43 protein-coding genes (2 of these 43 running past the window's edge) are annotated in these 57,671 nt (G+C 65.0%); 18 read left to right on the top strand and 25 right to left on the bottom strand.

Features of this window, described 5'->3' with window-relative positions; genetic code table 11:
- On the top strand, positions 1–2,259 hold the 3' portion of the coding sequence (locus F8197_RS05605) for a bifunctional diguanylate cyclase/phosphodiesterase (protein WP_152880604.1). It extends 501 nt beyond the left edge of the window; only the last 2,259 of its 2,760 coding nucleotides appear in the window; its start codon lies off the left edge, out of view; it ends in the stop codon at positions 2,257–2,259.
- Between the two features lie 6 nt (positions 2,260–2,265).
- Here the strand turns inward: F8197_RS05605 and F8197_RS05610 are convergent, their stop codons facing one another.
- From F8197_RS05610 to kbl, 3 genes are read right to left on the bottom strand one after another with little or no spacing between them, the layout of a single operon-like run.
- Positions 2,266–3,651, bottom strand: a complete 1,386-nt coding sequence (locus F8197_RS05610; protein ID WP_152880606.1) for an L-serine ammonia-lyase — start codon at positions 3,649–3,651, stop codon at positions 2,266–2,268.
- Between the two features lie 37 nt (positions 3,652–3,688).
- Positions 3,689–4,687, bottom strand: coding sequence for an NAD-dependent epimerase/dehydratase family protein (locus F8197_RS05615; RefSeq protein WP_152880608.1), 999 nt, complete (start codon positions 4,685–4,687; stop codon positions 3,689–3,691).
- A gap of 22 nt (positions 4,688–4,709) precedes the next feature.
- Positions 4,710–5,927: a glycine C-acetyltransferase gene (kbl, locus tag F8197_RS05620; RefSeq protein ID WP_152880610.1), complete on the bottom strand. Its 1,218-nt coding sequence runs from the start codon at positions 5,925–5,927 to the stop codon at positions 4,710–4,712.
- Positions 5,928–6,141: 214 nt separating this feature from the next.
- On the opposite strand from kbl, the gene F8197_RS05625 reads away from it, so the two are divergent.
- Positions 6,142–6,717, top strand: a complete 576-nt coding sequence (locus tag F8197_RS05625) for a helix-turn-helix domain-containing protein (RefSeq protein ID WP_056144995.1) — start codon at positions 6,142–6,144, stop codon at positions 6,715–6,717.
- An 18-nt stretch (positions 6,718–6,735) separates the two neighbouring features.
- On the opposite strand, the gene F8197_RS05630 is transcribed toward F8197_RS05625, so the two are convergent.
- From F8197_RS05630 to F8197_RS05665, 8 genes are all read right to left on the bottom strand, one after another.
- Positions 6,736–8,442 carry a response regulator gene (locus tag F8197_RS05630; protein WP_152880612.1) on the bottom strand — a complete coding sequence of 569 codons (1,707 nt, stop codon included), beginning with the start codon at positions 8,440–8,442 and terminating at the stop codon, positions 6,736–6,738.
- A complete protein-coding gene (locus F8197_RS05635) occupies positions 8,423–9,955 on the bottom strand; it encodes an ATPase domain-containing protein (RefSeq protein WP_152880614.1) in 1,533 nt (510 codons plus the stop codon). Before F8197_RS05635 ends, F8197_RS05630 begins: the two co-directional genes overlap by 20 nt.
- Positions 9,956–10,027: 72 nt before the next feature.
- Entirely contained in the window at positions 10,028–12,175 is a 2,148-nt protein-coding gene (locus F8197_RS05640) for a prolyl oligopeptidase family protein (RefSeq protein ID WP_227012082.1), read from the bottom strand.
- 101 nt (positions 12,176–12,276) lie between these two features.
- On the bottom strand, positions 12,277–14,709 hold the full coding sequence (locus F8197_RS05645) for a bifunctional diguanylate cyclase/phosphodiesterase (protein WP_152880616.1): 2,433 nt from the start codon (positions 14,707–14,709) through the stop codon (positions 12,277–12,279).
- A 10-nt stretch (positions 14,710–14,719) separates the two neighbouring features.
- The gene (locus tag F8197_RS05650; RefSeq protein ID WP_152880618.1) at positions 14,720–15,361 is read right to left on the bottom strand and encodes a methylamine utilization protein; all 642 of its coding nucleotides are present in this window, start codon (positions 15,359–15,361) and stop codon (positions 14,720–14,722) included.
- Positions 15,362–15,526: 165 nt separating this feature from the next.
- Positions 15,527–16,945 carry a tetratricopeptide repeat protein gene (locus F8197_RS05655; RefSeq protein ID WP_152880619.1) on the bottom strand — a complete coding sequence of 473 codons (1,419 nt, stop codon included), beginning with the start codon at positions 16,943–16,945 and terminating at the stop codon, positions 15,527–15,529.
- Between the two features lie 110 nt (positions 16,946–17,055).
- Positions 17,056–17,691, bottom strand: a complete 636-nt coding sequence (locus tag F8197_RS05660; protein WP_152880621.1) for a PolC-type DNA polymerase III — start codon at positions 17,689–17,691, stop codon at positions 17,056–17,058.
- Positions 17,684–18,946 carry an Hsp70 family protein gene (locus F8197_RS05665; RefSeq protein ID WP_152880623.1) on the bottom strand — a complete coding sequence of 421 codons (1,263 nt, stop codon included), beginning with the start codon at positions 18,944–18,946 and terminating at the stop codon, positions 17,684–17,686. The genes F8197_RS05660 and F8197_RS05665 overlap by 8 nt, the downstream gene beginning before the upstream one ends.
- 273 nt (positions 18,947–19,219) lie before the next feature.
- Here F8197_RS05665 and F8197_RS05670 point away from each other — a divergent pair, with 273 nt between their 5' ends.
- From F8197_RS05670 to F8197_RS05690, 5 genes are all read left to right on the top strand, one after another.
- Positions 19,220–20,353, top strand: a complete 1,134-nt coding sequence (locus F8197_RS05670; RefSeq protein ID WP_152880625.1) for a LacI family DNA-binding transcriptional regulator — start codon at positions 19,220–19,222, stop codon at positions 20,351–20,353.
- Between the two features lie 3 nt (positions 20,354–20,356).
- Positions 20,357–22,546, top strand: a complete 2,190-nt coding sequence (locus F8197_RS05675) for an ATP-dependent helicase (protein ID WP_152880626.1) — start codon at positions 20,357–20,359, stop codon at positions 22,544–22,546.
- Between the two features lie 115 nt (positions 22,547–22,661).
- Positions 22,662–23,189, top strand: a complete 528-nt coding sequence (pal, locus tag F8197_RS05680) for a peptidoglycan-associated lipoprotein Pal (RefSeq protein ID WP_152880628.1) — start codon at positions 22,662–22,664, stop codon at positions 23,187–23,189.
- Between the two features lie 150 nt (positions 23,190–23,339).
- A complete protein-coding gene (locus F8197_RS28510) occupies positions 23,340–24,092 on the top strand; it encodes a hypothetical protein (protein ID WP_227012083.1) in 753 nt (250 codons plus the stop codon).
- A complete protein-coding gene (locus tag F8197_RS05690) occupies positions 24,089–26,506 on the top strand; it encodes a hypothetical protein (RefSeq protein WP_152880630.1) in 2,418 nt (805 codons plus the stop codon). The genes F8197_RS28510 and F8197_RS05690 overlap by 4 nt, the downstream gene beginning before the upstream one ends.
- 19 nt (positions 26,507–26,525) lie before the next feature.
- Here the strand turns inward: F8197_RS05690 and F8197_RS05695 are convergent, their stop codons facing one another.
- From F8197_RS05695 to F8197_RS05705, 3 genes are all read right to left on the bottom strand, one after another.
- The gene (locus tag F8197_RS05695) at positions 26,526–26,999 is read right to left on the bottom strand and encodes an FKBP-type peptidyl-prolyl cis-trans isomerase (protein ID WP_152880632.1); all 474 of its coding nucleotides are present in this window, start codon (positions 26,997–26,999) and stop codon (positions 26,526–26,528) included.
- Positions 27,000–27,091: 92 nt separating this feature from the next.
- Positions 27,092–27,319 carry a hypothetical protein gene (locus F8197_RS05700; protein WP_056144959.1) on the bottom strand — a complete coding sequence of 76 codons (228 nt, stop codon included), beginning with the start codon at positions 27,317–27,319 and terminating at the stop codon, positions 27,092–27,094.
- A gap of 45 nt (positions 27,320–27,364) precedes the next feature.
- Positions 27,365–28,813 carry a SulP family inorganic anion transporter gene (locus F8197_RS05705; protein ID WP_152880634.1) on the bottom strand — a complete coding sequence of 483 codons (1,449 nt, stop codon included), beginning with the start codon at positions 28,811–28,813 and terminating at the stop codon, positions 27,365–27,367.
- Positions 28,814–28,839: 26 nt separating this feature from the next.
- On the opposite strand from F8197_RS05705, the gene F8197_RS28815 reads away from it, so the two are divergent.
- Positions 28,840–29,241 carry a hypothetical protein gene (locus F8197_RS28815; RefSeq protein ID WP_227012084.1) on the top strand — a complete coding sequence of 134 codons (402 nt, stop codon included), beginning with the start codon at positions 28,840–28,842 and terminating at the stop codon, positions 29,239–29,241.
- A gap of 15 nt (positions 29,242–29,256) precedes the next feature.
- On the opposite strand, the gene F8197_RS05715 is transcribed toward F8197_RS28815, so the two are convergent.
- Positions 29,257–30,039, bottom strand: a complete 783-nt coding sequence (locus tag F8197_RS05715) for a Crp/Fnr family transcriptional regulator (protein WP_019920969.1) — start codon at positions 30,037–30,039, stop codon at positions 29,257–29,259.
- A 187-nt stretch (positions 30,040–30,226) separates the two neighbouring features.
- Positions 30,227–32,275, bottom strand: coding sequence for a TonB-dependent siderophore receptor (locus F8197_RS05720; protein WP_227012085.1), 2,049 nt, complete (start codon positions 32,273–32,275; stop codon positions 30,227–30,229).
- A 149-nt stretch (positions 32,276–32,424) separates the two neighbouring features.
- Here F8197_RS05720 and F8197_RS05725 point away from each other — a divergent pair, with 149 nt between their 5' ends.
- From F8197_RS05725 to F8197_RS05735, 3 genes are all read left to right on the top strand, one after another.
- The gene (locus F8197_RS05725) at positions 32,425–32,856 is read left to right on the top strand and encodes a Fur family transcriptional regulator (protein ID WP_040377684.1); all 432 of its coding nucleotides are present in this window, start codon (positions 32,425–32,427) and stop codon (positions 32,854–32,856) included.
- Positions 32,857–32,989: 133 nt separating this feature from the next.
- A complete protein-coding gene (locus F8197_RS05730; protein WP_152880637.1) occupies positions 32,990–34,249 on the top strand; it encodes a GTP-binding protein in 1,260 nt (419 codons plus the stop codon).
- Between the two features lie 66 nt (positions 34,250–34,315).
- Positions 34,316–35,482, top strand: coding sequence for an esterase-like activity of phytase family protein (locus F8197_RS05735; protein WP_152880639.1), 1,167 nt, complete (start codon positions 34,316–34,318; stop codon positions 35,480–35,482).
- Here F8197_RS05735 and F8197_RS05740 read toward each other — a convergent pair.
- Complete coding sequence (locus F8197_RS05740) at positions 35,448–37,115, bottom strand: ATP-dependent DNA helicase RecQ (RefSeq protein WP_152880641.1); 1,668 nt, start codon at positions 37,113–37,115, stop codon at positions 35,448–35,450. The genes F8197_RS05735 and F8197_RS05740 overlap by 35 nt on opposite strands.
- 88 nt (positions 37,116–37,203) lie before the next feature.
- Positions 37,204–37,590 carry an OsmC family protein gene (locus F8197_RS05745; RefSeq protein WP_152880643.1) on the bottom strand — a complete coding sequence of 129 codons (387 nt, stop codon included), beginning with the start codon at positions 37,588–37,590 and terminating at the stop codon, positions 37,204–37,206.
- Positions 37,591–37,780: 190 nt separating this feature from the next.
- On the opposite strand from F8197_RS05745, the gene F8197_RS05750 reads away from it, so the two are divergent.
- Positions 37,781–40,075 carry an outer membrane beta-barrel family protein gene (locus tag F8197_RS05750; protein ID WP_152880645.1) on the top strand — a complete coding sequence of 765 codons (2,295 nt, stop codon included), beginning with the start codon at positions 37,781–37,783 and terminating at the stop codon, positions 40,073–40,075.
- A 60-nt stretch (positions 40,076–40,135) separates the two neighbouring features.
- Here F8197_RS05750 and F8197_RS05755 read toward each other — a convergent pair whose 3' ends face one another.
- Positions 40,136–41,305, bottom strand: coding sequence for a branched-chain amino acid ABC transporter substrate-binding protein (locus F8197_RS05755; protein WP_227012086.1), 1,170 nt, complete (start codon positions 41,303–41,305; stop codon positions 40,136–40,138).
- Between the two features lie 124 nt (positions 41,306–41,429).
- Between F8197_RS05755 and F8197_RS05760 the strand changes: the two genes are divergently transcribed.
- Positions 41,430–42,590, top strand: a complete 1,161-nt coding sequence (locus F8197_RS05760; RefSeq protein WP_152880647.1) for a pyridoxal phosphate-dependent aminotransferase — start codon at positions 41,430–41,432, stop codon at positions 42,588–42,590.
- Positions 42,591–42,593: 3 nt separating this feature from the next.
- Positions 42,594–44,795 (top strand): ATP-binding protein, encoded by a 2,202-nt coding sequence (locus F8197_RS05765; protein ID WP_152880649.1) that lies wholly within the window; start codon positions 42,594–42,596, stop codon positions 44,793–44,795.
- 1 nt (position 44,796) lies between these two features.
- Here F8197_RS05765 and F8197_RS05770 read toward each other — a convergent pair whose 3' ends face one another.
- The gene (locus F8197_RS05770; RefSeq protein ID WP_152880651.1) at positions 44,797–45,858 is read right to left on the bottom strand and encodes an NAD(P)/FAD-dependent oxidoreductase; all 1,062 of its coding nucleotides are present in this window, start codon (positions 45,856–45,858) and stop codon (positions 44,797–44,799) included.
- Positions 45,859–46,020: 162 nt separating this feature from the next.
- Here F8197_RS05770 and F8197_RS05775 point away from each other — a divergent pair, with 162 nt between their 5' ends.
- The 4 genes from F8197_RS05775 to F8197_RS05790 are packed head-to-tail and all read left to right on the top strand — an operon-like array spanning position 46,021 to position 49,705.
- Positions 46,021–46,974, top strand: coding sequence for a MerR family transcriptional regulator (locus F8197_RS05775; RefSeq protein ID WP_373996796.1), 954 nt, complete (start codon positions 46,021–46,023; stop codon positions 46,972–46,974).
- Between the two features lie 28 nt (positions 46,975–47,002).
- The gene (gene folE, locus F8197_RS05780; RefSeq protein ID WP_056144922.1) at positions 47,003–47,710 is read left to right on the top strand and encodes a GTP cyclohydrolase I; all 708 of its coding nucleotides are present in this window, start codon (positions 47,003–47,005) and stop codon (positions 47,708–47,710) included.
- 29 nt (positions 47,711–47,739) lie between these two features.
- Positions 47,740–48,165, top strand: a complete 426-nt coding sequence (locus F8197_RS05785) for a BLUF domain-containing protein (RefSeq protein ID WP_056144919.1) — start codon at positions 47,740–47,742, stop codon at positions 48,163–48,165.
- A 4-nt stretch (positions 48,166–48,169) separates the two neighbouring features.
- Complete coding sequence (locus tag F8197_RS05790) at positions 48,170–49,705, top strand: cryptochrome/photolyase family protein (RefSeq protein ID WP_373996797.1); 1,536 nt, start codon at positions 48,170–48,172, stop codon at positions 49,703–49,705.
- Position 49,706: 1 nt separating this feature from the next.
- Here F8197_RS05790 and F8197_RS05795 read toward each other — a convergent pair whose 3' ends face one another.
- The 5 genes from F8197_RS05795 to F8197_RS05815 all read right to left on the bottom strand — a co-directional run.
- The gene (locus F8197_RS05795) at positions 49,707–51,809 is read right to left on the bottom strand and encodes a LamG-like jellyroll fold domain-containing protein (protein ID WP_152880655.1); all 2,103 of its coding nucleotides are present in this window, start codon (positions 51,807–51,809) and stop codon (positions 49,707–49,709) included.
- 81 nt (positions 51,810–51,890) lie between these two features.
- Complete coding sequence (locus tag F8197_RS05800) at positions 51,891–53,132, bottom strand: TerD family protein (RefSeq protein WP_152880657.1); 1,242 nt, start codon at positions 53,130–53,132, stop codon at positions 51,891–51,893.
- Positions 53,133–53,212: 80 nt separating this feature from the next.
- Positions 53,213–55,543 (bottom strand): glycoside hydrolase family 2 TIM barrel-domain containing protein, encoded by a 2,331-nt coding sequence (locus F8197_RS05805; protein WP_152880659.1) that lies wholly within the window; start codon positions 55,541–55,543, stop codon positions 53,213–53,215.
- A gap of 242 nt (positions 55,544–55,785) precedes the next feature.
- Positions 55,786–56,463, bottom strand: a complete 678-nt coding sequence (locus tag F8197_RS05810; protein ID WP_152880661.1) for a hypothetical protein — start codon at positions 56,461–56,463, stop codon at positions 55,786–55,788.
- Between the two features lie 82 nt (positions 56,464–56,545).
- On the bottom strand, positions 56,546–57,671 hold the end of the coding sequence (locus F8197_RS05815; protein ID WP_373996798.1) for a xanthine dehydrogenase family protein molybdopterin-binding subunit. The gene runs 1,166 nt beyond the window's last position; only the last 1,126 of its 2,292 coding nucleotides appear in the window; its start codon lies off the right edge, out of view; its stop codon occupies positions 56,546–56,548.

The raw sequence follows: 57,671 nt of genomic DNA on the forward strand, positions 1-57,671 counted from the left end.
GGCGACGATCCCGACGCGCTCGCTGCCGCCCGCGCCATGCTGTTCGATGTCAGCTACCACCGCGCCAAGGCCGCCATCATGCTGCCGATTGCCCAGGTGACCGAAAGCGTGGAGCACCGTACCCTGCGCGCGGTGGAAAACACGGCGCTGCAAGCCAATGGCGCGCGCCTGGGCTTCATCCTGTTTGCGCTGGTGCTGGTAGCGCTGCTGTGGCGCGCCAAGCGCCGGCTCGACGCCACCCTGGGGTGTTCGGTGGACCAGTTGCAGCAGGAGATCCGCCGACTGGGGCGTGGCGACATCACCGAACCTCCGCCCGTGCCGGACCACGCCCGCGACAGCGTGCTGGCATGGCTGGCCGAAACCCGCCACAACCTGGTGCGGGTGGACCAGGAACGCACCGACGCCCTGGCACGGGCCCAGCGCCTGGGCAAGCTGTACGCGGCGCTCAGCCAGTGCAACCAGGCCATCGTGCGCAGCCGCGACGAGCAGGAGCTGTTCGACAGCGTGTGCGACGCCGTGGTGTCTCACGGCGGCATGTCGCTGGCCTGGATCGGTCTGATCGATCCGGCATCGCTGCGGGTGACGCCGGTGGCCGGCGCCGGCGACCATATCGAGTACCTCAATGCACAGCTGATATCGGTCGATCCGGCACTGCCGGAAGGGCGCGGCCCGGTCGCCGCCGCGTATCGCGACGACGCGCCGTTCTGGTGCCAGGATTTCGCGCAGACGCCGCAGTCGCCGCAGTGGCGCAAGCATTTCGAGCGCTGCGGCTGGCGCGCAGCCATGTCGATTCCGCTGCATCGCGACGGCGCCATTACGGGGTTCTTCTCGGCCTACTCCACCGCGACCGGCGCATTCGACCCCGAGGTGCAGTCGCTGTTCATCGAGATGGCCAGCGACATCGACTATGCGTTGAAAAACTTCGACCGCGAACGCCAGCGCGAACAGACCGACCAGCGCATCCAGTACCTGGCCCACTTCGACACCCTCACCGGCCTGCCCAACCGCGCCCAATTGCAGGAGCACACGCTGCAATCGCTGGAACGCGCACGCATTCATCGCACGCCGCTGGCATTGATGATGCTGGACCTCGACCATTTCAAGGACATCAACGACTCGCTGGGCCACAGCGTGGGCGACGGCCTGCTGTGCGAGCTGGCCAAGCGCCTGGGCCATGCGATCCGCGAGGGCGACATGGTGGCGCGCCTGGGCGGCGACGAATTCATCTTCGTGCTGCAAGGCGCGGGCGCCCAGGAAGCCACCGATGCGGCGCGCCGGGTGATGGAACTGATCGCCCAGCCGTTCCGGGTGGGCATCCATGATCTGAAAGTGACGGCGTCGATCGGCATCGCGCTGTGCCCCGACGACGGCGACGACATGGAAAACCTGCTGCAGCGCGCCGACGCTGCCATGTACCAGGTCAAACGCGCTGGCCGCCACGACTACCGCCTGTTTACCGCCGCCATGCACCTGCGCGCGGCGCGCCACCTGCAGCTGGTCAACCTGCTGCGCTACGCGATCGAGCGCGACCAGCTGCGCGTGGTCTATCAACCGCAGGTATCGCTACCCGACCAGCGCATCGTCGGCGCCGAAGCGCTGCTGCGCTGGAGTACGCCGGAACTGGGCGACATCTCGCCGGTGGAATTCATCCCCGCCGCCGAAGACAGCGGCCTGATACTGCCGATCGGCGCCTGGGTGCTGCGCCAGGCCGTACGCCAGGCGCGCGCGTGGCTCGACGCGGGCTTACCGCCGCTGGTGATGGCGGTGAACCTGTCCGCCACCCAGTTCCGCAACACCGACCTGCCGGAACTGGTGTCGCAAATCCTGTTCGAGGAAGGTCTGCCGCCCGAGTACCTGGAGCTGGAACTGACCGAAGGCGTGGCCCTGCACGACCCGCAGGGCGCAATCACCATGATGAATCACCTGCACGAGCGCGGGATACGGATGTCGATCGACGACTTCGGCACCGGCTACTCGTCGCTGAGCCACCTGAAAAAATTCAAGGTCTATAAACTGAAGATAGACAAGTCGTTCGTGCGGGACATCAGCACCGATGCGGAGGACAAGGCCATCGTCAGCGCCATCATCAACATGGCGCGCAGTCTGGGATTGAAGACGATTGCAGAAGGCGTGGAGACGGCGGAGCAGCTGGCGTTTCTACAGCAGCAGCATTGCGACGAAATGCAGGGATACTACTTCAGCAAGCCCGTGGCGCCGCTGGAGTTCCAGGGCTTGCTCGAAGGTGGCAGACTGCTCTGAGAAAATTCAGCAGGCTGCGTGGTTGACGGTGATGACGTGGATCGCCAGGCCGCCCAGCGAGGTTTCCTTGTACTTGGCCTGCATGTCGGCGCCGGTCTGGCGCATGGTCTCGATCACCTCGTCGAGACTGACGAAGTGGGTGCCGTCGCCCTTGAGCGCCAGCGATGCGGCGGTAATCGCCTTGACCGCGCCCATGCCATTGCGCTCGATACACGGAATCTGCACCAGGCCGCCGATCGGATCGCACGTCATGCCCAGGTGGTGCTCGATGCCGATTTCGGCCGCATTCTCGATTTGCAGGTTGGTGCCGCCCAGCGCCGCCACCAGGCCGGCAGCGGCCATTGCGCACGCCACGCCCACCTCGCCCTGGCACCCGACTTCGGCGCCCGAGATCGACGCGTTACGCTTGCACAGCATGCCGATGGCTGCTGCCGTGAGCATGAAGTCGCGGATGCCGGTGACCGGATCGCTTGGTTTGCAGTCTTCCGCGTAGTAGCGCAGCACCGCCGGAATGATGCCGGCCGCGCCGTTGGTGGGCGCCGTCACCACGCGCCCGCCGGCGGCGTTTTCCTCGTTGACTGCCATCGCGTACAGGCTGACCTGGTGCAGCGCGTCATGCGGCAGGTGGTTCGCTGGCGCCACGTTCGATTGCGCCTGCTGCCATAACCGCGCCGCGCGGCGCTTGACCTGCAGGCCGCCCGGCAGGATGCCGGCCGTTTCCAGCCCGTGGTTGATACAGTCGCGCATGACGTGCCAGATGCGGTCGATGCCGGCATCGAGTTCGGCGTTGCCCAGCCGCGCGCACTCGTTGGCGCGCAACATCTGCGGAATCGTCAGGCCGCTGGCCTGGCCGTGCGCCAGCAGCTGGTCCATGGTGTCGAACGGGTATGGCAGCAAGGGGCGCGAGGTATCGGGCGCCGCCTGCTGCGCCTCCCCTTCCTCGCGAATAAAGCCGCCGCCCACCGAGTAATACACCTTGCTGGTGGTCGAACCGTCGGCGCGGGTCAGCGTGAAGCGCATGCCGTTCGGGTGCTCGGCCAGCGACTCGGCCATGTGGAAGACCAGGTTGACGCCGCGTTTGAACGGCACCACGTGCCCGCCCAGCAGCGCCAGTTGGCCGGCCGCTTCGGCGGCGGCCAGTTGCGCATCGACCTGGGTAGGTACCACGTCCTGCGGGGTTTCGCCCATCAGGCCCAGGATGACCGCCTTGTCGGTGGCATGACCGACGCCGGTCAGCGCCAGCGAGCCATACAGCTCGGCGGTGACGCTGGTGGCGTCATCGAGCGGCGCGCACTCCAGCAAAAAGCGGCGCGCCGCCACCATCGGTCCCACCGTGTGGGAACTCGATGGTCCTATGCCGATCTTGAACAGATCGAATACGCTCATGTCCATCAGTGTCTCTCGTTGTCGTTTTATATGATGGTTAAATTTATGCGGCCTGACCAAGCTGGACATTAACGTTGGCCAGCATGTCGGCCACCATGGCGTCGATGCCGATGCGCGCCTGCCAGCCCCAGTCAGCGGTGGCCACGGCGTCGTCGAGGCTTTGCGGCCACGAGTCGGCAATCGCCTGGCGGCTGTCCGGCTGGTAGCCGATCTTGAAGTCCGGTACCGCGCGGGTGATGGCGGCGGCCAGTTGTTCGGGGTTGAACGATACGCCGGCCACGTTGTAGGACGAGCGCACTTTTACCTGTTCGCTTGGCGCTTCCATCAGTTCGATGGTGGCGCGGATAGCGTCGGGCATGTAGATCATCGGCAGCGTGGTGTGCGGGCCGAGGAAGCATTCGTAACGTTCACCGCGCAGCGCCGAGTGGAAGATCGCGATGGCGTAATCGGTGGTGCCGCCGCCCGGAGGTGATTTGAAGCTGATGATGCCCGGATAGCGGATGCTGCGCACATCGACACCGTACTTGATGAAGTAATACTCGCACAGGCGTTCGCCGGCCAGTTTGCTGATGCCATAGATGGTGGTCGGGTCCATCACCGTGGTTTGCGGCGTGTTCACCGCCGGGGTGTTGGGGCCGAAGGCGGCTATCGACGACGGCCAGAACACTTTCAATGGCTTGCCGATGGCGCCGCGCTCGCGCGCCACTTCCAGGATGTTGAGCAGGCCGTCCATGTTCAGGGTCCAGGCCTTGAGCGGGGCTGCCTCGCCGGTGGCCGACAGCATGGCTGCCAGCTGGTACACCTGGGTGATGCCTTCGCTGGTGACCAGCGCCGACAGCGCTTCCTTGTCGAGCACATTGAGCGTCAGGTAGCGCGCTGCGTTGTACAGGTTGGTGGGGCTGATGTCGGCGGCGAAGACGTTGTCGGCGCCGTGGCTGGCGGCCAGGGCCTCCACCAGTTCGCTGCCGATCTGGCCGTTGGCGCCGATGACGAGAATACGTTCGACGTGAATACGTTCGGCGCTTGGGGTAGTGGTGTTCATGGGGTTCCTGACGAGTTGCATATTATTGTTTGGCGGCGTGGTTCAACAGGCCAAGTTCATTGCCGGCCTGCTCGAAGGCCTTGAGCACCGTATCGAGCTGCTCGCGGGTATGGGCGGCGGACAGCTGCACGCGCACGCGCGCCTGCCCCATCGGCACCACCGGATAGAAGAAGCCCGACAAGAGCACGCCCAGCTCGTACATGCGGGCCGCGAACTTTTGCGCCACCGGTGCGTCGAACAGCATCACCGGCACCACCGGGTGCGTGCCCGGCTTGATGGTGAAGCCGATGCGCTCGATCTCCTTGCGGAAATAGGCAGTGTTCAGGTGCAGGCGGTCGCGCAGTTCGGTCGATTGCGTCAGGCGCTCGAGCACCGCCAGCGAAGCGCCGGCGATCGACGGCGCCAGCGTGTTGGAGAACAGGTACGGGCGCGATTTCTGACGCAGCATGTCGATTACCTCTTTGCGCGCCGACGTAAAGCCGCCCATGGCGCCGCCCAGGGCCTTGCCCAGCGTGCCGGTGATGATGTCGATGCGGCCCATCACGTTGTGGTGTTCGTGCGTGCCACGGCCGGTAGCGCCCATGAAGCCGGAAGCGTGGCATTCGTCGATCATCACCAGCGCGCCGTACTGGTCGGCCAGGTCGCAGATCTTGTCCAGCTGGGCGATGGTGCCGTCCATCGAGAACACGCCGTCGGTGACGATGACTTTATGGCGCTTGCCGGCGGCCGCTTGCAGCTGCTTTTCCAGGTCGGCTATGTCGTTATGGGCGTAACGGAAGCGCGCAGCCTTGCACAGGCGGATGCCGTCGATGATCGAGGCGTGATTGAGCGCGTCGGAAATGATGGCGTCGTTCTCGTCGAACAGCGGCTCGAACACGCCGCCGTTGGCGTCGAAGGCTGCTGCGTACAGGATGGTGTCTTCAGTACCGAGAAACTTGGAAATCGCCTGTTCCAGCTGCTTGTGCACGGTCTGGGTGCCGCAGATGAAGCGCACCGACGACAGACCGTAGCCGTATTTTTCGGTAGCGTCGATCGAGGCCTGGGCCACCCACTCTTCGCCGGACAAACCGAGGTAGTTATTGGCGCACATATTGATCAGGGTGCGGCCGTCCTGGCCCACCACTTCGGCGCCCTGGCGCGACGCCAGCACCCGCTCCGGCTTGAACAGGCCATCGCTGCGCAACTGGTCGAGGGTGTGCTGCAGGCCGGTGAAGAAGGTGTTTTTGGCGTCGATGCTCATGGTGGTCCCTTGTCTGGATGGTTCTGCGGTAGCGGGTATGGTACGATTGCGACACGTTTTCACTGCCTTGGCAGAAATTCGCTATGTCGAACTAAAATTCAATATAGTGGATATTACAGAGAACCAGTGCACTGCGCAAGCCGGAACCATGCGGAAATACCCGCCGGTTGCCGACAGACTCACCAGCAATTTAGTCCATCCGCCGAATAAAACAATGCAAACACCCGTTTCGACGAACGCCCCGCCCGAAGTCGGCGCCGCCCTGCAACGCCTGCGCCTGGCGCGCGGCCTCACGCTCGAGGATCTCTCGCGCATTGCCGGCGTTTCGAAATCGATGCTCTCGCAGATCGAGCGCGAAAAAGCCAATCCGACGATTGCGATCACCTGGCGCCTGGCCAACGCGCTGGGCGTGCCGATCGGCGACCTGCTGGCTTCAACCGAAAAGGAAACTGCCACCATCCGCGTGCTGGAAGCCCACGAAACCCCCACCCTGCCCGGCAACCACGCCGGCTACGTGCTGCGCATCCTCGGCCCGATGGAACTGGCCGGCAAATACGAATGGTACGAACTGACCCTGGCCCCGGGCGGCGAACTGGCCTCGCAAGGCCACGACCCCGGCGCCCAGGAACACCTGACCCTGCTGCATGGCTCGGTGGAAGTGGAAGTTGGCGCAGACAAGAAAAAAGTCAAACTCGGCGCCACGGCACGCTACCCGGCCGATATGCAGCACGTGATCCGCAACGTGGGCAAGACCGAGGCGAAGGCATTGATGGTGGTGATCCACCGCTGAACACCAGTAAAGTTTACGCTACCGCCGCAACGCCTGATCGACGGTTGCCGCCAGCTGCCCCAGGTGGAACGGTTTGCGCAGCACGGTGTTGTCACCGATGACCGCGTCGATCGCTTCCATGTCGGCGTAGCCGGTGGCGATGATCATCGGCAGGCCGGGGAATTCGATGTTGGCGGCAGCGACCAGCTGGGCGCCGGTCATGCCGGGCATCAGGTAGTCGGTGATCATCAGGTGCGGCTTGGCGCGGCGCAGTTCGCGCAGGCCCGCTTCGCCGTCGTCGGCCTGGCTCACCTGGTAGCCCAGCGTCTCGAGCAGTTCCACCATCGACTGCCGCACCGATTTGTCGTCTTCCACCACCAGGATGCGCACGCCGGCGCCGGCCGGCTTGGGGGCGATCGCCAGCGGCACGCCTGCCTCTGCCTCGGCCTGCTGCGCCAGTTGCAGCCAGATCTCGATGGTGGTGCCACCACCGTCGGCGCCCACGATGCGCGCCGTGCCGCCCGACTGCTGGGCCATGCCGTACACCTGGCTCAATCCGAGGCCGGTGCCCTTGCCCACGCTCTTGGTGGTGAAGAACGGCTCGAACACCTTGCCGATGATGGCCGGGTCGATGCCGGGACCATTGTCGGTGACAGCGATGCGGCAGTAACGGCCCGGCGGCAACAAGCCTTCCGGCGCACTGGTAACGCTGGCGCTTACCGCCAGCCTGCCGCCGCCTGGCATGGCGTCGCGCGCGTTGATGGCAAGGTTGAGCAGCGCCATTTCCATCTGGTTGGTGTCGGCCATGACCAGGCCCACATCGTCGGCCACCTCGAACACCAGCTTCACGCCGCTTCCCAGGGACGTGGCCATCAGTTCGCGCACGCCGTCGAACATGGCGCGCACCGGCGTGGCACGAAGATTCAGGCGCTGGTTGCGCGAAAATGCCAGCAACTGGCTGGTCAGCTTGCCGCCACGCTCGCAGGCGCGGCGCGCCACCTCGGCCTTGTTGCGCGCATGGGGATCTTGCGACAGCAGCAGGATCAGGTCCATGCTGCCCTGGATGACGTTGAGCAGGTTGTTGAAATCGTGGGCGATGCCGCCCGTGAGACGACCGACCGCTTCCATTTTCTGCAACTGCACCATGGCCAGTTGCACCCGTTCGCGTTCGATCACTTCGTTCATCAGGCGGTCGTTGGCCTGCGCCAGTGCCCGCGTGCGTTCTTCGATGCGCGATTCGAGCGTCTCGTTCAGTTGCAGCAGTTCGGCGCGGCTGTCGCGCAGGCTGTCGGAGGCCAGCGTGCGTTCGGCCAAAATGCGGCGCGACTCGTACTGGCGCCGCCGCGCGCGCAGCGCGGACGCGGCGGCGCTGCGCAAGGTCTCGGCGTTGAGCGGGCGTTCGAGCAGGATGATGTTGCCCAGCTGGTCGAACGTGCTGCGCGCGGCCTGGGTATGGCCGCCGCCCCTGGCCACCAGCACCACGAACGGAAAATCGGACCACGGCTCCTGGGTGCCCAGCCATGCCAGCAGCTGTTTGACGCTGGAGTCGCGCAGCGCCTCCTCGGCGATCACGCAGGCGCCGGCGCCCTGCTGCAGGCCGGTCACCAGCGCCTCCACGTTGGCCACCGCGCCGCCGGCAAACCCGTCGCGCAGCAACACCTGGTGGATCACCTCGGCGTCGCGCCCGTGGGGCGCGAGGATCAGGATCCGCTCCTCGATGGCGGGATCAGGCGCGGACATCGGCATCGGTCGCCATCATCGGTGTGGCGCCGCGATAGGTGGGCAGGCCGGTCAGCACGCCCTCGAAACCTTCGAGCGCCGGACCGATGGCCAGGCCACCGCTGCCCAGCACCAGCTCGTGAATGGTCAGCGCATGGTCTGCGGTGCGGCTCTTGATCACCGTGAGCGCGCGGCGCAGCCTGCCGTTCGATTCGAAGAAGCGCACCAGCACCGTGGTGTCGCTCATGTAACTGAGATCGACGTCGGTACGCACCTCGCCGATCACGCCGTGCTGGCCCAGCACGAGCACCGTAGTCACGCCCTGCTGGTTCAGGTACGACAGCAGTTCATGCATCTGCAAGGTGAGGAAATGCTCGCCGGGCATCGCCTGCAAATAGGCGTTCAGGCTGTCGATGACGATGAACTTGACGTTTGCGCCCTCGACGGCGTCGCGCAGCATCTGGGCGAATTCGCCCGGCGCCAGTTCGGCCGGATCGATATGATGCATCTTGAGCTGGCCGCTCTCGGCGTAGCTGCGCAGTTCCATTCCGAGCGCGGCTGCGCGGGCAAAAAAGGTGCCCAGTCCCTCGTCGAACAGGTAGAACGACGCCCTCTCGCCACGCTCGAGCGCCGACAGCAGGCAGCGCACCGACATGGTGGTCTTGCCGATGCCGGACGGCCCGACGATCAGGGTGTTGGTGCCGGAGGCCAGGCCGCCGCCCAGCAGCGCATCGAAACCGTCGGAACCGGTGGAGCTGACATGGGCGCTGTACGGGCGATGGTGCTCCGCCGCCACCAGGCGCGGGAAGATTTTCAGGCCACCCGTCTCCAGGATGTAGTCGTGGTAGCCGCCACGGAACTTGGTGCCGCGCATCTTGATCACGTTGACGCGGCGGCGCTCCTTGCCAAATTCCTGGGCGATCTGCTCGAGGCTGATCACGCCATGGGCGATGCTGTGCAGCTGCTGGTCGGGCGTATTCGATTTATCGTCGAGCAGCAGCACGGTGCAGTCGCGCTGCGAGAAAAACTGCTTGAGCGCGAGGATCTGGCGCCGGTAGCGCAAGGGATTTTGCGCCAGCAAGCGCATCTCGGACAGGCTGTCGAATACCACGCGCAAGGGCTTGAGCGCATTGACGCGCTCCATCACGCTGCGCGTGGTCTCGCCCAGTTCCACTTCGGAAGGATGAAACACCGATTGCTGGGCATCGATATCGAGCGAGGTATCGTTGGCCAGCTCGAACACGTCGATGCCGGCCATGTCCCAGCCGTGGCTTTCCGCCACGGCGTCAAGTTCATCGGCGGTCTCCGACAGCGTGATGTACAAGCCGGTCTCGCCGCGCTCCACGCCCTCGAGCAGAAACTGCAGGCCCAGCGTGGTCTTGCCGGTACCCGGCGAGCCTTCCACCAGGTACACGCGCTGCGCCGTCAAGCCGCCGCACAGGATGTCGTCCAGACCATGGATGCCGGTCGAAATACGCGTGGTGGGCTGACGCTTGCTGCGCGTGGCGATGGCAATGTTACTGGTTGGAGGCGTGGTCATAAAATCGGCAGTGGTGGAAGCTATGACCAATAGTAATTCCACCACGCCATTTTTTATGTTCGCTATCGAACCTTACTTGCCATCCATATGCAGGGCGCGGGTGAGGAAGCCCCAGCGGTCGGCCACTTCTTCGATCTGCTTGGTCGTTGGCTTGCCGGCGCCATGGCCTGCCTTGCTGTCGATACGGATCAGGATCGGGGCAGCGCCCGGCTGCCCCGCCTGCGCAGCCTGCGCGGCGGCAGCGAACTTGAAGCTGTGCGCCGGTACCACGCGGTCGTCATGGTCGGCCGTGGTGATCATGGTGGCCGGGTAGCATGCGCCTTTTTTCAGGTTGTGCAGCGGCGAGTACTTCACCAGCGCCTTGAACTCGTCGGCGTTGTCGGACGAGCCGTAGTCGGACGTCCAGGCCCAGCCGATCGTGAATTTATGGAAGCGCAGCATGTCCAGCACGCCCACTTGCGGAATCGCCGCCGCAAACAGATCCGGGCGCTGGGTCATCGCTGCGCCCACCAACAGGCCGCCGTTGCTGCCGCCGCCGATCGCCAGTTTCGACGGCGACGTTACCTTGTGCGACACCAGCCATTCGGCCGCCCCAATGAAGTCGTCGAACACGTTCTGCTTTTTCAGCTTGGTGCCTGCTTCGTGCCACGATTCGCCGTACTCGCCGCCACCGCGCAGGTTGGCCATCACGTACACGCCGCCCATTTCCAGCCAGGCCAGGTTGGCCACCGAGAAGGTGGGCGTGAGCGAGACGTTGAAGCCGCCGTAACCGTACAGATAGGTCGGGTTGCTGCCGTCGTACTTGATCCCCTTCTTCGAGACGATGAACATCGGCACGCGGGTGCCATCGCGGCTGGTGAAGAATTCCTGGCGCGTTTCATAGCCGGCCGGGTCGAAGTCCACCTTGGGCTGGCGATAGACGCTGCTCTTGTTCGACTTGAGGTCGTGGCGATAGATGGTCGCCGGCGTGGTGAAGCTGGTGTAAGAATAGAAGGTTTCTGTGTCGGTGCGCTTGCCCGAGAAGCCCGAGGCGGTACCGAGGCCCGGCAGCTTGACGTCGTGCAGCGGCTTGCCGCGCAGGTCGAACACCTTGACCAGGCTGTGGGCGTCGCTCAGGTAGTCCACCAGCAGCTGGTTGTTGACCAGCGATGCGGAGACCAGCGTGCTGCCGCTTTCGGGCACGATCTGCTTCCAGCTCAATACCGCCGGCTTTTTCACGTCGATGGCAACGATGCGGCCGCGCGGCGCGTTGCGCTCGGTGTGGAAGTAGAACACCTGGCCGTCGTTGCCCACGAAATTGTAGGCGGCGTCGAAGTCTTCCAGCAGGCCCACCACCTTGCCGTCCTTCTGTTTCAGATCCTTGTAAAACACGCGGTTCTTGTTCTCGGTACCCTGCGAGGCGGTGATCACCAGGAAGCGGCCATCCTCGGTGACCTGGGCGGAGAAGCCCCAGTCCTTGTTGTCCGGGCGATCGTACACCAGCGTGTCCGCGCTTTGCGGCGTGCCGATCTTGTGGAAGTACAGCTTCTGGAAGTAGTTGACGGCGGCCAGCTTGCCCGCCTCGGTCGGCTCGTCGTAGCGGCTGTAGAAGAAGCCGGAACCGTCATGCAGCCAGGCGGTGTTCGAGAACTTGACCCACTTGATATGGTCGGCCACGTCCTTGCCGGACTCGATATCGCGCACGCGGATCTCGTTCCAGTCCGAGCCCGAAGCGGCGGTGCTGTACGCGAGGTATTTGCCGTTGGGGCTGACCGCCAGGCCCGCCAGCGCCACGGTACCGTCGGCGGCCAGGGTGTTCGGGTCGAGCAGTAATCTCGGCATGTCGGCCAGCGACTTCATGGTGTAGAGCACCGCCTGGTTTTGCAGGCCGTCGTTACGGCTGTAGAAATAGCGCCCGCCTTCCTTGAACGGCACGCTGAAACGCTCGTAGTTCCACAACTTGGTCAGGCGCGCCTTGATGGCGTCGCGGCCGGGGATCTGTGCCAGGTAACCTTGCGTGAGCTTGTTCTGTTCCTGCACCCAGGCGGCGGTATCGGCGCTGTTGGCGTCTTCCAGCCAGCGGTACGGGTCGGCCACGGTGGCGCCGTGGTAATTGTCCTGCTGCTCCACGGTGCGGGTGACCGGGTAGTCGATGGCCGGCCAGTTGCCGTTGCAGGTTTGCGCCATGGCGGCGCCTTGCGTCAAGATCAGGGAAGCTAAGAGGGTCAGTCGTCGTGGCATTGCGATCCTTGGTTTTTGAACAGAACGGATGTGTTCGGCAACCAGATCATAGCCTGAAGTGTGACAAATTTGACACGCCAGGCATGCCTGTAGAGAAACTTTTATTCGGTAACGTAGCCGGGCACGGCCGCAGGTACCGCCGCAGGCACCGCAATCGGCGCCTGCCATTTTTCCAGCCACGCCACCAGCTGGTCGCCCGGAATCGGCCGGCTCATGAAATAGCCCTGGCCCTGGTCGCAGCCCAGTTCCGCCAGCAGGCGCCACACGGCTTCGCTCTCGATGCCCTCGGCCACCACGCGCAAGCCCATGTTGTGACCGAGGTCGATGGTCGAACGCACGATCTTGGTATCGCCCTCGTCGTTCTCCATGTTCAGCACGAACGACTTGTCGATTTTCAGCTCGTTGACCGGCAAGCGTTTCAGATACGCCAGCGACGAATAACCGGTACCGAAATCGTCGATCGACAGATCGACGCCCATGTTCGACAGCCGTTCGAGCGTGGTTTGCGCGCGCACCGGGTCGTCCATGATGGCGCTCTCGGTGATCTCCAGGCAGAACGATGCGGGCGACAGGCGATGGCGCGCCAGCAGGTCGGCGAACTTGACTGGCAAGTCCTGGTCCAGCAAATCGCGGGTGGACAAATTCACCGACACCTTCAGGTGATGGCCCTGCGCCGCCAGTTGCTGGCACAGCTCCGCCGATTTTTCCATCACCCACCGCGTCAGCAGGCGGATAAAGCCGGTCTGCTCGGCAAACGGTATGAACTCGTCGGGGAACACGTTGCCGCGCTCGGGGTGCACCCAGCGCACCAGCGACTCCATGCCCACCACCTGCCCCGTGTCGAGCATGATCTTGGGCTGCACGAACAGCCGGAACTCGTTGCGCTCGATGGCGTTGCGCAGTTCCGTCAGCAGCGACAGGCTCTTGTCGCTGGACTTGTCCATTGCCGTGTCGTACACCACGGCGCCGTCGTTGCGGCTCTTGGCCGTGTACATCGCCACTTCGGCCATGCTCAGCAGCGCCTCGCCGTCGTTGCCATGCTCGGGGTAGCCGGCAATGCCGACGCCCGCGCCGATATCGACGGTCTGGTCGTCGAGCGACAGCGGCGCTTCCAGCGTTTGCAGGATCTCGCCGGCCATGCGCTGCGCCGCGTCGAGGTCCGACGCCGGCAGCAGCACCGCGAATTCGTCGCCGCCCAGGCGCGCCACCTGCGCCGACGATTGCAGGCGGTTGACCAGCAGCAGTTGCAGCCGGCTGGCAACCTGGCGCAGCAGCGCGTCGCCAAAGCTGTGGCCCATCACGTCATTCACGTGCTTGAAGCGGTCGAGGTCCATCATCAGCACGAACACGGCCTCCTCGCGGCGGCGTGCATCTGCCAGCGCGTCGTTGAGCAGCAGCAGGAACTGGGCGCGGTTGGGCAGGTTGGTCAGCGTGTCCCAGTACGCCAGGCGGCGGATTTCCTGTTCGCGCTTGGCGATCGATTCGCGCATCGAGTCGAACGCGCCAGCCAGCGCGCCGATTTCGTCGGCGCGGCTGGTGTCGATGTCGCCCTTGTAGTCGCCCTGCTCCAGGCGGCGGGCGGTGGCGGCCAGCTCGCTGATCGGCTGTGCGATGCGCTTGGCGGTAATCACGATGGCAATCGTGGAAATGGCGATGCCGCCCAGCGTGAGCAGAATCAGCCAGTGCTCCAGGCGGCGATATTCGGCAGTGGCTTCGTCGATCGAGCGGGCCAGGATCACGCCGGCGAACTGGCCGTTGTCCTCGCCGATGCGCAGCAGGCGCGCGCTGTAGCGGTTCTCTTCCACGTTCAGGTCGAACGACGTGCCGCCCGCCGTCACCTTGCCCGGCAGCGCCTGCAATTGCGCGGTCACGGCCTGCGCCGACGATGCCAGGAAGGTGGAACCGGCCGGCAGCCACTGGCCCGCCTGGTCGCGGGTGGCGATGGTGGCGTGCAGCGACGTCACTTCGCGCATCTCGTTGGCCAGCTGGCGGTCGATCGGGAACGTCATGACGATCCAGCCGATGGTGATCGGCGCCTTCACCGGCATCACCACCACCTGGTACGGGCGGTGTTCGACGATGGCGATGCCGTTGGCGCCATCCGCCGCGTCGGCCGCATCGAGCATGCCATCGACGATTTTTGCCAGCGCTCCGGCTTGAGCGGCATTGGTGGAGACGCTGAGCTGGCGCTCGCTGTTGACCAGCATCGTCATCGACGCCTTGATGCGGCGCCCGCTGTTGGCCAGCGCCGACTCGATGGTGGCGCGGTCGCCCTCCTCGTTGTTGCCGATGGCGGCCAGGAAGGCCGTGTCGCGCGCGAGCAGCCGCGCGCCGAAACGCAGGTTCTGCGCATTCTGCTCGAGCAGGCGGCCGAATACCTTGGTACCGTTGTTCAATTCACCGGCGATGGCCTGGCGGGCGTTGTTGTCGATGCCGCGCTGGATGACCAGCAGGCCGATGACCTGGACCGCCACGATCAGCACCAGGAACAGGGTGACGATGCGGCTCTCCAGGCTGCGAAATGCTAGGCGCATGCGGTGCCCTTTACATCGACGCCGCGCCGTCGGCGGGCGCCGGCGGCTTCATCGGCAGCTTGAAGATGGCGGTGGCCAGGACGTCGCCGGCCTTGACCTGCACCACCTGCTCGGGCGTGGCGCCGCCCACGGTGTTGTAATGCCAGGCGCGCACCGTGTATTTGCCGCCGGCCGGCAGCTCGATGCGCACCGCGCCGGCGCCGTCGGTCTTGGCGAAATACGGCGTGTCGACGATTTTTACGTAGGCCAGCATCTTGTCGTGGATATTGCAGCCCAGGACCACGGTGCCGGCCTTGTCGAACACTTGCGGCGTGGCGGCTTGGCCCGAGTACAGCTTCTGGTCGAACTTGTGCGCGGGCGAGAACGAATAGATGTGGTGGCGCACCTTGTCGTTATTGGGGAAGTTGATCCTGGCGCCGGTCTGGATCACGGTCACAAGAGGCAGGAATTTCAGTCCCTTCTGTTCGATCTCGGCGCCCGCCGGTGCTTTGCCGGCGCCAAAGCCGCCTTCAGGCTCCAGGTACACGACAGTGTCGGGCAGCGGCTTGCCGGTGGCATCCTGCACTTGCACCGCCACGCCGGTGGCGCTGGCGGCGGCACAACAACCCGTCAGGACGCTGGCGATGACAGCGCGGCTCGTAAAACGTCGCATGGCTTACCCGGAGTGTGAAAACGTGATCGCCCATTGTAGCGCCTGGGAGATGCATCATGGCAATAGTTACGCCGATGGGGACGAAAATGCGCGATCGAAGGTGAAATGTGTCGCAAAATGGTTCGCACTGTCACAGACGCTAGCAGGCAGATAGTGGCGTCGCTCTTACCGGCCACGCATTCGTACCTGCGCCGGTTGGCGCAGCCGCCAGCGCCGCAGCAGCTCCTGCGCCCGCGCCATGGCCGCCGCGCTCATGGCCGGCGCCATCCTGGTGCAGTTGGTGATTGCCGCCGCCTCGCCCTTTTCCGCCGCCAGGCACATCCACATGAAGGCGCGCGCCGGATCGCGCGTCACGCCGCGGCCGCTGCCATACATGGCGCCCAGGTTGATCTGCGCCAGCGCGTGGCCCTGGCGCGCGGCGCGCGCGTACCAGTTGGCGGCCACGCGCTGGTCCGCCGGCACACCCTGGCCGCTGGCGTACATCACGCCCAGGTTGTTCTGGGCGCTGGCATCGCCCTGGCTGGCTGCACGCCGGTACCACAGCACGGCTCGGACCTCGTCGCGAGGCGTGCCCTGGCCGTTGGCGTACATCACTGCCGCGTTGAACTGGGCGCTGGCTGCCCCCTGCTCCGCCGCGCGCAGGTACCAGGCCAGCGCGCGCGCGTCGTCGCGGGCAGCGCCGCGCCCGCGTGCATACATGCCAGCCAGGTTGTACTGGGCCAGCACGTGGCCCGACTGCGCGGCGCGGTAGTACCAGGAAAATGCCTGTTCGTCATCGCGCATGATGCAGTCATCTTTGCCGCCCCCCTTGCCGGCGCGACCGCTGGCGAGCAGGATGCCGAGGTTGAACTGGGCGTCGGCATCTTCCTGCTCGGCCGCGCGCAGCAGCCAGGCAAACGCGCGCGGCGGATCGGCCGCCACGCCCTGGCCTTCGGCATAGGCCACGCCGACCAGGCGCTGCGCGACCGGGTCGTTTTGCGCAGCAGCTTGCCGCAGCCACGCCAGCGCCTGGCGGTCGCAGCTTGCCACGCCCTGCCCCTTCTTGTACATCAGGCCGAGATTGAGCTGGGCGCCGGCATGGTTTTGCAGCGCCGCCTTGCGCAACCAGGCCAGCGCCAGCGCGTCGTTGCGGCGCACGCCAATGCCCCTGGAATAGGCCAGGCCCAGCAGGGTCTGGGCGCTGGCCACGCCCTGCTCGGACGCCAGGTAGCACCACGAGAGCGCGGCTTCGTCGTTGCGCGGCACGCCGCGTCCCTTTTTGTACATCAGGGCCAGGTTTTGCTGGGCCGAGGCGTCGCCCTGGCCGGCGGCGCGGCGGAACCAGCGCACGGCCGCGCGGTCGCTGGGCGGCACGCCGCGCCCGTTGTAGTACAGCACACCAAGATGGTTCTGGGCGAATGCCAGCCCTTGCAGCGCCGCCTTGAGGAACCACTGTGCGGCCTGGCGGTCGTCGCGGGCCACGCCGCGCCCGTGCTTGTAGAGCAGGCCGAGGTTGAACTGGGCGTAGGGATCGCCACGCTCGGCGGCAGACCGGTACCACAGGTAACTGTCGTAGCCATCCCTGGCCGAGCGTTGGTTATTCATGGCACACCTCTAGTCATCTTTGCAACAAAGTTGACTAAAGTGTAAAACCCGCCCGAGTCCGGCGTTTGCGCGGAGTCAAACGAGTCCGGGACCGTTACGGCTAGAGCGGGTCAGACCGCTGCCCGGGATGCCGATTGCTGTTTCAGGAGAAATTGGTGGACCTTGGCGGCGGCCAGCTTGTTGACCGACACCAGCAGCGCCGGATCGACGGCGGCGATGCCGTACGTGGATCCGATATGCTTGCCGATATGGATCAGCACCTGGGCGGCCACCTCGGCATCGGACTCGGCCCGGTGGGCCGCGCTCTTGAAGCGGATGCCGAGCTGGCTGGAGAGCTGGCCCAGCTTGTAGCTGGGCAGTTGCGGAAACACCCGGCGCGACAGCTTGAGCGAGCACACCAGCGACTGGTGGCGCGCCTGCAGGTTCAGGCGCGCGGCCTCGGCCAGCAGGAATTTCTCGTCGAAGCTGGCGTTGTGGGCCGACAGCGTGTCGCCGCCGATAAAGTCCAGCAGTTCCGGCAGCACGCGGTGCACCGGCGGCGCGCTGTCCACCATGGCCTGGGTGATGCCGGTCAGTCCCGTGATGAACGACGGGATGCGCACATCGCAGTTGATCAGCGAAACATAACGCTCGACCACCTCGCCGCCGACAATGCGCAGCGCCGCCACCTCGGTGATGCGGTCGCCCATCACGGGCGAGAGGCCGGTGGTCTCGAAGTCGAGCATCACGATCGGCTGGTCAAGCATGGGCGCCGCCGAACTTGCGCACCGCATCGAGCGCCAGCCCGGCGCCGATGCTGCCGAACAGATCGCCCTCGACCTTGCGCGCACCCGGCACCAGCGCCGCAATGCGCTCGCGCAGCATGCGCACGCCGCTCGAACCACCGGTGAAGAACACGGTATCGACCTGGTCCGGCGTGACACCGGCGTCGCGCAGCAAGTTGAGCACGGTGGTTTCCACCGAACCGACCAGGTGGCTGATGGCGTCGTCGAACCGAGTGCGGTCGAGCTCGATCGTCACCGCCGGCGTCAGGCGGTCCAGTTCCAGCAGGTGGCGCTCGGCGCCGGACAGCGCAATCTTGCCCTCTTCCGATTTCATCGCCAGCCAGTGGCCGGCGCGGTCGTCGATCAGGCGCTGCAGGCGGCCCAGCTTTTCCTGTTCGGCCGAATCGCGCAGCAGGTCGGCCAGCTGGGTCCACATCTTCTTGGTGTAAGCCTGGTTGATGGTATGCCAGGTGGCCAGGTTGAAGAAGTAGCTCGATGGTACTTCGCTGCCGTTGCGCAGCTTGCTGCCGAAACCGAGCAGCGGCATCACCGCAGCCAGGCTCAGGTATTTATCGAAGTCGGTACCGCCGATGTGGACGCCGCCGTTGGCCAGGATGTCGTCGCGCCGCTCGGCTTTTTTGGCGCGGTCGGGCGACAGGCGCACCAGCGAGAAGTCGGACGTACCGCCGCCGATGTCGGCGATCAGCACCAGTTCTTCGCGGTCGATCTGCGACTCGTAATCGAACGCGGCGGCAATTGGCTCGAACTGGAAGGCGATGTCGGTAAAGCCCACCGAGCGGGCGATCTCGGCCAGCGTGTCTTCGGCCAGCTGGTCGTTGGCGGCGCTGTCGTCGATGAAGTGCACGGGGCGGCCGAATACGGCGGAGTTGAACTGGCGGCCGGCGGCGCGCTCGGCGCGGTGCTTGATCTCGCCGATGAACTGGGCCAGCAACATGCGGAACGGCAGCGCGCGGCCACCGACCTCGGTCTGGCCGTCGATCAGGCTGGTGCCGAGCAGGCTTTTAAGCGAGCGCATCAGGCGGCCCTCGTAGCCGGCCAGGTAATCGGCCAGCGCCGCGCGGCCGAACTTGACTTCTTCCTCGTCGGCGTTAAAGAACACGACCGACGGCAAGGTGGTTTTGCCGTCTTCCAGGCCGAGCATCACGGGGTGGCCGGGACGTACCCAACCCACCGTGGAATTTGACGTACCGAAATCGACGCCGCATGCGTTGGCCATGTCGCCCCTTCAACTGATAAAGGGGCGGTATTTTAGCAGGAAAATTAGCAGAAAACTGCCTGCTGCAGAAGAAATTGCGGCGGTGCTGCAACACATTACATCGCGCCTGGAGCAATACGTAAGTAATTTCCACATAGAAATGCCCTATAAGTAAGAACTAGGTGCAATTGATATTGCCTTGCGGTAATTTATTGATTAAGCTCCTTGCAATACAACCGCTGGCGCGGCAATGCCCGGCTCGTCCGGGTCCGTCCCTGCGCCAACCACGAGACAATGACCAAAATAAAGCCGTGCGTGGAGACTACCGCCATCGCCCACAAAGCCCTGATCGCCCGCGAGGCACGTCGTGTGACCTCGTATGATGTGGCGCTGGTGGCAGGGGTGTCGCAGTCCGCCGTATCGCGCTGCTTCCAGCAGGGGGCCAGCGTCTCCGAGGCCACGCTGGCCCGGGTGATGAAGGCCGCCGCCCTGCTCGACTACATTCCCAATGCCGCCGCGCGCAGCCTGATCACGCGCCGCTCCAACATCGTGGCCGTGCTGATCGCCAGCCAGGCCAACCTGCACTACCCGGAACTGCTTGGCGAATTGAGCCAGCAAATAGGGGCACGCGGCAAGCGCGTGCTGCTGTTCACGCTGCCGAAGGAGACCGACGTCGATCGCGTGCTGTCCGAAGTGTGGCAGTACCAGGTCGATGGCGTGATCGCCGCCGCCCGCCTCACCGCCGACCACATCGCCGAATTCGAACGGCGCCAGATGCCGCTGGTGCTATTCAACCGCACCGTGCGCGAACGCGCCGTCAACACCGTCACCTGCGACCACCGCGAAGCCGGCCGCATGCTGGTCTCGCGCCTGGCCGCCGCCGGCCACCGCCGCTTCGGCATCATTGCCGGCAACGAGGATTCCACCGTCGCCAACGAACGCCGGCGCGGCGCCTGCGAGCGTCTGGCCGAACTGGGTCTCCCGCCGCCCATGGTGGTGCCGGGCCAGTCCGACTACCCGAGCGGCGCGGCCGGCCTGCGCGCCCTGATCAGCGCCATGGGCGCGGTGCCGGACGCGATCATCTGCGGCAGCGACGTGATGGCCATCGGCTGCCTCGATTGCGCCCGCCACGAACTGGGCATCGATGTGCCGCGCCAATTGTCGGTGGCCGGTTTCGATGCGGTCGAACCGTCCAACTGGCTCAGCTACAACCTCACCACGCTGCGCCAGCCGATGCCCAAGATGGCGATGGCGGCCGCCGAACTGCTGTGCGCCGTCATCGACCGCAGCGACAATGCCGCCGCCACGCCCGACCGCCGCGTGTTCAGCGCCCAGTTCATCGAGGGTGCGACCGCGCGCCTGGAGCCGGTGTTCAGCGCAGTCAAGGGGAACAACGCGGGTTTGTCCGCGCCGGTCGCTATAATGTAGCGGATGAATGCTACCCAGTCTCCGCCACTCCAGAGCCAACCCCGCTTCACCCCGCGCGGCCTGATCCCCACCCTCGAGCAGCGCGCGATCCAGCTGTCGCAAAACCGGGTCACGCTGGTGGACGCCAACGCCGGCGCCGCCAAGACCACCACGCTGGCCCTGCGCATTGGCGAAGCGCTGGCCCGTAAACTCCCGCCCGAGCAGATCCTGACCCTTACCTTTACGCCCGAGGCGCGCGATGTCATGCGCCAGCGGCTGCTGGACGTGGGCGTGCCGCCCACATTGGCCGAGCGCGTCGATGTGCTGACGTTCGAGGACTTCAGCGCGCGCCAGCTCGACGCCATCGACGGCGACGGCCTGCGCACCTGCACCGAGCCGCGCCAGTTGAAGCAACTGGCGCTCGCCGCCATGGACCGCGTCGGCGAACGCTACGCCGGCCGCCTCGACAGCCTGGAACTGCACACCCACAGCATCGCTGTCAGCCAGTTCCTCGAAGCGCAACTGACGCTCAAGGCCACCATGGCGCTCGACGCCGACGTCGAATTCATGGACGTGGAAGAAGCAGCCGAACAGCTGGGCGTGCCGGTGGCCGACTACCTGACCACGCTGGAATACGAGGCGCTGCGGCTGGACGGCGGCGCTGGCGCCCTGCTGCGCGGACCGTTCGACGCCACCTACGACCTGGCCTGCAACTTGGTGGGCGGCGCGCGCCTGGCCGAACAGTTCCCCGACTACCGGCTGGTGCTGTGCGACGAGCTGCACGACCTGAACGAGGCGGCGTTCCGCATCCTCGAAGCGCTGATCGACCGTCCGCAATGCTATTTCGTCGGCGCCGGCGACCGCGACCAGGTAATTTACGCCAGGCTGGGCGCCAGCGACGCCTACCTGAACCAGCGCTTCGCGGCACGGTTCCCGAAACTGGCGCGCTACCCGCTGACCTTCAGCTACCGTCACGGTCCGCACCTGGCGTACGCCATGGCCGCCTTCAAGGACAAACCGGTGGAATCGAACCTGCCGCTGCGCACCGAGATCAGCCAGCCCCACTACGACGACGCTGCCCACTGCGCACGCCAGGTGGTGGAAGCAGTCAAACGCTGGAAGGCGGACGGCCATGCGCTCGACGGCTGCGCCATCCTCATCCGCGACCGCCACCAGTCGGTGGCCATCGAAAACGCCCTGATCGAAGCCGACATCGACTACTGCACGCCCGCCATGGCAGGCTACCTGCAGCGCGACGAAATCCTGTTCTTGCGCGGCATGCTGGCTATCGCGCTGCGCGATTTTCGCGCCGTCAAATCGGAACAGGTGCGCGGCGCCGTGGTCGATGCCCTGGTGGCGTTTTCCGAAATGGCTTTTACGGCCCGCCGCATCGACCACTTCAAGACGCAAATCGCCAAGTCGCCCGACCTGCTGGGCGAACTGTTCCTGATCGAGGACGAGCATCGCGACGGCGTGGAACCCACCTGGCGCGACGTCGCCAGCGTGACCACCAAGCGCGCCGTGATCGACGCCATCGCCTGGCTGGCCACGCTGGACCCGGCCACGCCGGCGGCGCAGGTCCTGACCGAATTGTGCGAACGGGTACAGCTGGTGGCTGCCGCACGGCGCATCTTCGTGCGCCCGTACGACGCCGGCGTGGTCAACAAGTCGGTGGACGGCCTGCTGGCGTGGGCGGCCGCGTCCGGGCTGGGACTGGCCGACTTCTGGGCCGCCATGAACGCCCGCGAAGCATTTGTCCGCCGCAAGCGCGCGCCGAAGGCCGTGCTGATCGAGTGCGTGGCCAACGCCAAGGGCAAGGAATTCGACCACGTGATCCTGCCATATCTGCAGGCCGACGAATTCCCGCATCCCCAGCAACCGCGCCGCGACGAGGAAAACCTGTTCTACGTGGCCGCCACCCGCGCACGATTGAAACTGACTTTGTTGTCGCCATCCGACACTGCTGCCCGCAGTTCCTTCCTCGCACGCTTGCGCCTGCCGCAATGCAACACCGCCGCCGACACCGCCATCACGCGCAACCAGGCGCAGCAGGCAGCGGCTGCTGCGGCACCGGGCCGCCACTACCTGACTGCCAGTTACCAGGAGAAGGATGCGGTGAAGGCACTGGGCGCGCAGTTCGACATGGCGCGCCGCGCGTGGTACGTCGAAAGGGGGACCGATTTGACTCCCTTCGCGCCATGGCTCAAAAAATAATGCAGCGCGCCAATTATAATCAGAGAAACCCTTATATAATATTGGTCGCGGCTGGCTTGACAGCCTCACACCCTTTAGTGTGCCCCACAACATAATTCGAATCGGGAGTATATCGATGAAAAACACCAACATCCTGCTGGCAGCCTGCACCGTAGCCCTGCTGAGCGCATGCTCGACCCCAGCACCTGCACCAGCTCCAGCACCTGAGCCAGTCAAAGCTGCTCCGGCGCCTACCCCGGCACCAGCGCCAGTCGCTGCACCGGTACAAGCGCCACTGGCCGCCTACCTGGACCCAAACAGCTCGATCTACAAAAACCGTAGCGTCTACTTCGACTTCGACAAGTACACTGTCAAGCCAGAATTCGACGGCCTGGTTGCCGACCACGGTAAATTCCTGGCTGCCAACCCTAACGTGTCGATCAAAGTCGAAGGCAACACCGATGACCGCGGCAGCGCCGAGTACAACCTGGCCCTGGGTCAGAAGCGCGCACAAGCCCTGATCACCGCCCTGAAAGTACAAGGCGTGAAAGACGGCCAGATGGAAGCCATCAGCTACGGCAAAGAAAAGCCAAAAGCTACCGGTTCCGATGATGAATCGCGCGCACAAAACCGCCGCGACGACATCGTCTACCCAAGCAAGTAATTCTGTCGCGCCAACGCGCAACAGGTAAAACGCCCGGCCTGCGCGCCGGGCGTTTTTGTATCCGCACCGCATCCGGAGCCAAATAAGCTATTTTGTTTATTTGATAAATATCGGTAAAATGGGGCACCGAGTTTCAGCCTGCCCCATCCGATGTCGTGGTTCTCCCCAATTCCCTTACTGATCGTCTTGCTGGCCTGCGCAGGCGCCCGCGCCGACACTCCGGCGCCGGCCGTGGCCTGGCTGTGGGACAGCGCCGTGCTGCCGTCATGGTCCACCGCCGAGGCGGCGGTCCTGCAACGCCACATCCTGCTCACCGGACCCTCCGCCCGCACCCGCCCGCGCGCCCATTGGCCGCTGATGCCATCGACGACCCGCATCACGCCGGTGCTGCACGTGGAAGTGAGCACCGTCAATCCGCCGGTCGATATCGCCACCCGCACCGACATGATCGTGCAAGCCATGCGCGAAGCGGCGCAGTCCAGCACCTCGGGCTGGGTGCAGCTGGACCTGGAAGCGAAGCCGTCGCAGCGCGGTTTTTACCGCGCGCTGGTAGCACGGGTGCGCGCCGAACTGCCGCCGCAGATCAAGCTGAGCGTGACCGCGCTGGCCTGGTGGTGCCGCTCGCCCGCCTGGCTCGACGACCTGCCGGCCGACGAAGTGGTGCCCATGTTCTTCCGCATGGGCCGCGATAACGTCCGCATGCGCCACATCGTCGAACACACACCCGAACTGCTGCACGCCAGTTGCCGCCAGGGCAGCGCCGGTTTCGCGCCGCAGGAACCGTTCGCACCGCAGGTGATCGCCCGCTACCGCAAGACTTACTGGTTCGACCGTTACGCCTGGCAGCGCAGCACGTCGGCCGCATCCCCCCTTCCACCGCCCGTTCCAGGAACCACGCCATGAACCGCCCGCTCCCTGCCATTGCCATTGCCGCCCTGCTGTTGTTTACCGGCGGCCACGCCGTTGCCAGCGGCGGCGAAGATCCGGTTGACTCGTTCGTCAACCGCAACCGTACCGACATCGCGCTGGGCCGCTACCAGAGCGGGCACCTCGGCGTGGTGCTGCCGTCATACGTCCGCAGCAATCTGTTTACCGCGTGGCGCGCCGTCATGCTGGGCGCGCCGGGATTGCAAACGGCGCCCAATCCCGCGGGCGCCCTGGCCCTGGTCGAGGAGCGTCGTGGCGGCGGCTGGCAGGACCAGGCCCAGGGCCGGGAAATCTACGCCGCCTGGCGCACTGCCGTGCGCAGCGCCCTCAAGCGCGAAATGGACCCGGCGCCGGCAGCCGATCCGCTGATCGACAGCTACCTGAACTGCCCGACGGCTAGCTATGTGTTTGCCACGCGCACGCTGGGCGAGCTGACCGCGCGCGCTGACGCCACGCCGGCACGGCTGGCGGCGTGGGTGTCCACCCAGCGCGAGGTGTTCAAGGCGTGCGGCGACGATCCGCTGGACCGCAGGGACTACTTCCAGCGGCCCAGGGTGCCGGTGCAACCGGCGCCGCTGGCTGCCACCGAGCCCTTGTACTGGCGCCAGGTACAGGAGTACCAGCTGGCGTCGGCCGCGTTCTACAGCGAGGACTACGCGCGCAGCACCGCGCTGTTCGACCGGATCGGCGCCACCGCAGGCCACCCGCTGCGCGCCTGGGGCGACTACCTGGCGCTGCGTTCGCAAGGACGCGCCGCGCTGTACGTACCGGGTACGCCCGACGAGCGCTGGCAGGCGCGCGTAGCGCAAGCGAAGGAAAGTCCCGACGCCAAAGCGGCGCGCCAGGCGCGCCAGCAACAAGCGCTGGCCGATGTCGAGGCGCGTATCGCCCGCATTTTGGCCAATCCCGCGCTGGCGGCGCGCCACGGCGACAGCCGCGCCATCGGCCGCATCCTGCAGGCAAAGTTCACACCGGTGGAGCGCTTCGGCCAGGTCAGCAAGCTGCTTGACGATCCGCGCAACGACCCGTACCGCGACGACCGCCTGGGCGACTGGCTGGCCCTGGCCGACCGCCTGCTGGACCAGCCGGAGCCGGCCACGGGCAAACCCGAGCTACGCGCGGTGTCAGGCCTGGTCGACTGGGTGATCACAGTGCAGCAATGCAGCCCCTATTCTCCGGAAGACAACCGCGAATTTGCCGCCAAGGTCGCCGCAGACTGCGCGCCATCACAGGCGCACGTGCAGGACCGCTGGCAGCACTATGCGAAAGACGGCAACGCCGCCCAGGCGCGCGCGTGGCTGTTCGCCGCCGCCATGATCAACGACCGGCTGACGCCCGAGCTCGAAAAAGCCATGCTGCAAGTGGCGCCCTCGGCGCCCGAGTACCTGACGGTGCGCTACGCGCTGGCACGCCATTACCGCCTGGCCGGCAAAGCCGACCAGGCCCGCGCGCTGAGCGAGGCGGAACTGACCGGCGCCGCGCTCTCGAGCACCGCGTCGGATTCCGCCCGCAACCTGTTCCTGCAGGAGCGCTTCGCTGTCGCCACCAGTGTGAGCGATGCCGCCCGCTATTTGCTGCGCAGCCGGGGCTACCAGATCGATGCCGACACCGGCGAACCGGCAGCAGTGCAGGATCCCGACACGGTGACGCGCGGGCGGCTGGCAGCGGATGGCAAACGCTGGCTCAATACCGGGCTGGCGGCAAGCGACCTGTTGACGCTGGCGGCTGACCGGCAACTGCCGGCCGACGAACGCGGCCGCATCGCCCTGACCGCCCTGATGCGTTTCGACATGACGGGCCAATACGAGGCGGCCGTGAAGGAGGCGCAGCAGGTGGAAGTCGATGCGCCGGAACTGGCGCCGGTGATGCGGCAGTACCGCGCGCTCGTCGCCAACCCGGACCGCCACCACTGGCTGATGCTCAATGCCGTCAAATATGGTTTCAGCCCGATGCGCAATACCTGGGCGCTGGCCGTGCCTTACGTACCGCGCGAGGTCGATGAAACCCGGGCCGACATGTGGTGCAAGATGCCGTCCGCCGTCGGGCAGGAATACCAGGAAAATGGCTGGGTGATGCAAACAGTTTGGCTGGAACAGGCGCCGCCGATGCCGCAGGTGGCCGGCGTGGATGCCGCGCGCCGCAAGGCGGAACTGGCACAACTGGGCGCGCTGAAAACCGCCACCGGCTACCTGGGCGACCACGTGCTGCAACGCGTGGCCAGCAAGCCGAACGACGCCGACCTGCCCTGGCTGCTGCACGTGGTGGTGCGCTCGACGCGCGGCGGCTGCCTCGACGACGACGCCAAGGCGTTGTCGAAACAGGCCTTCACCGTGCTGCACAAGCGCTACGGCAACAGCGCATGGGCGAAGAAGACGCCCTATTTCTATTGATCCGGTGCGCGGTGAAAGGTCAACGCACTTCCACCAGTTCGATATCGAAGACCAGGTTGGCGTTGGGTGGAATCACACCATTGCCGGTGCCGGTGGCGCCGTAGCCCATGCTGGCCGGGATCATCACGGTACGTTTGCCGCCAACTCTCATGCCGGTCACGCCCTCGTCAAAACCCTTGATCACCAAGCCGCCGGCCAGGACGAAGTCAAGCGGCGACCTGCCAGCCGACGAATCGACCTGCGCTCCTTTTTTCGATGTCGCGGTGGCATCGTAGAGCCAGCCGGTGTAGTGCACATAAACAGTTTTCCCGGCTACGGCCAGCGCGCCCGTGCCGACCACATTATCGATCTTCTGCAGCGTGATGGTGTCAGGAACCGCAGGGATGGTCGGCGCCACTGGCGCAGCAACATCGCCACCGCCGCCACCGCCGCCGCCACAACCAGCCAGCGCCAACGCCAATCCAAACGCGCACGAAGAAAACAAATGTCTCATAAAACTCTTTCTTGATAATGGTTAACACAAATGCCGCGAAATGCGCTGGCAGCATACAGTAACAATGTATTTGTGACCATCATTCAAGCAAACTATTTGAGGATGACCTTGCGGACGAACTCGACCGCAGCCAGGGCGAAGAAAGTGTAGGCGCACCAGGGCACCAGGTAGCCGGGGATGAACGACGGCCGGAATGCAGCCAGGGCCGTAAAGGCGGCGCCGAAGGCGAAGGCCGCTGCCAGCACCCATTCCTTTTGTTTCGAGAACAGGCCCACGCAGGTGATGGTGCCGGCCAGGCTGATGATGGTTGCGATCTGCATTGGAGTGGATTTTCTGTCAAGGATGCGCAGAATACCACGAACACGTCAGGCGGTCACCGAGACGCCGGCCCGTGCCAGCAACTGCTCGCAGCGCGCAGAGAGATGCTGCACTTGCAGCCGTTTGCCGGCGCGCGCGTAGCGTTCGCTCAGTGCCGCCACCGCCACCACCGCCGAATGATCGACCAGGCGCAGGTGGCGGCAATCGAGTACCACGGTTTGCGGATCGTCCTGCGGCGAAAACAGGTCGTTGAAGTGGGCGATCGACGCGAAGAACAGCGTGCCGTGCGGCGTGTAGTGCTTGACGCCGTCGGCATCGACCATGGCCTCGGTGCGCACCTCGCGCGCGTGGCGCCAGGCAAAGCTGAGCGCGGCGATCACGATCCCGCACAGCACTGCCACCGCCAGGTCGGTCGCCACGGTGATGCAGGTGACAACGACAATCAGCAGCGCATCGTGGCGCGGCACCTTGCCCAGCACTTGCAGCGAACTCCACGCAAACGTCTGCTGGGCAACGACGAACATCACCCCCACCAGGGCCGCCAGCGGAATGCGCTCGATCAGCGGCGACAGGAACAGGATGAACAGCAGGATCATGATGCCGGCGACCGTGCCCGACACCCGCGTACGCCCGCCGGAGCCGAGATTGATCATGGTCTGGCCAATCATGGCGCAACCCCCCATGCCGCCGAACAGGCCGGAGGCGACGTTGGCTGCGCCCAGCGCCACGCATTCGCGGTCGGGCAGGCCTCGGGTTTCGGTGATTTCGTCGGTGAGGTTGAAGGTCAGCAGCGTCTCGAGCAGGCCCACGACTGCCATCAATAACGCATACGGCAGCACGATGCGCAAGGTTTCCATGGTCAGCGGCAGTTGCGGCAGGCTGAACGACGGCAAACCGCCGGCGATGGTGGCCATGTCGCCCAGCGTACGCACCGGCAGGTGCAGCAATTCCGACAGCAGCCCCACCCCGACAATCGCCACCAGCGCCGGCGGCACCGCCTTCGTCAGACGTGGCAGCATGTAAACAATGGTCATGGTCAGCGCCACCAGCCCGCACATCCACCACATGGCCGTACCCGGCAACCAGCTGCCATCGACGCGAAAATGCTGCAACTGCGACCAGGCGATCACGATCGCCAGCCCATTGACGAAGCCGAGCATCACCGGATGCGGCACCATGCTGACCAGCTTGCCCAGCCGAAGCACGCCAAACAGCAGCATGATCACGCCGCTAAGCACCACCGTTGCCAGGAAATACTGCAAGCCATGCTGGGCGACGAGCGCCACGATCACCACCGCCATCGATCCTGCAGCGCCCGAAATCATGCCCGGACGGCCGCCAAACACGGCAGTAATGGAGCAAATAAAGAACGCGCCATACAGCCCGACCAGCGGATTCAAGTGCGCAACCAGCGCAAAAGCGATGCATTCGGGAACCAGCGCAAACGACGTGGTCAACCCTGCCAGGGCGTTTTTAGTGAAATTGGTGGACCACATAGGGGATCTGAGAGTAGGTAAACACGATGAGCACCGCGCAAAAAAATAGCTGCCGAGCATCATTGATGCACCGCAGCAGACGTATTTTACACGGATGGGATGGTTTACCGCAGTGCTTGGGTGAACTGGCGCACATTCAAAACCGGCCGGGACAGGCAAAATGGCTTTGCTTTCCACTCAACAACTTTCAAGTCGAGCCCGCCATGTCTGCCATGATGAACGCTACCCGCGCCCTGAACCGTCAAAAAATCGCTGTCGAGAGAACGCTGTATGCGCGTTCGGCAGAGGAATCGCAACTGGCAGCGCGTTGGGCCGCCGCCTGGCACAAACTGGTCCAGCGCAAACTTGACAACATGACCACCCGCTCTGCCCCCCGGGTGGACTTCAGCGGCTTCCTGGTGAACCCGCCGTCCCGCGTCTTGCATTAATCTTTCTGCTGTTTCTCAAGCAGCACGCTGTTCCATGCCGGCCGCCTTGTTGCGGCCGCCCTGGTAGCAGCTGCCTGCACGCGCTTCCATTCCCGCACGATCGAGCACGGTAACGCAACCACGGCGGTAGGAAATAAGGCCTTCGTCGGACAGCTTGCCTGCCGCGCCGGTCACGCTCTCGCGGCGTACGCCCAGCATGTTGGCGATCATTTCCTGCGTCACTTTCAATTCATTGCCCATCGAACGATCCAGGCGTTCCAGCAACCAGCGGCACAGTTTTTGTTCGATGCTGGTGTGGCGGCTGCCGGCCACGCTTTGCGCCAATTGGGCGAACATGGCGCTGGTGTAGCGCATCAGTTGCTGGGCCAACGGGCCGCCAGCGTAAAACACTTCGCGCAGCACATCGGTACGCAGGCGGTAGCCGTAACCGGCGGCTTCCACGACGGCTGAATACGAAGCGCGCTCGGTCGGGTACAGGGCCACGCCAACCACGCCTTCACGGCCGACTACAGCGATCTCGGTGGTGGCGCCGTCTTCCATCACGTATTGCAGGGAGATAATGGCGTTGGTCGGGAAGTACGTATATTCGACCTTGTCCCCGAAGTCGAACAGGTGTTTGCCGGCAGGCAACGCAACCAGTTCCAGCGCGCTGAACAGGGCCAACAGATCGTCACGCGACAGGGCGCGCAGCAAATCGTTTTGTTGGGCGCCGATCAGGCTGATCTGCGAACCGGCGCTGCTGTGGCCTGCGGTGGCGTTGGCGGCGGTGGTTGCGGAGCTGGTGTGGTATGCGTTCATGGTGTCTGCCTCTAGATGTGTGGTCTGGGTGAGTTGGTTATCGCTCACCGTTGATGACACTATATCTAGCAGGCCGATCCGCCGGTATAGGACCGGCGTGTAGGCCAATGTAGGCACCAAGCAAGAGGAAATGTGGTCCTTGTCCTACGTTGGCATCAAGACACTGTGTAGTAGCACACCGAACAACTCAATAACTGGCGCGCAATTGCAGGTAAGCGGTACGTGGCGCACCAACCATGCGGCCCGCATTGCCGTCCACGTTGCGGGTGTAATAGCGGCGGTCCGACAGGTTGTTCACTCCGGCCATCACCTCGTACCCCGGTTGTCCCTTCAGCTTCCAGCCCACCTGGGCATTCCACAGGCGGAAGCCGGGGATGGCGCCGACAGCGCCGCTGGCCGCTTCCGCCACGGTGTTGGCGGCATCCGAGAACTGGCGCGTCTGGTGGGTGCCGGAGACGTTGAACGACCATGCATCGATCCGGTAGCGCGCGCCGACGGTGTCGGTGCCGCGCGAGTAGAACGGCACGTCCAGGCCGGCCGTGGCGCCCGATTCCTGGATCGCCCTGGTATAGGTGTAGTTGGCGTAGAGGTTCAGGCCGGCCAGCGCGCTGACGTCGGCAAAACTGTAATCGAACGCGGTCTCGATGCCTTCGTGGTTGGTGGCGCCGATGTTCTGGAACGTGGCAGGCACGGTACCCGGCACCTGCAGGATCTGGTTGTCGAACTTGAGCTTGAAGGCGGTGAACTCGGCGCTGACGGCGCGGTTCTTCCAGCGCGCACCGGCCTCGAAGGTTTTGGCCACTTCCGGGTTAAGCGGATTGGTGGCGCTCTGCGAATTGAGCTGGGTGTTTTGCACGGCGCCAAACGACGTGGTGTAGTTGGCAAACACGGTCAGCGCCGGGTTGACCAGGTAGGCCACGTTCAGCGATGGCAGCGCCTTGTTGTTGTCCGACGCAAAAGCGGCAGCGCTGCCGCTATCGCGGCGATCGGAGCGGATGCGTTCATACCGCACGCCCGGCGTGATGCGCCAGGCGCCCAGCGCGATGCGGTCGTCGATATACACCGAATGGGCGTCGGTCGCGTTGTCGAACCTGGTGGTGGCGCCGCGCACGCCCGTGGCGACGGTCACGGCGTAGTTGTTGTCGTCGCCACGTTCGCGCAGGAAGCGGTAGCCGGCCGTGACATCGTGCGTGAGGCCGCCGGCGGCAAAGCGCTGGGTGTAGCGCGGTTCGATGCCGAGCACCTGGTAATTGCGCGGCTGCCAGGTCACCTGGGTGCGCGCGGCGTTGATCAGCGCGCTCTGGCGGAAGCTCTCGTTGTAATAGGCCTTCACTTCAAATTCCTGGGTGGCCGAGATGGTGTTGAGGTAGCCGACGTCGCCGCCCTTGCGCTCGCCGCTCCAGAAATCGGTGGGACGGGTGTTCTGGAACCGGTCTGCCGCGTACTGCGCCACCGTCAGCCCGCCCGGGGTGCGCGAATTGACGTCGAAGTACGTGAGCTTGCCGTACACCTCGCTGTGGCCATTGAGCGGATAGCGCAATTTCAGCGCGACGTCGTTGAGTTTGTCGTTACTGCTGGTGCGCCAGCCGCCGCCGTCCATGCCCGAGTACATCAGCGCCAGGCCAAGGCCGGAGTCGAATGTGCCGCCCAGGAAGGCGCTGTACTGGGTGTTGTGGCCCGCGTCGCTGAAGTCGTTGTAGCGCACCGAGACGTCGCCCTTGATGGCGCCTTCGGGAATAGCCCGGCTGCGGAAATTGATGATACCGCCCACGTTTTGCGGACCGTAGCGCACCGCGCCGCCGCCGCGCACCACGTCGATCGATTCGATATTGTTCAGGCTCACCGGGGCGAACGACAGTTGCGGCTGGCCGTATGGGGCCACGGCCAGCGGTATGCCGTCGAGCAGGATGGTGGAACGGGGCGAGTAGCGACCGGTCAGGCCGCGCACGCCGATATTGAGCGAAATGGCGCTGCCGGCCGTGCCCGAGTTGTCGGTGGCCTGCACGCCCGGTACCCGGCGCAGCACGTCGCCGATGTCGAGCGCGCCCGAGTCCTCGATGTCTTCCTTGTTCACCACCGTGCGCGCGCCGGGAAAGTTCTTGACACTGTTTTGCAGGCCGGACCCGAGCCAGCTGCCCGTGACCTGGATCGATTCCATCGGCGCCGCTGATCCTGCCTGGGCATGCTCCTGCCCCTGGGCCAGGGGCGCGGCCAGCAGCGCGAACGCTGCGGCCATGGAAGTCAACGGGAGCGGTGGCGCAGCGCGCAGGCGGATAAGAGGCATGGCAATGAAAGAAGTATCATGAAAGCGACAATGATAACACTTCTCATTCGCAACATGGCGACCTTCCCGGTCTCCCTGAAGGCCATGTTAAGATGCTGGCTATGCAAACATCCTCTTCAGACCAGGCAGAAGCACTGATCCGCGCCACCGGTGCCCGCGTCACGCGCCAGCGTGTGACCGTGCTCGACTTTTTGATGGGACAGGAAAAGTCGCTGACCCACCACGATATCCAGGCCTTGCTGTCCGACGAAGCGCTCGACTCGGTCACCCTGTACCGGGTGCTCGAATGGCTGACCGAAAACGAACTGGTGCACCGCATCGCCGGCGCCGACCAGGTGTGGCGTTTCCGTGCCGGGGCCGGTCACCATTCGCACGAGCATGCCCACTTCCAGTGCACCCGCTGCGAAGAAGTCACCTGCTTCACCGACGTGCCGCTGCCGCGCACGATCAAGCTGCCCAGCGGCTTCCAGAGTCAGGAAATGGATTTTCTGATCAAGGGCACCTGCCCCCACTGCGCAAAATCGAAACCATAAAAACTCCTCGGTCTTAATGCAATAAACTTGCATTAGCGCTGAAACGGACTTATGATGCAACTCAATTGCATTTGAAGGGTTTTCTCCGTCCTTGTTTCCGTCCGCGCGTCCGCGCCTTTTCAGCGAGCCATCCATGACCACCAACGCCCCCTCCCCGGCCGATTTGCGCCTGCCCGTCACCGTGCTTTCCGGTTTTCTCGGCGCCGGCAAGACCACCCTGCTCAACCACGTACTGGCCAACCGCGAAGGCTTGCGCGTGGCCGTCATCGTCAACGACATGAGCGAGGTGAATATCGATGCAGCGTTGCTGCGCCACGGTACCGAAAACGCCGGCGCCGCCCTGTCGCGCACCGAGGAGAAAATGGTCGAGATGAGCAACGGCTGCATCTGCTGCACGCTGCGCGAAGACCTGCTGCTCGAAGTGCGCAAGCTGGCTGCCGAAAATCGCTTCGACTACCTGCTGATCGAATCGACCGGCGTGGGCGAGCCGATGCCGGTGGCCGCCACCTTCGATTTTGCCGACGAAGACGGCGTGTCGCTCAACGACGTGGCCCGCATCGACACCATGGTCACCGTGGTCGATGCCGTCAACCTGCTGAACGACTACAACTGTGCCGACTTCCTGGCCCAGCGCGGCCAGAGCGCCGGCGAAGGCGACGACCGCACGCTGGCCGCGCTGCTGTCCGAGCAGATCGAGTTCGCCGACGTGATCGTGGTCAGCAAGACCGACCTGGTCACCATCGAACAAATGGGCGCAGTGCGCGCCGTGATCAAGGCGCTCAATCCCACCGCCACCATGGTGCTGGCCGAGAAAGGCCGGGTGCCGCTGCACCAGATCCTCGGCACCGGCACATTCGACCTGGACAAGGCCAGCCAGATGGCCGGCTGGGCGCGCGAGCTGGCCGGCATCCACGTGCCGGAAACCGAGGAATACGGCATCGACAGCTTCGTGGTGCGCGAGCGCCGTCCGCTGCACGCGCAGCGCTTCAATGAATTTCTCGACCTGGCGCTGCCGGGACTGATACGCGCCAAGGGCTATATCTGGTTCGCCAGCCGTCCCGACTGGGCGGTCGCCTATTCCCGCGCCGGGCGCATCGCGTCGGTGGAACCGGTAGGACAATGGTGGGCTGCCAGCGACCGCGCCAACTGGCCGCCGGTCGGCGACGCCGACCGCGCCGGCATCGAAGCGGCCTGGGTGGAACCTTTCGGCGACCGCCAGAACGAACTGGTCTTCATCGGCGCCGGCATGGACCGCCCGGCGCTGGAAGCGGCCTTCCGCCGCTGCGTGCTGACCGACCACGAACTGGCCGCCGGCGCCCCCGCCTGGCTGACCTATGCCGATCCTTTCCCGGTCTGGAGCCGCGAGGACGAACTCGAAGAAGAGCCGGCATAAAAGGTCGCTGACGCGTTCCGGCAGGGGCGGCTATACTGCACGCTTTTTCCGATTTGCAGATTCTCCATGGCCGCCCTGTCTTCCTTCGTCCGCACCGCCCTTGCCGCCGCCAGCCTGCTGGTGCTGAGCGCCGGCGCCCAGACCCCCGCCACCACCTTGGCCCTGGCGCGCACGCCCGATACCATCGCATCGCTGCGCCTGATCGGCGAGCAGCGCCTGCCCTGGCGCATGCGCTTCGAGGACACGCTGGTGGGCGGCCTGTCGGGCATCGACTACGATGCCGCGCGCGGCGACTGGGTGATGATCTGCGACGACCGCTCCGAGCACAATCCGGCGCGCTACTACCGCGCACGGCTCGATTACGACCAGCAGTCCTTCACCTCGGTACAGCTGACCGGCGTGACCACGCTGCTGCAAGCCGATGGCACGGCGTATCCGTCCAAGAATGATTTCGCACGACTGGGCGGCGCGGTGGCCGACCTGGAAACCCTGCGCGTCGACCCGCGCGATGGCGCCATCTGGTACGGCAGCGAAGGCGATGTCTCGCTCGCCCTCAACCCGTTCGTGCGCCAGGCCGGCGCCGATGGCCGCCTGCGCTACGAACTGCCGCTGCCGCCGCTGTTCAATGTGAAGACGGATCACAGTTCCGGCCCGCGCAACAACCAGGCTTTCGAAGGCTTGAGTTTTACGCCCGATGGCGCCTCGATCTGGGTGTCGCTGGAAGGGCCGATGTACCAGGATGGTCCGGTGCCCACGACCGCTCACGGCGCGGTCAACCGCATCACCCGTTTTGGCCGCGACGGCAAGGTGCTGGGCCAGTATGCGTATGCGCTGGAACCGCTGGCGGCCGCCCCTGGCACCGGCAAGAATGCCGACAATGGCGTTTCCGAAATCCTGGCGCTGAGCGACAACCGCCTGCTGGTGCTCGAGCGCGCCGGCATACAGGACGACGCCGGCCGCTACCGCAACTACGTGCGCCTGTACGAAGTGGACACCGCTGGCGCCACCGATATCGCGCAGCTGCCCACCGTGGCCGGCGCCAGCGTCACCCCGGTGACCAAGCGCCTGGTGCTGGACCTGAATCAGGCCGGCCTGCCGCTGGTGGACAACCTCGAAGGCATGGCCTTCGGGCCGCGCCTGGCCAATGGCCATGCCAGCCTGGTGCTGATCTCGGACGACAACTTCAACAACCGCCAGGTTACACAGTTCCTGCTGTTCGAGGTAACGCCGTAGCGCCTGTATTGACAACGGCTACTGCGGCCACCAGCGGCACTGGCGCCAATCCGGGCAAGCCGGCGGCGGCGACCGGCGGCACGTCTGGCGGGCCCTGTTCCTGTGCGATCGGCTCCGCAAGCGCCGCGCCAGCCTCCAGGTCGAACGACGACAGCTGGATCGCCGGCGGCGACAGGCAGTTGTCGCACTTGCAGCACTGCTCGAAGCCCGGCGACGCATCGTCGAAGTAATCGAGCAGCAGCTTCCAGCGGCAGTAGCCGCTCTGGGCGTAGCCCACCATCTGCTCCAGTCCCTCGCGGTCGCGTTCATGCTTGTCCGCGTACACTTGCGCCATCTCGGCGTACCGGGCAGCCTTCGGCACGGTGGCGCCGCCGGGCAGCTTGGCCAGTGCGTAATCGAGCTTGCGGCTGCGCTTGAGCAGCTTGCCGTCCTTGAGCATTTTCAGGCAGATTTTCAGCTGGCTTGCCGAGATGTGTTCGAGCTTCGGTTTCAGGTCGGCCTCGGTGAACGCGGCGCCATCGTGGGCCGCAGCAGCCTCGTACACCGCGCGCAGTTCCTCGGCTTGCGGGTAGTGCTTGACCAGGAAAAACTGCTGCAGGCGTTTATCGGCGTGGTAGTACAGCAGCGTGCATTGCGCATCGAGGCCGTCGCGCCCCGCGCGGCCCGACTCCTGGTAGTACGCCTCCAGGTTGGCCGGCACCTGCAAGTGGATCACGAAGCGCGTGTCGGCCTTGTCGATGCCCATGCCGAAGGCGTTGGTGGCCACCATCACGCGGCGCTCGCCGCTCATGAACAGGTTCTGGTTTTCCACCCGTTCGGCGGCGCGCAGCTTGCCGTGGTAAATCGTCACGCTCTCGCCGGCTTCCTTCAGTTGGGCATGCATTTCCTCCGCCGCCTTGACGGTGGCGGCATAGATGATGCCCACGCCTGCGGTCTCGCGCACCAGCAGCAGCGCCTGCGCTGCCTTCTCGGACGGATTGGTGACCTGTTTGACGCGGTAGTGCAGGTTGGGCCGGTAGATGCCGGTATTGACCACGGCCATGCGCGGGCGGCCCAACTGGGTGCGGATATCCTTGATGACGTCGTCGGTGGCGGTGGCAGTGAGCGCCAGCACTTGCGGGCGCCCCAGCGCCTCCAGTGCGGCGCCGATTTCGAGGTAGGCGGGACGGAAGTCGTGGCCCCATTGCGAGATGCAGTGGGCCTCGTCGATGACCACCAGCGCGATCTCGCTCTGCTTGAGCAGCGCCAGGAAATCGGGCGTGATCAGGCGCTCGGGGGTGCAGAAAACAATGTCGTGGGCGGCGCTTTCGATGCCTTCGAGCGCCGCGAGTTCGTCGGCGCGCGACAGGCTGCTGTTGATCTGCGCGGCGCTGGCGATGCCGGCTTCTTCGAGCTTTTCGGCCTGGTCTTTCATCAGCGAGATCAGCGGCGAGACCACCACTGTCAGCCCTTGCAGCAGCCGTGCCGGCAACTGGTAGCACAGCGACTTGCCGCTACCGGTGGGCATGACGGCCAGCGTATCGGCGCCGGCCAGCACACTGTCGATCACGTTGCGCTGGCCGTCGCGCAGTGCCGCGATGCCGAAAACCTTGCGCAGCAAGGTGGTGATTTGTTTGCTCTGCGGGGCTGCCATGGAAGACTCTCTGGTTGTAGAAAACTAAAGCCAGAGTAGCCAACGGGCCGAGGATCGACTGTGCGGCAGCACACCGCAAAACGCTTTGTCATCCGACCGTCGTATCGATCCGGGCGCCGGCTTTGAGCGTCAGGGTCACCGGCGTGCGCTCGGCGATATCGGCCAGCCGCGCCACCTGCTCCGCATCGAGCGCGCCGGTCAGGTGCAGTGTGCGGGTGATCACGGTGCCGTCATCGCCGCGCGCCAGGTGCAGGTCCACCTTGACCGCTTCCAGCGGCCACTGCTTGCGGTCGGCGTACATGCGCAGCGTGATCGCCGTGCACGAACCGAGACCCGCCAGCAGAAAATCGTACGGCGCCGGCCCTGCATCCTGGCCGCCGTTGCGCGGCGGTTCGTCGCCGGTCAGCTTGTGTCCACCCACCTCGATATCGGTGGTATACATGTCGCGCCCGATACGGGCATATCCTTGTGCCATGATTGAATCTCCTTTCCGCCATTCTAGCCGTTGCGGAGGAGACAGCCCTCTGCCAGAAAGAAGACGACATACTCCGCTTACAAACTTCACGCCAGCTTCACGTAAGTAAAGTATTGTAAATGGCAAGTTTTTAGACATTGCTTCTGTAAAATAGTCGCATTAACTTACTTTCATCACCTTGCCCCTCCTCATGCAAAAGATACTCCTGACCTGCTCCCTGCTGACGGCGCCGTTGTCCGCGCTTGCCCAGTCCACCGATGCGCCGCCGGCTACGCAGAACAACCCGCCGGCAGCCAAGCCCGGCGCCGTCAAGGCCGAGGCAACGCCGGTGGTGCCGTCGGTGACGGTCGCGGCAGAACGCCCCACCAACCGCATCGACCGCCAGGTGTACGACGTCAAGTCCGACGTCTCGAGCACCAACGGCACCGCTGCCGACGCCCTGAACAACGTGCCGTCGGTGGCGGTCGATCCCGATGGCACGGTGTCGCTGCGCGGCAGCAGCAATGTGCAGATCATGGTCGATGGCAAGCCGTCGGCCATGCTGCAGGGCGAGAACCGGGGCGCGGCGCTGCAGGCGATGCCGGCCGACGATATCGAATCGGTGGAAGTGATCAACAACCCCGGCGCGCAGTTCGGCAACGAGGGCGGCGGCGGTCCGATCCTGAACCTGGTCATGCGCCGCAACCGCAAGCCGGGCGGTTTCGGCTCGGTCAATGCCAACGCCGGCACCGAGGGGCGCTACAACAGCTCCGTCAACGGCAGCTACAACGAGGGCCTGTGGGGCTTCCAGGGCGGCCTCAATGTGCGCCACGACGGCCGCAATTCGACGTCGGAAGTGAACCGCGAGCGGCTCGATGCGCGCACCGGCCAGTATGTGCCCAGCACCCAGGATTCAGTGAGCAAGGGGCTTAACGACATGGTCGGCGCCAACGGCACCGTCAGCTACAATATGAACCAGACCGACACCCTGACCGGCAGCCTGTCGTTCATGGGACGCGGCAACGACCAGCGCTCGACCGAGCATTATGTGAACGGCGCCACCGGTTTCAACCCCGCCAGCGCCGCCAGCGACTACGTGCGCAACACCTCGCGCAGCGGCGACGCCAAGAACTTCAGCTGGGGCGCGCGCTACGACCACAAGGGCGAACTGCCGGGCGAAACGCTGAAAATCGACCTGCGCGTATCGGCCGCCGACAACGACAGCGACACCAACTACGCCAGCGACTACGCCGTCGGGTCGGACAACTTCGGCCGCACCGACACCCGCGCGTTCCAGCACAACGACACCAGCACCCGCGTGATCGATTTCACCGGCGACTACGGCCGTCCGCTGTGGGGCGGCACCACCAATGTCGGCTACAAGATCGCCCGCACCAGGAACAATTTCGACACGCTGTACACCGACATCGATCCGGTCACCAGTCTCGCCACCGTCAACCCGTCGCGCACCAACCGCTTCGACATCGAGGAAACCGTGCTGGCCCTGTATGGCACGTACCAGATGCGCCTGTCCGAGCGCTGGGGCCTGCTGGGCGGCGTGCGTACCGAGCACACCGACATGGACATCCACCAGATCACCGGCGGCATCACGGCCAAGAACAGCTACATCAATTTCATCCCCAGCATGTTCGCCACCTATAAAGTGTCGGACGACGCCAATATGCGCTTTGCCTACGCGCGCCGCCTGCGCCGCCCGCAGGCCAACGACCTCAATCCGTATGTGACCTACCGCGACGAATTCAACGTCTCGGCTGGTAATCCTGACCTGAAACCGACCAAGACCGATTCGTTCGAAGTCGGTTACGAGACCAAGTTCGGCGGTCTGGAGACCAATCTGCGCGGCTACTACCGGCGCGATACCGACGCCATCGTCGATTACCGCTACTTCATCGCCGACAATGTGCTGCTGACCACCCGCCAGAATGGCGAAGGCAGCCACTCGAGCGGCCTGGAATTCACCGTCAGCGGCAAGCTCACGCCCACGCTCACGCTCAACACCAGCGGCAACCTGATGCGCAACCAGCAGCGCTCGCAGGATGAAGCGGGCGTGATCACCAGCCGCACTGCCAACTCGCTCAGCGGGCGCGCGCGCCTGAACTGGCAGATGACCACGGCCACGCAGGTGCAGCTGGCGCTGCAAATGCAGGGCAAGATGCTGTCGGGCCAGGGCTACCGCTCGCCGAACAACACGGTCAACATGAGCGTGCGCCATGCCTTGAACAGCCAGTGGAACCTGGTGGCCAACATCACCGACATCTTCGACCGCAACAAGATGGAAACCATCGTCGACAGCACCACGCTGCGCGAGACCAGCACCCGCCGCTTCGACGGCCGCGTGTTCTACGTGGGCCTGTCGTACCGCTTCGGCGGCGTCAACAGCAACCGCAGCGAGGGTGAAGGCGAAGGCGGCTTCCGTGGCCGTCCCGGTGGTCCCGGCCCCGGTGGTCCTGGCCCCGGCGGCTTCGGCGGCCCACCCGGCGCCTGATCGCCACAAAAAAAACGCCCGGGGCCTTGCGGCTACCGGGCGTTTTTCATGTCACTGGCGTTACTTGACCACCGCGACCTTCACGCGCTTGCCCTTCTGGAACGTGAAGATGGTCAACGCGCCATCCTTGATGTCGCCACGCGCATCGAAGGCGATATCGCCGGTCACGCCCTTGTGGTTGATCTTGGCCAGGTACGGCAGGTACTTGACCGGATCGGGCGAGCCAGCCTGCTGCATCGCATCGACCATGGTCATCAAGGCATCATAGGTTTGCGGGGCGTACGTCTGCACGTCCACGCCAAAACGCTTTTTGTAGGCAGCCTTGAAATCGGTCAGCGCCTTTTCCTGCGCCGGCGCCACACCGCCCGCTTCCGCGCACAGCACCTGGTCGTCGTTCATGCCGTCGCCGGCCAGGCGCGGCACCGAATCCGAGCACATGCCGTCGCCGCCCATGAACTTGACCGGGAAGCCCAGCTGCTTCATCTGGCGCAGCATCGGCGCGGCCACTGCGTCCATGCCGCCGTAGAAGACCAGGTCCGGCTTGGTGGCTTTCACCGTGGTGAGGATGGCGTTGAAGTCGGTGGCCTTGTCGTTGGTGTACTGGGTGCTGACGATTGCTGCACCAGCCGCCGGTCCCAGGCGCTTGATATTTTTCGAGAATTCATCGGCCAGGCCCTTGCCGTACGCGGTACGGTCGTCGATCACGGCGATGCGCTTGGCCTTGACGTTTTGCAGCGCATAGCGGGCCAGCGCCGCGCCCTGCTGCTCGTCGTTGGCGATATTGCGGAACGCCGACGTGAAGCGCTGGCGCGTGTACTGCGGATTGCTGGCCGACGGCGAAATTTGCGGAATGCCGGCGTTGAAGTAAATGCGCGATGCCGGGATGGTGGTGCCCGAGACCTGGTGGCCGATCACGCCATTGACTTTTGCATCGACCAGCTTTTGCGCCACGGCCGTGCCCTGCTTGGGATCGGACGCGTCGTCCTCCGCCTGCAGCACAATCTTGTACTTCTTGCCACCGATGACGACACCCTTGGCGTTGAGTTCCTCGACCGCCATGCGGGCGCCGTTTTCATTGTCCTTGCCCAGGTGGGCGGCGGTGCCGGACGTGCCTGACGCGTGGCCGATCTTGATGATTTCCTGCGCGTTGGCGAATGCCGGAAGCGCAGTGCTTGTCAATCCCAGCGTGATCGCCAGGGCAATTTTTGTTGCGTGTGTTGGGTACGGCATACAACTCCTTACGAATTTAGCCGGTTAGGATACCATCCGACAAGACAGACCGCCATCAGTAGATGCCGCACGGCTATTTACGTAATATACTTATTACCCCACTGCATAAGTCATTGAAATAATTATGGAAATTTCGCATCGCATCGCCAAGTCCCGGCCGCTTGCCACCACCGCCTTGCACGGCCGGGTGGACGCCATGAAGGACCGCGGCGAACACGTGATCGATTTTTCCATCGCCATTTCGCATTTCCCCGCACCGCCCGCCGTACTCGCTGCCATGCACGAAGCGCTGCACCGCCCGGCCCTGCCCTACACGGCGGTGGGCGGCGACGCCAGCGTGCGCGCGCGGCTGGCCGCCCGCGTCACGCGCGAAAACGGCATCGATGCCGCGCCGGGCGAGATCCTGGTCACCAACGGCGCCAAGCAGGCGCTGTACCAGGCGCTGTACGTGATGGCCGATCCGGGCGACGCAGTAATTATCTTCAAACCGTACTGGCCCGCGTACGTGGCCACCAGCAAACTGCTGGGCCTGGAACCGATACTGGTCGATCTGCCCGCACGGATCACCACCGAACTGCTCGACAGCCTGCCGCCGGCCAAAGTCCTGATCCTCAACAATCCGCACAACCCCTCCGGCACGCTGCTGTTGGCCACGGAGCTCGACTGCATCGCCGCCTGGCTGGGTAAAACCGGCACCCGCGCCATCGTTGACGAGAGCTACGAAAAGCTGGTGTTCGACGGCGTTCACCACAGCCTGGCCGCGCGGCCCGACTGGCGCGCGCTGGGCGTAGTCACGCTGTTCTCGGCCTCGCAGAGCTACGCCATGATGGGCTGGCGCGCCGGCTTCGCGGTAGCGCCGGCGCCGCTGGTGGCGGCCATGGAAACCGTGCAGGGACCGATCACCGCCGCGGCACCGATGCTCATCCAGCTGGCATTGGCCGCCGCCTTCGAGTCCGACGATTCGCCCGAGTCCACCGCCATGCTGGCCGACTACCGCGCCCGCCGCGACCTGGTGCTGGACCTGACCGCCAACCTGGCGTGGCTGACGGTGCGCGCCCCCGCCTCCGGGCCCTACCTGTGGTTCGACGTGTCGGCACTGGGACTCGACACCGTGGCCGCTGCCGAGCAACTGCTGACCGAATACGCAGTGGCGGTGATGCCCGGCGACGCACTGGGCGTGCCCGGCCACCTGCGCATCGGCTACATCTCCGACGACGTTGCCACCCTGCGGCGCGGCGTGCAGGCCATCATCGCCTTCGGCAACCAGCGCCACGGCAGCCTTTGAACCATGGCCTTTCTGCTCTTTAGCCTCAACAGCCTGCGCGGACGGCTGATGCTGCTGGTGGCGCTGGCGATCGCGCCGATCGCCGTGATGACCATCATCAGCGGCATCCGCGAGCATGATCACGCGATCAGCGTGGCCGAGGAAAACCTGCAACGCCTGACCAACCTGGCCGCCGCCAACGAGGCGCAGTCGATCGCCAGCGCGCGCCAGATCCTGCGCGACCTGGCCAGCGTGCCCGACCTGATGAGCGACCAGGCCCGCTGCAATAACCTGCTCGACAGCATCCAGCGTCAGAACGGCGACTACGCCAACTTCGGCGTGATCCAGCTGAACGGCGACGTCACCTGCAGCGCCATCCCGTCGTCGGGACCGGTCAACCTGCGCGACCGCTCGCATTTCCGCCGCGCGGTCCACCTCAAGCGTTTTGTCGCCGGCGGCTACATCTTCGGGCGCGTGATCCAGAAGCACACGGTCAACCTCACCTATCCCATCCTCGACGAAGATGAGCAGGTACGCGGCGTGGTATTCGCCGCGCTGGACCTGACCAAGCTCGATCGCTTCGTGGCCGACATCCAGCTGCCACCAGGCTCGGTGCTGATGACGGCCGACTCGGAAGGCAAGATCATCGCCCGCAAACCGAACCCGGAAGAATGGTTCGGCAAGCCGGTATGGCCCGAGATGCGCGCCGCCATGGCCGGTGAGCCGGGCAAGCCGGTGCGGCTCACGGGACCGGACGGCGTGGAGCGGCTGCACCGCTTCGCCCGCGTGGGCAACAACGGTCTCACCGACTACACCGTCACCATCGGCATCCCCGTCGATGACATCACCGCCGTGGCGCGCCGCGACCAGGTCATGGATCTGCTGGCGCTGGGCGTGACGCTGGTGCTGGCCATGCTGGCGGCGTGGTTCGTCGGCGACGTGCTGGTGCTGCGGCGGGTGAAAATGCTGGCCACCACGGCCAACAGCATCGCTTCCGGATCATTGAGCGCCCGCAGCGGCATCACTTACGGCAAGGAGGAAATCAGCGAACTGGCGCGCGCCCTCGACGCCATGGCTGCCGCCTTGCAGGACAAGGAGCGCCAGCACCTGAAGGCGGAAGCGCAGCTGCGCCTGGCCGACCAGCGCAAGGACGAATTCCTGGCCATGCTGGCGCACGAGTTGCGCAATCCGCTGGCGCCGATCAGCGCCGGCGCCCAGCTGCTGCGCAGCGGCAACGCCTCGCCGGCCGCCGTGGACCGCACTGCCGACATCATCGTGCGCCAGGTGCACCACATGACGCGCCTGATCGACGACCTGCTCGATGTCTCGCGCGTCACGCGCGGCCTGGTCACGATCACCCGCGCGCCGCTGCACGTGGCCGACATCGTGGCCGACGCCGTGGAGCAAGCCGAGCCCATGATGCGCGCGCGCCAGCACCGCTTCGAACTGGTCACGCCCGAGCAACCGTTGCAGGTGGTGGGCGACCACAAGCGCCTGGTGCAGGTACTGGTCAATGTGCTCAACAACGCCGCCAAGTACACGCCCAGCGGCGGCGAAATCACGCTGCGCGTGCGGGCCGAAGATGGCAATGTCCGGCTCGAGGTGAGCGACAACGGTATCGGCATGTCGCCCGAACTGCGCGGCCGCGTGTTCGAACTGTTCGCCCAGGCCGACCGCACCTCCGACCGCTCGCAGGGCGGCCTGGGGCTGGGACTGGCGCTGGTCAAGATGCTGGTGGAACTGCACGGCGGCACGGTGACGGTGGACAGTGGCGGCGAACGCCAGGGCAGCACCTTCGCCATCGTGCTGCCCGCCACCGAAGCGGACGTGGCGCCGGCACTGCCGAAGCCGGACAACGTCTCCGGCGCACAGCTGCGCGTGCTGGTGGTGGACGACAACGTGGACGCCGCGCAAACGCTGCAACTGCTGCTTGAAGCGGCCGGCCACGAAGTGGTGGTGGCGCACACCGCGCACGGCGGACTGGAAGCGGCGCAGCGGCTCGCACCGCAACTGTGCCTGCTCGACATCGGCCTGCCCGACCTGAACGGCAACGACCTGGCGCGCGGCCTGCGCATGCTCCCGGCCAGCAAGCACGCCACGCTGGTGGCGGTATCGGGCTATGGCCGGCGCGAGGACCGCGAGATGTCCAAGGCGGCCGGCTTCGACCATTATTTTGTCAAGCCGCTCGACCATGACGCACTGCTGGCGGTGATCGCCCGCCTGTAATTCAGGAAGATGTCGTGCAGGCCATGCTGGTCAGCACCTGCGCGGCCAACGCGCGGCCGCTGAGCCATGCATCTTCCACGCGGCCACCGGCAAGCCAGTCACCGCACATGCCCACCCGCACCGCCGGCAGCCACACGGCCTCGCGCTGCAGGCCAGGCTCGCTGTCCGCGCTGTCCTGGTCCGGCTGTTCGTGGTGTGGAGCGCCGGCCCTGGCATAGCGCCAGCGGTGCGCGGTCACCGCGTCCGGTGGTGGTGCGCCCAGTTCGGCGAAGGCCGCCAGCAGCGCGGCGCACACCGTCTCGTCATCGTCTTCGAGGTGGGCGGCACTCCACTCGGCACTCGCTTGCAGCACCCACGCTTCGCTGCCTTGCCGGCCCGGCTTCGCGCCATCGCGGGCAATCCAGGCCAGCGGTCCGTGGTTGACGAAAGCGGCATCGTAGCCGGGCGCAAATCGGATGCCTGGCGTACGATAGCGCAGCATCAGGGTCCAGCAGGGCAGCATGTCCACTGCCGTCTGCCATGAAGTGAGCGGCAAGAGCGGCGCGAGCAGCACCGTGGCCTGCGGCCCGGGTACGGCCAGCACCACTGCGTCGAAACGCTCTTCGTGCACGCCGTGCTCCTTCGACTGCAGACGCCAACCGGCGCGATCGTGCTGCATATCGACGATGGTATGGCCACTGTGCACGCGCAGGTTCGACGCCAGCCAGCCGGCCGGCGCGCTCATGCGCGGAATGCCGACGAAACGCGCCACGCTGTCCGGCGCCTTTCTCACGCAAGCGCCTGCCGCCGTCAGCTCCACCAGCCGGGGCTCCCACAGGCCGGCCACGCCGGCCGCTTCCCAGCGCGCCACTTCGTCGCGGAAGCGGTTGTCGCGCACCGTGAAATATTGGGCGCCGTGGTCGCACTGCCAGTCGTCGCCGCGCCGCGTGCTCATGCGTCCACCGGGGCCGCGCGCCTTCTCGAACACGGTTGTGCGGCAGCCCGCATCCTGCAAGTGGCGCGCACAGGACAGTCCGGCCAGGCCGCCGCCGATGACTGCAATGTTGGGTCTCGTAACGATCATTTAAAAACTTTCCTGATTACTTGTTCCACCGATGTCCCAGTATACTGGCGAAGAGACGCTGAATAGCGCTGCAAAAGAACTAAAAAGCGGTTCATGACCGGGACAATGTGGCTCACAGGCATGAAACTGTTAAAATGCGGCCATCAACCGACAGGAACCAACGTGACAGACTCCGACGACAATTCGCCCAGCACCGGCGCCGGCTACCGCAGCGGCGTGGCCGCGCGCCTGGCCGGCCTGCCGGTAGAGACCCTGCGCGTGTGGGAGCGGCGCTATGGCGTATCGGATGCCGGCCGTTCGCCGCGCGGCCAGCGCCTGTACTCGTCCGAGCAGGTACGCCGCCTCGGCCTGCTCAAGCGCGCGGTGGACCAGGGCCACGCGATTTCCACCGTGGCCCGCCTCGACCTCGACGAACTGCTGGCCCTGGCCGGCGTGGCGCCGCCGGTGGAAAACGAACCGCGCCTGCTGCGCCTGGCGATTGCCGGCGGCGCCCTCACCCGCCAGCTGGCGGCGGCGCGCACCGCCCCCGTGCTCGACATCGTGGCCAGTTGCCAGTACCTGGAACAGGCGCCGCAGTCGCTGGCCGGCGTGACGGCCGACCTGCTGCTGATCGAAGCGTCCGAGATGAACGCCGATGCACTGCCGGCGGTGATGGCCACGCGCGCCGCGCTGAACGTCCGCGCGGTGGTGGTGCTCTACCGTTTCTGCGACAGCGCCACCGTGCGCCGCCTGCGCGAGCAGGACTGCCTGGTGGCGCGGGCGCCTTCCGACGCCGCCGAAGTGGCGCTGCTGTGCGCCACTGCGTTTGCCGGCGGCGGCCGCCCGCCGGCGCCACCGGCCACGGCGGTCGCGCCGCGCCGGCTCGACGACCAGCAACTGGCGGAACTGGCCGCCATGTCCACCAGCATCGATTGCGAATGTCCGCGCCACCTGGCGGATATACTGCTGATGTTGACCAGCTTCGAGCGGTACAGCGCCCAGTGCGTGAGCCGCAATGCCGCCGACGCCACGCTGCACCAGGACCTGGCGCGCAGCGCCGGCCATGCGCGCATGCTGATGGAACAGGCGCTGGAGCGGCTGGCCTATGCCGAAGGCCTGCCGCTGCCGCCGCAGTAGCAACTCTCTTTTTTGATTGGATTTTCGCATGACCACCGAGCCGCAACCGGCATACCTGCCTGTCACCACCACCGCCTCCGAACGCATCCGCGCACGGCTGGTGGCCAGCAACACGCGCTTCCACGCCAACGACAATATCGCCGCCTATATTGAACCGGGCGAGCTCGATCAGTTGCTCGACGAAGTGAGCGGCCATATGCAAAAGGTGCTCGAGAGCCTGGTGATCGACACCGTGAGCGACCACAATACGCAGGACACCGCCCGCCGCGTGGCCAAGATGTACATGACCGAAGTGTTCGGCGGGCGCTATGTCGAGATGCCGCCGGTCACCGAATTTCCCAACGCCGCCAACCTCAACGAGTTGATGATCATCGGGCCGATCACCGTGCGCAGCGCGTGCTCGCACCACCTGTGCCCCGTGATTGGCAAGGTGTGGATCGGCGTCATGCCCAACCAGCATTCGAACCTGATCGGCCTGTCGAAGTACGCGCGCCTGGCCAGCTGGATCATGAGCCGCCCGCAAATCCAGGAGGAAGCCGTGGTGCAATTGGCCGACCTGCTGCAGGAAAAAATGCAGCCGGACGGCCTGGCCGTGATCATGGAAGCCGACCATTTTTGCATGCAGTGGCGCGGCGTCAAGGACATGGACGCGCGTATGATCAACAGTGTGATGCACGGCTCCTTCCTCAAGGACCCGGCGCTGCGCCGCGAGTTCCTTTCGCTCATCAAACGCTAATCAAACGTCAATCTCCGGGAGATACCAGCATGCTTGTCCGCCTTCTGTACGCCAGCCACGCCGCCAGGGATACGCCCGTGGGCGGCATCACCGCCATCATGCAGCAGTCGCACAACTACAACCCCAAGCATGGCATTACCGGGGTGCTGTGCCACAGCGACCGCCTGTACCTGCAAGTGATCGAAGGGGGCCGCGAGCAGGTCAACGCGCTGTACGCGAAGATCCTGCGCGACCCGCGCCACACCGACGCCATCCTGCTGCACTACGAAGAAATCTGTGAACGCCGCTATTCCGGCTGGACCATGGGCCAGGTCAACCTGAACAAGCTCAATCCCGGCACCCTGTTGCGCTACTCGGCGCTGCCCGAGTTCAATCCGCACGCGCTGTCGGGCAAAAGCTCGTTGGCGCTGATTGACGAGCTGATGGCGGCCGCCTCGATCCTGGGCCGCGCGTAATCCGGTGAGCGCCGCCTCGCTCAAGCTGGTGCTGGGCGACCAGCTCAACTGCCAGCACAGCTGGTACCGGGCGCCGGACCCCGGCGTGGTGTTCGTGCTGATGGAGGTGCGGCAGGAAACCGATTACGTGCTGCACCACGCTCAGAAAATCATCGCCATCTTTGCCGCCATGCGCGACTTCGCCCGGCGCCTGCGCGACGCCGGCCACCGGGTGCACTACGTCACCATCGACGACCCCGACAACCTGCAATCGCTGCCGGCCAACCTGGACCGCTTGCTGGCGTTGTATGGCGCCAGCGACTTCGCGTGGCAGGCGCCCGACGAGTACCGGCTCGACCGGCAACTGACCGCGTATGCAGCCGGTTTGACCATTGCGTCCGCGATGGCCGACACCGAACATTTTTACACCGCGCGGCACGAGGCGGCGGCGCTGTTCGATGGCCGCACCAGCTGGGTGATGGAACACTTTTATCGCCACATGCGCCTGCGCCACAAGGTGCTGGTCTCGGACACCGGCAAACCGGCGGGCGGCCAGTGGAACTTCGACCACGACAACCGCGAGGCGTGGAAAGGCATTCCGTGGGAACCGGCCGACCTGCGCGAGTCGCACGACCACAGCGCGCTGTGGGCGACCATCGAGGCTTCCGGTGCGCAAAGCTTCGGCGCGCCGAATGCGGCCGACCTGCGCTGGCCGCTCAACCGCGACGAAGCGCTGGCGCAACTGGAGCGCTTCGTCAAACACGCCCTGCCCCACTTCGGCCAGTACCAGGACGCGATGAGCTTCAAGGCCTGGCGCCTGTTCCACTCGCTGCTGTCGTTCGCGATGAACGTGAAAATGCTCGCTCCGCACGAGGTGGTGGACCGCGTGGTGCAGGCGCTGGCCGATGGCGCGGCGCCGCTGGCGGCGGTGGAAGGCTATGTACGGCAAATCCTGGGCTGGCGCGAGTACGTGCGCGGCGTGTACTGGCACCGCATGCCCGGTTACGACCAACTCAACACCTTCGGCCACGAGGAACCGCTGCCGCACTGGTTCTGGTCCGGCGACACGCGCATGCGCTGCCTGGCGACCGCCATCGGCCAGTCGCTAGAACACGCACACGCGCACCACATCAACCGCCTGATGGTGATCGGGAATTTTTCGCTATTGGCCGGCCTGTCGCCGCAGGCGCTGCACGGCTGGTACCTGGGCGTGTACATCGACGCCTTCGAATGGGTGGAACTGCCCAATACCCTGGGCATGAGCCAGTTCGCCGATGGCGGCCTGCTGGCGACGAAACCGTATGTGTCGAGCGCCGCGTACATCGACAAGATGAGCGATTACTGCAAGGGCTGCCATTACGACAAAAAGGCGCGCACCGGCGAGCGCGCCTGCCCGTACAACGCGCTGTACTGGGATTTTTTCGATCGCAACCGGGATCGGTTGGCCGGCAACCACCGGCTGGCGATGGTCTATCAGCAGCTCAGGCGCATGGACGGGCCGGTACTTGATGGCGTGCGCGAACAGGCGGCGCGCACGCGCGCCAGCCTGGCCGACCTGTAGATCAGGTACGGCGCGCCGTCAGCCACTGCGCCGGCTTCAACGCCCCCGAGGCGACGCGGATCTCGCCGATATTGCCGAAGAAACCATCGGCCCGTTCGCCATCCCACGAGCCGCCACCGACCACCCACGGCGACGTCGCCGACAGCGTCGCCAAACCAACGACGTTGCTGCTGTTGCGCAGCACCGGCGCGCCCTCCACGTACATCACCGTGTCGTGCGTGACCGGGTCGTTGACGATGGCGATGTGCACCCAGGTGCCGGCGATGATCTCGCCCGACCAGCTGGCGAGGCCGCCGCGCGTGCCCGTCACGTCGGGCACCACTTCCCACTGCACTTCGCGCAGGCTGGAAATCGCAAACAGCAGCGGTGGCGATTCGGCGTCGCCGCCGTTGAAGCCGGCCAGGTTGCCGCGTATGCCGTCGCGCGTCATGATGTTCATCCATGCGTGTTTCGAGTTGACCCAGGCCGGATTGATCTTGATGAAGGCTTCGATCGTGTAACCGGTGGTGGCAAAGGTCTGGGCGTTGATCGCGGCCGAGGCGTCGGTGACGAAATAACTGAGGCGCGGCACATTCTTGTCGGTGTTGAGGAAGCTGACCGATCCCGGAGCCGACGACAGGCGGTGGCGGTCGGCACTCCATACGATGTCGCCTGCCTCCGCATTTTTCACGCCACCGCGATTGAGGGCGTCGCGCACCAGCGGGTTGGCGCCGGTGACGTCCGCAATGCGCGTGCCCGGCGCCACGACCGCCCCTTCGGCGCCACCGAAGAAGCGCCAGTGCGCTACCGTCGATGCCACTTTCGGGTAGTCGTCGGCGTCCTTGGGCGCGACAGGTGTGACCACCGCCGGTTCCGTATAACCCTTCAATACCAATGCCTTGGCCTGGTCCACCAGCGAGGATGCCACCGTGGCCTGGCCCGTGCCGAAGGTCGGGTTGAAGCGCGCGAAGCGCTTGGCGAAATCGACACTGATGGTGAAAACCTCGTTGGTCTCGGTGAGCACGGCGCGGTCGAAAGCGTTGAGCGTGTCGGCCGGTTTCATCGGCACCCACGGCGAGAACGACAGCACCTTGATCTGCTTGTTGGTCAGGTCGAACTCGTACAGGCGCATCAAGCCGTTGCCGCCCTGGTAGGCCATCTGGTAATCGACCACCATTTCCTCGACCGGGTTGCCGAAGTTGTTGGTCTTGGTCAGGCGCGCGGCGCCGTGGTGGTGGCCGTTCAGGGTCATGAAGATCTGGTCGTTATCGCGTATCAGCTTTTCCCACAACATCTTGCCGTACTCGGTTTCCAGCGGGCTGACGGCATCGGGCGCGATGTTGAGCAACTGGTGATTGACCAGGATGGCCGGCAACGTGGGGTTGTCGGCCAGGACCTTGCGCGCCCAGGCAATACCGGCGTCCGAGATGCGCCACGACAGCGACAGCACCAGGAAGCGCTGGTCCTGCGCGGTGAAGATGTGGTATTCGTGGAAGCCACTGGCATCGCGGCCGCCGAAGGTGGCCTGGCGCTGGGCGCGGCGGGTGCCGAACCACTGCAGGTAAGGCTCGTTGGCAAGCACCCGCTGGGCATCGGTGCCACGCGACTGGTCGCCGCTGTAATCGAGGTCGTTGAGCACATCGTGGTTGCCGGCCAGGATGGAGTACGGCAGCTTGGCCACTTCCAGCACCTGCATGGCGCTGTCGGCTACCTTCCACTGTTCCGGCTTGCCCACCTGGTCCACCACGTCGCCGAGGTGGATCAGAAACGGGATGTTGAGGGCCTGGGCGTTGCGCGCGACCCAGTTGGTCTGGGCGGCAAACGGCTCGTTGCCGTAGTGGCGCTGGTACTGGTTGCTCTCGCCCGAGGTGGCGTAGCGCGAATAGAACTGGGTGTCGGGCAGCACGGCCAGCGCGAAGCTCGATATCTTTGCTGCGGGAGCCGGGGCCGGCGTCGGAGTGGGGGCGGCGCTCACCGGATCGCTGCCGCCGCCGCAACCGGCCAGCAGGCCGCCGACCGACAGGGTCGAGGCGGAAGCGAGCCCCATTTTCAGCAGCGTGCGGCGGCTGGCCTGTGGCTCGTTGGCTGGTTCGTTGGTGGTGTCGTACTTGGCGTCGTTATGCATGACCGGCTCTGGAAAGGTTGGAATGCCAACGATTCTAGAGCCGTCGTGTTACACGCCCATGACAAACTTACTAAACAAAAGTCACCCCTTGGAGCCGGCGCGCCAGCGCAGCTTGAAGCCGTACTTGTTGCCGATCACCTCGTGGCCGCTGATCTTGCCTTCACCGGACACATAGTCCACCAGCTTGGTCACCTGCAGCTTGCCGCCCTGGTTTTCGATCATGGCGATCGCGCACATCGGCTGGTTGCCGCCGTGGTCGAGGCGCACTTCCACCGGCGGCTGGTTCGGCACCTCGATCAGCACTACGCCATCGGTGGCGGCCCAATTCGGCACACCCTCGTAGATGAAGCTGAAAATCAGCACGCGGCCGATTTCGTCGAAGCGGTCGCCATTGATGTAGATGTTTTCGCCGTCGCTGACCGCGCCGCTGCGGTCGTCGCCGGCCAGGTGGATGTACGGCGGACGGTCGAACGCGCCCCAGCTCTCGCCCAGCGCCTGCACCCCGCCCGGCGTGCCGTCGCGCAGCTCGAACAGGCAGGCCAAATCAAGGTCGATGCCCTTGGGCTGGCCGCCGCCGGTGAGCTTGGCGAAGAAGCCGGTCTTGGCCGGCTGCTCCTGCGGGCGCTGGTTCCAGTTCAGGTTGACGCGGATCTTGCCGAAGCCGCGCCCGGCCCCTTTGTCGAGCGAGATCTTGTCGCCGCGCTTTTCCAGCGTGATTTTCGAGAGCGAGATTTTTGGCGCGGGCGCGGGAGCAGGCGCCGGAGCTGGAGCAGGTGTCGGAGCAAACGCTGGCGCCGGTGCAGCAGCAGACGACGCCGCCTCGGTGCCGCCAAAGTGCGCCAGCAGCGCCGCCATGCCGCCGTTAAAACCCTGGCCGACGGCGCCGAAGCGCCAGGCGCCGTCGCGGCGATACACCTCGGCCAGGATCACGGCCTTTTCGTCGGCGAAGTCCGCGCCGCTCAACGGGAAAGTGGCGGCGCCGCCGATGGCGATGCTGCCGGGAGCAATCGCCCGCATGGTGCCGCCGCCATCGAGCGCGCCAGTAAACACCAGGCGCTCGATCGAGGCCGGCAAGGCGTCGAGATTGAGCTGGAATGTGGCGGCGCCCGGCGACAGGGTCAGGCGCACCGCGCCTTCGGGGCTGGCCAGCTGGTTGTAGAAGACCATGTAGCGGTCATCCGACAGCTTGCCTTGTGCGTCGAGCCCAAAGCACGACAGGTCGATGGTGGCGCCCGGCGCCTGCAGCGCCACGTTCACCGCCACGTTGCTGCCGCAACCGAGGTCCGCCAGCTTGCCTTTTTGACCGCGTCCGAAAGTAATCATGTGCACACTACCCTTATTCAAGTGATCGTGTGCGACATGCTAACCGATAAGCGGCTGCCTGAGCGCCGCGTCACGATGTCTTACAGCTTGCCGCGCACGGTGCCGCCATCGGCCGTGATCGAGCCTTTGCCGCCATTGGCGCCCACGCGTACCAGCACGCTGGCGATGCCGCCTTCGGTGGTCACCGTGGCAGGGCCGACGATTTCGTAGGCGCCGCCGGCAGTAAACTTCACCGACTGGCCGCTGTCGGCCACCAGGTTGCCCTTGGCATCGACCGTTTTGGCGCGGATGAATACCAGGTCGCCGGCCGTCGATTTCACACCGAGGTCGTCCACGGAGACGTCCAGTTTGGCCGCCTCGCTGGCCGTGCGCACCACGTGTTCGGCAACCTTCTTGCCGCCCAGCCAGGCAATCGCTTTCAGCTCACCGGCAGCGTACTGGCCGGCGTTGAATTCCAGCGGCGGATGCTTGAGGTTCGGATGCAGCTTGGTCGGCGCGCTCTTCACGCGGCCCAGGCTTTTACCGTTCAGGAACAGCTCCACTTCGTCCGCATTCGAGAACACGCGCACCTGTGGCGAAGAGTCCTTGTTCCAGTGGCTGGCGATGAACACCATCGGACCGCCACCCCACTTGCTCGACTCGAGCGCGCTGCGCTGCGAGCGGAAGAACTCGTTCGAGAATTTCGGCAGGCGGTCGATGGTCATGATGCCGGACGACTCCAGGTCCGGTGCGTAGCCGCGGCCGTAGTCGAACATCACCCAGTAGCCATCGGCGACGGCGCCGGTGTTGAAGTTGTCGTCGTGCGATTCGGCCAGGTTTTTCGCTTGCTGCAGCAGGCGGGTTTCGCCGTCGGCCAGCAACTGGCGGCTGCTGCGGTCGGCCGCTTTCAGGTCGCCCCAGGCGGTCTGGTTGAAGCCCGCGTTCATCGCATAGTATTCCCAGTCGCCGTACTCGGACACGATCAGCGCCTTGTCGGGCAACGGCCGCTTGTCTTCCAGGCGGTGCTGGCGTGCTTGCAAATATACGTCGTAGGTTTGCGGCACCCAGCCGGCCGAATAGGCCTGGCCGCCGGGGAACTCGGTGTGCACGGTCTGGTGCAGTTTTTCGACCAGTGCGTCCGGCATTTGCGTTTCGTTGAGCGAGCACTCCCAGGCCAGTACGCTGGCGTGGTTGCGGTCGCGGCGCACCATGTCGGTACAGGTTTTCACGACCTGGGTGGTAAACGCTGGATCGGGATTGAAGTACTGCCAGCCAGGAATGCCCGGCACCACCATGATGCCCAGTTCATCGGCGGCAGCCATGAAGGCGGGCGAATGCGGGTAGTGCGACAGGCGGATGTAATCGAAACCGGCGCGCTTGATCAGCAGCGCATCGCGGTATTCCGCCTGCGGCGACAGCGCATAGCCCACGTATGGATATTCCTGGTGGCGATTGACGCCGCGCAGCACGGTCTGCTCGCCGTTGATCAAGAGCTTGCCCTTGCCCATCTCGATGCTGCGGATGCCGATGCGGGTTTTCACCAGGTCCGATTGGCCCTTGCTGGCAACCGTGGTTTCCAGCGCATACAGGTTCGGCGCCTTCGGCGACCACAGTTGCGGACGATCGACCTTGAGGTCGCGCGTGACATGGCGGCACTCGCCGGCAGCCAGGCTTAAGCTCTCGGTCCCATCGGCCACGCGGGTGTTCTTGCTGAGCAGGCGGTGGCGCAGTTCGGCGGTGCGCGGCTCGGCAGCGGTGTTGCACACTTCCGCCTTTACGCGCACGGTGGCCGACGTTTTGTCGATCTGCGGGTAGGTGACAAAAATGCCGCCGCCCGCTTCGGTGTTGGATAGCATCTCGTCGCTGATATGGACAGCCGGCTTGATGGTGAGCGTGACGTCGCGGTAGATGCCGCCGTACTGGATGTAGTCGAGGTCTTTCAGCGGCTTGGGACCGGTGATGGCATTGTCTTCGTTATTGATGCGCACCACCAGCTCGTTGCCGCCGCCCGCTTTCAGGTGCGGCGTGACGTCGTACGAAAACGGCAGGTAGCCGCCCAGGTGCTGGCCCAGGTGCTTGCCATTGACCCAGACATCGGCCACGTTCATCGCGCCTTCGAAGCGCAAGATCGCCTGTTCGCCGGGCGCCACCCTGGCATCGAAACTCTTTTTGTAGAACGCCGTGCCCTGCCAGGAATTGACCGGCACCTTGGCTTCCAGGCGCGCCGTGTGCGGCAGGTTGACGCGGCTCCAGCCATTGGCCGGCACCTTGTCCACGGTGGCGGCGACCTTGGCGTCGTCGCGGTAAAAGTCCCAGGACTGATTGAGGCTGGTGGCACCAATGGTGGCTGCGCTGCTTGATGCTGATACCGCCAGCGCCAGCAAACCGATGGTCGGAAACTGCTTTGTAAGCCTCAAGATAAAACTGGTCATAGTGCCTGGAACTCCCCAAAAGAAACCGGATGAACAACGATCGGATTCACCAGGCCGCACGCGGTTGGCGCGGGGCCCAGTTATCACGGCGCAGTATATCCAGTATTGATTTGAGGCGCAGCCGAAACGGGCGCCGTATACAAATTATTCATGGGTGGAGAGAACTTTGATATACGGGTTGGCGCCAGGAAGGCGCCTGACGCCCCACCGCAAGGCCAGCAGCTGCTGCACCTGGCAGCACACTAGGGTTTCGGATCGAGAATCACGTACTGGCTGTTGCCGTCGGGGCGCAGCGGGGCGCTGCGTACCGGGCGGCTGCGTACGTCTGCCGGACACTTTTGCAGCGCCTTGGCTTTCGCATTGTCCGGAGAACTGGACAACAACAGCATGCCCGGCGCTGGCAGTTGCATGCCGAAGAAATTCTTGCCCGTCGTAGTCGTCACCTTCAGGGTGCCGATGTCCACCACCTCGCCTTCGGCCAGCGCAAACGGCACATCGAAGAACGATTCCTTGGGCAACGAGTAGCGCATCCCGCCATTGGCCGAATTGTAGAAATCGTAGGTGAACACGCGGTACTCAGCCGCCGGCAGTGCAACGCAAAAATGGATGCCTCGCTCGCGGCGCTCCATGTTGTTGATGTCGAGCGGATCGTCGGCGACAAACATGCGGGCGGCGGACAGCTGGAACATATACAGCGCGTTATCGTTTTTGCGGTCGCTGTAATAAGTCGTGATGGAATTGAATTTCTGCTGGCAGACATCCTTGTCCCGCTCGCAGCCGACCTTGTAAGTGCCGATGATGTAGGCGCGTTTGGCTTCGGGGATCGCAGCGATACGTTGGGCTTGCTGCTCGGCCAGGCTGCTACATCCGGCGAGCAGTACAACGCCGGCAAAGGCCGGCGCAAACAGATACTTTTGCATCAATGATAGTTCCAGGTTGGTGTGCGCCGACGGACCTCCCGCCGGTCCCCCTATCGTAGCGCACCACCTGCCATTTATGCAACTAAGCCTGCATCACCTTTTCCGGCGTCATCGGCGTACTGCGCACGCGCTGCCCGGTGGCGTGGTAAATCGCATTGCACACGGCAGCGGACACGCCTACCTGGCCGATCTCCCCTACCCCCTTGGCGCCGATGCGGCTCACGATCCGGTCGTCCTCCTTCACGAAAATCACGTCGATGTCGTGGATGTCGGCGTTGACCGACACGTGGTACTCGGACAGGTTGTGGTTCATGAAGCGGCCCAGCCGGTGGTCGCACTGGGTTTCTTCGTGCAGCGCCTGGCCGATGCCCCACACCACGCCGCCGATGATCTGGCTGCGCGCGGTCTTGGCGTTGATGATGCGCCCCGCCGCCACCGCGCTGACCACGCGCGTCACGCGCACGGTACCGAACTCGGGATCGACCCGCACTTCCACGAACACCGCCGAGTGGGTGGCGCGCTGGTACTTCATCTGCTTGAGCATATTGGGCAGCATCAGGTATTTTTCCTCGAGCGGTTCCTCGATGCCGGCCAGGATCTGCGTGAGCGGCACGCTGGTGCCGGGAATGTTGCGCAGCCTGATGACGCCATCGACAAACTCCACGTCGGCCAGGCGCGCGGTGGCCAGCGGCGAACCGGGCATGTCCTTCGCGCGCTTGAACACGGTCTTCTGGAGTTTTTCGCACACGCCCGCCACCGCCGAACCGACGGTGGCCACGTGGGACGAACCGCCTTCGATGGGCGCCACCGGCAAGGTGGAGTCACCGAGCTGGAACCGCACTTTTTCCAGCGGCAGGCCCATGGCCTCGGCAGCGATGATGGACATGGCGGTATAGGTGCCGGTGCCGATGTCGGAAGCGGCGCTGCTCACCACCAGGCTGCCGTCCGCGTGCAGCACGGCGCTGGCGCGGGCGAACATCTGCATCGCGTCCCACATGCCGGTGGCCATGCCCCAGCCGATCAGTTCCCGTCCTTCGCGCATGGTGCCGGGTTCGAGCGGGCGGTTTTCCCAGCCGAAGCGCTGCGCGCCCTGCAGGTAGCACTCGCGCAGCTCCTTGGTGGAATATGGCAGGCCGTGGGTGGGGTCGATCTCGGCGTAGTTTTTCAGGCGCAGCGCCAGCGGATCCATGTTCAGTGCATACGACAGT

Source organism: Duganella sp. FT27W, from assembly GCF_009295655.1.
GTDB lineage: Bacteria > Pseudomonadota > Gammaproteobacteria > Burkholderiales > Burkholderiaceae_D > Rugamonas > Rugamonas zoogloeoides.

What these genes read in the sequence shown, in the direction of transcription:
- F8197_RS05610 (WP_152880606.1), bottom strand. Translation starts at nt 3,651, where the DNA reads ATGGACATGAGCGTATTCGATCTGTTCAAGATCGGCATAGGACCATCG.
- F8197_RS05615 (WP_152880608.1), bottom strand. Translation starts at nt 4,687, where the DNA reads ATGAACACCACTACCCCAAGCGCCGAACGTATTCACGTCGAACGTATT.
- kbl (WP_152880610.1), bottom strand. Translation starts at nt 5,927, where the DNA reads ATGAGCATCGACGCCAAAAACACCTTCTTCACCGGCCTGCAGCACACC.
- F8197_RS05625 (WP_056144995.1), top strand. Translation starts at nt 6,142, where the DNA reads ATGCAAACACCCGTTTCGACGAACGCCCCGCCCGAAGTCGGCGCCGCC.
- F8197_RS05630 (WP_152880612.1), bottom strand. Translation starts at nt 8,442, where the DNA reads ATGCCGATGTCCGCGCCTGATCCCGCCATCGAGGAGCGGATCCTGATC.
- F8197_RS05635 (WP_152880614.1), bottom strand. Translation starts at nt 9,955, where the DNA reads ATGACCACGCCTCCAACCAGTAACATTGCCATCGCCACGCGCAGCAAG.
- F8197_RS05640 (WP_227012082.1), bottom strand. Translation starts at nt 12,175, where the DNA reads ATGCCACGACGACTGACCCTCTTAGCTTCCCTGATCTTGACGCAAGGC.
- F8197_RS05645 (WP_152880616.1), bottom strand. Translation starts at nt 14,709, where the DNA reads ATGCGCCTAGCATTTCGCAGCCTGGAGAGCCGCATCGTCACCCTGTTC.
- F8197_RS05650 (WP_152880618.1), bottom strand. Translation starts at nt 15,361, where the DNA reads ATGCGACGTTTTACGAGCCGCGCTGTCATCGCCAGCGTCCTGACGGGT.
- F8197_RS05655 (WP_152880619.1), bottom strand. Translation starts at nt 16,945, where the DNA reads ATGAATAACCAACGCTCGGCCAGGGATGGCTACGACAGTTACCTGTGG.
- F8197_RS05660 (WP_152880621.1), bottom strand. Translation starts at nt 17,691, where the DNA reads ATGCTTGACCAGCCGATCGTGATGCTCGACTTCGAGACCACCGGCCTC.
- F8197_RS05665 (WP_152880623.1), bottom strand. Translation starts at nt 18,946, where the DNA reads ATGGCCAACGCATGCGGCGTCGATTTCGGTACGTCAAATTCCACGGTG.
- F8197_RS05670 (WP_152880625.1), top strand. Translation starts at nt 19,220, where the DNA reads ATGACCAAAATAAAGCCGTGCGTGGAGACTACCGCCATCGCCCACAAA.
- F8197_RS05675 (WP_152880626.1), top strand. Translation starts at nt 20,357, where the DNA reads ATGAATGCTACCCAGTCTCCGCCACTCCAGAGCCAACCCCGCTTCACC.
- pal (WP_152880628.1), top strand. Translation starts at nt 22,662, where the DNA reads ATGAAAAACACCAACATCCTGCTGGCAGCCTGCACCGTAGCCCTGCTG.
- F8197_RS28510 (WP_227012083.1), top strand. Translation starts at nt 23,340, where the DNA reads ATGTCGTGGTTCTCCCCAATTCCCTTACTGATCGTCTTGCTGGCCTGC.
- F8197_RS05690 (WP_152880630.1), top strand. Translation starts at nt 24,089, where the DNA reads ATGAACCGCCCGCTCCCTGCCATTGCCATTGCCGCCCTGCTGTTGTTT.
- F8197_RS05695 (WP_152880632.1), bottom strand. Translation starts at nt 26,999, where the DNA reads ATGAGACATTTGTTTTCTTCGTGCGCGTTTGGATTGGCGTTGGCGCTG.
- F8197_RS05700 (WP_056144959.1), bottom strand. Translation starts at nt 27,319, where the DNA reads ATGCAGATCGCAACCATCATCAGCCTGGCCGGCACCATCACCTGCGTG.
- F8197_RS05705 (WP_152880634.1), bottom strand. Translation starts at nt 28,813, where the DNA reads ATGTGGTCCACCAATTTCACTAAAAACGCCCTGGCAGGGTTGACCACG.
- F8197_RS28815 (WP_227012084.1), top strand. Translation starts at nt 28,840, where the DNA reads ATGAGCACCGCGCAAAAAAATAGCTGCCGAGCATCATTGATGCACCGC.
- F8197_RS05715 (WP_019920969.1), bottom strand. Translation starts at nt 30,039, where the DNA reads ATGAACGCATACCACACCAGCTCCGCAACCACCGCCGCCAACGCCACC.
- F8197_RS05720 (WP_227012085.1), bottom strand. Translation starts at nt 32,275, where the DNA reads ATGGCCGCAGCGTTCGCGCTGCTGGCCGCGCCCCTGGCCCAGGGGCAG.
- F8197_RS05725 (WP_040377684.1), top strand. Translation starts at nt 32,425, where the DNA reads ATGCAAACATCCTCTTCAGACCAGGCAGAAGCACTGATCCGCGCCACC.
- F8197_RS05730 (WP_152880637.1), top strand. Translation starts at nt 32,990, where the DNA reads ATGACCACCAACGCCCCCTCCCCGGCCGATTTGCGCCTGCCCGTCACC.
- F8197_RS05735 (WP_152880639.1), top strand. Translation starts at nt 34,316, where the DNA reads ATGGCCGCCCTGTCTTCCTTCGTCCGCACCGCCCTTGCCGCCGCCAGC.
- F8197_RS05740 (WP_152880641.1), bottom strand. Translation starts at nt 37,115, where the DNA reads ATGGCAGCCCCGCAGAGCAAACAAATCACCACCTTGCTGCGCAAGGTT.
- F8197_RS05745 (WP_152880643.1), bottom strand. Translation starts at nt 37,590, where the DNA reads ATGGCACAAGGATATGCCCGTATCGGGCGCGACATGTATACCACCGAT.
- F8197_RS05750 (WP_152880645.1), top strand. Translation starts at nt 37,781, where the DNA reads ATGCAAAAGATACTCCTGACCTGCTCCCTGCTGACGGCGCCGTTGTCC.
- F8197_RS05755 (WP_227012086.1), bottom strand. Translation starts at nt 41,305, where the DNA reads ATGCCGTACCCAACACACGCAACAAAAATTGCCCTGGCGATCACGCTG.
- F8197_RS05760 (WP_152880647.1), top strand. Translation starts at nt 41,430, where the DNA reads ATGGAAATTTCGCATCGCATCGCCAAGTCCCGGCCGCTTGCCACCACC.
- F8197_RS05765 (WP_152880649.1), top strand. Translation starts at nt 42,594, where the DNA reads ATGGCCTTTCTGCTCTTTAGCCTCAACAGCCTGCGCGGACGGCTGATG.
- F8197_RS05770 (WP_152880651.1), bottom strand. Translation starts at nt 45,858, where the DNA reads ATGATCGTTACGAGACCCAACATTGCAGTCATCGGCGGCGGCCTGGCC.
- folE (WP_056144922.1), top strand. Translation starts at nt 47,003, where the DNA reads ATGACCACCGAGCCGCAACCGGCATACCTGCCTGTCACCACCACCGCC.
- F8197_RS05785 (WP_056144919.1), top strand. Translation starts at nt 47,740, where the DNA reads ATGCTTGTCCGCCTTCTGTACGCCAGCCACGCCGCCAGGGATACGCCC.
- F8197_RS05795 (WP_152880655.1), bottom strand. Translation starts at nt 51,809, where the DNA reads ATGCATAACGACGCCAAGTACGACACCACCAACGAACCAGCCAACGAG.
- F8197_RS05800 (WP_152880657.1), bottom strand. Translation starts at nt 53,132, where the DNA reads ATGATTACTTTCGGACGCGGTCAAAAAGGCAAGCTGGCGGACCTCGGT.
- F8197_RS05805 (WP_152880659.1), bottom strand. Translation starts at nt 55,543, where the DNA reads ATGACCAGTTTTATCTTGAGGCTTACAAAGCAGTTTCCGACCATCGGT.
- F8197_RS05810 (WP_152880661.1), bottom strand. Translation starts at nt 56,463, where the DNA reads ATGCAAAAGTATCTGTTTGCGCCGGCCTTTGCCGGCGTTGTACTGCTC.